This window comes from Corynebacterium riegelii (genome assembly GCF_001263755.1).
Classification (GTDB): Bacteria; Actinomycetota; Actinomycetes; order Mycobacteriales; family Mycobacteriaceae; genus Corynebacterium; species Corynebacterium riegelii.
Genome location: NZ_CP012342.1, coordinates 256992 through 314662 on the forward strand (window position 1 = coordinate 256992; position 57671 = coordinate 314662).

At 59.5% G+C, this 57671-nt stretch carries 53 protein-coding genes and 1 riboswitch (1 of these 54 only partly in view); of the genes, 30 read left to right on the forward strand and 23 right to left on the reverse strand.

Translation table 11 applies throughout. The features are described 5' to 3' along the window. Nucleotides 1-129: 129 nt before the first annotated feature. Complete coding sequence (locus AK829_RS01255; protein WP_083439703.1) at nt 130-1074, reverse strand: TDT family transporter; 945 nt, start codon at nt 1072-1074, stop codon at nt 130-132. Between the two features lie 45 nt (nt 1075-1119). Then, entirely contained in the window at nt 1120-2052 is a 933-nt protein-coding gene (locus AK829_RS01260) for an SLAC1 family transporter (RefSeq protein ID WP_083439704.1), read from the reverse strand. 69 nt (nt 2053-2121) lie between these two features. On the opposite strand from AK829_RS01260, the gene AK829_RS01265 reads away from it, so the two are divergent. Next, the gene (locus AK829_RS01265) at nt 2122-3402 is read left to right on the forward strand and encodes an MFS transporter (RefSeq protein WP_083439705.1); all 1281 of its coding nucleotides are present in this window, start codon (nt 2122-2124) and stop codon (nt 3400-3402) included. A gap of 26 nt (nt 3403-3428) precedes the next feature. On the opposite strand, the gene glnA is transcribed toward AK829_RS01265, so the two are convergent. Next, entirely contained in the window at nt 3429-4865 is a 1437-nt protein-coding gene (gene glnA / locus AK829_RS01270) for a type I glutamate--ammonia ligase (RefSeq protein ID WP_052203545.1), read from the reverse strand. A gap of 70 nt (nt 4866-4935) precedes the next feature. On the opposite strand from glnA, the gene AK829_RS01275 reads away from it, so the two are divergent. Beyond that, complete coding sequence (locus AK829_RS01275) at nt 4936-5358, forward strand: RDD family protein (protein ID WP_052203547.1); 423 nt, start codon at nt 4936-4938, stop codon at nt 5356-5358. Nucleotides 5359-5368: 10 nt separating this feature from the next. Here AK829_RS01275 and AK829_RS01280 read toward each other — a convergent pair whose 3' ends face one another. Genes AK829_RS01280 through AK829_RS01310 form a run of 7 tightly spaced genes read right to left on the reverse strand, consistent with a single transcriptional unit; the run spans nt 5369 to nt 13174 of the window. Beyond that, nucleotides 5369-6673, reverse strand: coding sequence for a threonine/serine exporter family protein (locus AK829_RS01280; protein ID WP_052203549.1), 1305 nt, complete (start codon nt 6671-6673; stop codon nt 5369-5371). Between the two features lie 25 nt (nt 6674-6698). After that, nucleotides 6699-7487, reverse strand: a complete 789-nt coding sequence (locus AK829_RS01285; RefSeq protein WP_052206312.1) for a DUF4191 domain-containing protein — start codon at nt 7485-7487, stop codon at nt 6699-6701. A 10-nt stretch (nt 7488-7497) separates the two neighbouring features. After that, nucleotides 7498-8541, reverse strand: coding sequence for a lipoyl synthase (lipA, locus tag AK829_RS01290; RefSeq protein WP_052203551.1), 1044 nt, complete (start codon nt 8539-8541; stop codon nt 7498-7500). Between the two features lie 22 nt (nt 8542-8563). Further along, a complete protein-coding gene (lipB, locus tag AK829_RS01295) occupies nt 8564-9349 on the reverse strand; it encodes a lipoyl(octanoyl) transferase LipB (RefSeq protein ID WP_052203553.1) in 786 nt (261 codons plus the stop codon). A gap of 36 nt (nt 9350-9385) precedes the next feature. Continuing rightward, nucleotides 9386-10738, reverse strand: coding sequence for an aminotransferase class III-fold pyridoxal phosphate-dependent enzyme (locus tag AK829_RS01300; protein WP_052206313.1), 1353 nt, complete (start codon nt 10736-10738; stop codon nt 9386-9388). A gap of 2 nt (nt 10739-10740) precedes the next feature. Next, nucleotides 10741-11625 (reverse strand): glutamate ABC transporter substrate-binding protein, encoded by an 885-nt coding sequence (locus tag AK829_RS01305; protein WP_052203555.1) that lies wholly within the window; start codon nt 11623-11625, stop codon nt 10741-10743. A 28-nt stretch (nt 11626-11653) separates the two neighbouring features. Continuing rightward, nucleotides 11654-13174: an alanine/glycine:cation symporter family protein gene (locus AK829_RS01310; RefSeq protein WP_052203556.1), complete on the reverse strand. Its 1521-nt coding sequence runs from the start codon at nt 13172-13174 to the stop codon at nt 11654-11656. Nucleotides 13175-13383: 209 nt separating this feature from the next. Between AK829_RS01310 and AK829_RS01315 the strand changes: the two genes are divergently transcribed. The 7 genes from AK829_RS01315 (at nt 13384) to AK829_RS01345 (ending at nt 22934) form a co-directional block, all read left to right on the forward strand. Further along, entirely contained in the window at nt 13384-14118 is a 735-nt protein-coding gene (locus AK829_RS01315; RefSeq protein ID WP_052203558.1) for a GntR family transcriptional regulator, read from the forward strand. A gap of 129 nt (nt 14119-14247) precedes the next feature. Further along, a complete protein-coding gene (locus tag AK829_RS01320; protein ID WP_052203560.1) occupies nt 14248-15435 on the forward strand; it encodes an NAD(P)/FAD-dependent oxidoreductase in 1188 nt (395 codons plus the stop codon). Nucleotides 15436-15461: 26 nt separating this feature from the next. Next, a complete protein-coding gene (gene hglS, locus AK829_RS01325) occupies nt 15462-16886 on the forward strand; it encodes a 2-oxoadipate dioxygenase/decarboxylase (protein WP_083439706.1) in 1425 nt (474 codons plus the stop codon). 33 nt (nt 16887-16919) lie between these two features. Continuing rightward, nucleotides 16920-18449 carry an L-piperidine-6-carboxylate dehydrogenase gene (amaB, locus tag AK829_RS01330; protein WP_052203561.1) on the forward strand — a complete coding sequence of 510 codons (1530 nt, stop codon included), beginning with the start codon at nt 16920-16922 and terminating at the stop codon, nt 18447-18449. Between the two features lie 47 nt (nt 18450-18496). Continuing rightward, nucleotides 18497-19099 (forward strand): short chain dehydrogenase, encoded by a 603-nt coding sequence (locus AK829_RS01335; protein ID WP_052203562.1) that lies wholly within the window; start codon nt 18497-18499, stop codon nt 19097-19099. 23 nt (nt 19100-19122) lie between these two features. Beyond that, nucleotides 19123-22008 carry an FAD-binding and (Fe-S)-binding domain-containing protein gene (locus tag AK829_RS01340; RefSeq protein WP_052203566.1) on the forward strand — a complete coding sequence of 962 codons (2886 nt, stop codon included), beginning with the start codon at nt 19123-19125 and terminating at the stop codon, nt 22006-22008. Then, nucleotides 22005-22934 carry an ornithine cyclodeaminase family protein gene (locus tag AK829_RS01345; protein ID WP_052203568.1) on the forward strand — a complete coding sequence of 310 codons (930 nt, stop codon included), beginning with the start codon at nt 22005-22007 and terminating at the stop codon, nt 22932-22934. Before AK829_RS01340 ends, AK829_RS01345 begins: the two co-directional genes overlap by 4 nt. Nucleotides 22935-22938: 4 nt before the next feature. Here AK829_RS01345 and gcvH read toward each other — a convergent pair whose 3' ends face one another. The 4 genes from gcvH to sucB all read right to left on the reverse strand — a co-directional run bounded on the left by gcvH (nt 22939) and on the right by sucB (nt 29581). After that, the gene (gene gcvH, locus AK829_RS01350) at nt 22939-23325 is read right to left on the reverse strand and encodes a glycine cleavage system protein GcvH (protein WP_052203570.1); all 387 of its coding nucleotides are present in this window, start codon (nt 23323-23325) and stop codon (nt 22939-22941) included. 3 nt (nt 23326-23328) lie between these two features. Continuing rightward, on the reverse strand, nt 23329-24414 hold the full coding sequence (gcvT, locus tag AK829_RS01355; RefSeq protein WP_052203572.1) for a glycine cleavage system aminomethyltransferase GcvT: 1086 nt from the start codon (nt 24412-24414) through the stop codon (nt 23329-23331). Between the two features lie 11 nt (nt 24415-24425). Then, nucleotides 24426-27311, reverse strand: coding sequence for an aminomethyl-transferring glycine dehydrogenase (gene gcvP / locus AK829_RS01360; protein WP_232305761.1), 2886 nt, complete (start codon nt 27309-27311; stop codon nt 24426-24428). A 176-nt stretch (nt 27312-27487) separates the two neighbouring features. Beyond that, the gene (sucB, locus tag AK829_RS01365; protein WP_052203573.1) at nt 27488-29581 is read right to left on the reverse strand and encodes a 2-oxoglutarate dehydrogenase, E2 component, dihydrolipoamide succinyltransferase; all 2094 of its coding nucleotides are present in this window, start codon (nt 29579-29581) and stop codon (nt 27488-27490) included. Between the two features lie 109 nt (nt 29582-29690). Here sucB and AK829_RS01370 point away from each other — a divergent pair, with 109 nt between their 5' ends. Further along, a complete protein-coding gene (locus AK829_RS01370; RefSeq protein ID WP_052203575.1) occupies nt 29691-30086 on the forward strand; it encodes a hypothetical protein in 396 nt (131 codons plus the stop codon). Nucleotides 30087-30095: 9 nt separating this feature from the next. Here AK829_RS01370 and AK829_RS01375 read toward each other — a convergent pair whose 3' ends face one another. Beyond that, a complete protein-coding gene (locus AK829_RS01375; protein ID WP_052203578.1) occupies nt 30096-31559 on the reverse strand; it encodes a leucyl aminopeptidase in 1464 nt (487 codons plus the stop codon). 17 nt (nt 31560-31576) lie between these two features. Between AK829_RS01375 and AK829_RS01380 the strand changes: the two genes are divergently transcribed. After that, nucleotides 31577-32677 carry a branched-chain amino acid aminotransferase gene (locus AK829_RS01380; protein WP_052203580.1) on the forward strand — a complete coding sequence of 367 codons (1101 nt, stop codon included), beginning with the start codon at nt 31577-31579 and terminating at the stop codon, nt 32675-32677. Nucleotides 32678-32706: 29 nt separating this feature from the next. Here AK829_RS01380 and AK829_RS01385 read toward each other — a convergent pair whose 3' ends face one another. Then, complete coding sequence (locus AK829_RS01385) at nt 32707-33687, reverse strand: nicotinate-nucleotide--dimethylbenzimidazole phosphoribosyltransferase (protein WP_052203582.1); 981 nt, start codon at nt 33685-33687, stop codon at nt 32707-32709. A gap of 3 nt (nt 33688-33690) precedes the next feature. Further along, complete coding sequence (locus AK829_RS01390) at nt 33691-34395, reverse strand: DUF3043 domain-containing protein (protein WP_052203584.1); 705 nt, start codon at nt 34393-34395, stop codon at nt 33691-33693. A gap of 132 nt (nt 34396-34527) precedes the next feature. Between AK829_RS01390 and AK829_RS01395 the strand changes: the two genes are divergently transcribed. Further along, nucleotides 34528-34872: a HesB/IscA family protein gene (locus AK829_RS01395; RefSeq protein ID WP_052203586.1), complete on the forward strand. Its 345-nt coding sequence runs from the start codon at nt 34528-34530 to the stop codon at nt 34870-34872. 105 nt (nt 34873-34977) lie between these two features. On the opposite strand, the gene AK829_RS01400 is transcribed toward AK829_RS01395, so the two are convergent. After that, complete coding sequence (locus AK829_RS01400; protein WP_052203587.1) at nt 34978-35538, reverse strand: hypothetical protein; 561 nt, start codon at nt 35536-35538, stop codon at nt 34978-34980. A gap of 226 nt (nt 35539-35764) precedes the next feature. Here AK829_RS01400 and AK829_RS01405 point away from each other — a divergent pair, with 226 nt between their 5' ends. After that, complete coding sequence (locus tag AK829_RS01405; protein WP_052203591.1) at nt 35765-36814, forward strand: LLM class flavin-dependent oxidoreductase; 1050 nt, start codon at nt 35765-35767, stop codon at nt 36812-36814. A gap of 9 nt (nt 36815-36823) precedes the next feature. Here AK829_RS01405 and AK829_RS01410 read toward each other — a convergent pair whose 3' ends face one another. Together AK829_RS01410 and asnB are read right to left on the reverse strand one after the other, a co-directional pair. Further along, entirely contained in the window at nt 36824-37249 is a 426-nt protein-coding gene (locus tag AK829_RS01410; protein ID WP_052203593.1) for a pirin-like C-terminal cupin domain-containing protein, read from the reverse strand. An 11-nt stretch (nt 37250-37260) separates the two neighbouring features. Next, entirely contained in the window at nt 37261-39183 is a 1923-nt protein-coding gene (asnB, locus tag AK829_RS01415; protein WP_052203595.1) for an asparagine synthase (glutamine-hydrolyzing), read from the reverse strand. 395 nt (nt 39184-39578) lie between these two features. Between asnB and ctaC the strand changes: the two genes are divergently transcribed. The 14 genes from ctaC (at nt 39579) to AK829_RS01485 (ending at nt 53426) form a co-directional block, all read left to right on the forward strand. Then, the gene (ctaC, locus tag AK829_RS01420) at nt 39579-40673 is read left to right on the forward strand and encodes an aa3-type cytochrome oxidase subunit II (protein ID WP_052203597.1); all 1095 of its coding nucleotides are present in this window, start codon (nt 39579-39581) and stop codon (nt 40671-40673) included. A 16-nt stretch (nt 40674-40689) separates the two neighbouring features. Further along, nucleotides 40690-41121 carry an aa3-type cytochrome oxidase subunit IV gene (ctaF, locus tag AK829_RS01425; RefSeq protein WP_052203599.1) on the forward strand — a complete coding sequence of 144 codons (432 nt, stop codon included), beginning with the start codon at nt 40690-40692 and terminating at the stop codon, nt 41119-41121. 422 nt (nt 41122-41543) lie between these two features. Then, on the forward strand, nt 41544-42164 hold the full coding sequence (ctaE, locus tag AK829_RS01430; RefSeq protein WP_180950570.1) for an aa3-type cytochrome oxidase subunit III: 621 nt from the start codon (nt 41544-41546) through the stop codon (nt 42162-42164). 48 nt (nt 42165-42212) lie between these two features. After that, nucleotides 42213-43061: a cytochrome bc1 complex diheme cytochrome c subunit gene (gene qcrC / locus AK829_RS01435; RefSeq protein WP_052203600.1), complete on the forward strand. Its 849-nt coding sequence runs from the start codon at nt 42213-42215 to the stop codon at nt 43059-43061. After that, on the forward strand, nt 43058-44278 hold the full coding sequence (gene qcrA / locus AK829_RS01440; RefSeq protein WP_052203601.1) for a cytochrome bc1 complex Rieske iron-sulfur subunit: 1221 nt from the start codon (nt 43058-43060) through the stop codon (nt 44276-44278). Before qcrC ends, qcrA begins: the two co-directional genes overlap by 4 nt. Beyond that, complete coding sequence (qcrB, locus tag AK829_RS01445; RefSeq protein ID WP_052203602.1) at nt 44278-45903, forward strand: cytochrome bc1 complex cytochrome b subunit; 1626 nt, start codon at nt 44278-44280, stop codon at nt 45901-45903. The genes qcrA and qcrB overlap by 1 nt, the downstream gene beginning before the upstream one ends. 352 nt (nt 45904-46255) lie before the next feature. Next, nucleotides 46256-46458: riboswitch (cyclic di-AMP (ydaO/yuaA leader) on the forward strand. A 10-nt stretch (nt 46459-46468) separates the two neighbouring features. Continuing rightward, a complete protein-coding gene (locus AK829_RS01450; RefSeq protein WP_052206317.1) occupies nt 46469-47146 on the forward strand; it encodes a C40 family peptidase in 678 nt (225 codons plus the stop codon). A 238-nt stretch (nt 47147-47384) separates the two neighbouring features. Further along, the gene (locus AK829_RS01455) at nt 47385-48413 is read left to right on the forward strand and encodes a C40 family peptidase (RefSeq protein WP_052203603.1); all 1029 of its coding nucleotides are present in this window, start codon (nt 47385-47387) and stop codon (nt 48411-48413) included. Between the two features lie 5 nt (nt 48414-48418). Continuing rightward, entirely contained in the window at nt 48419-49534 is a 1116-nt protein-coding gene (locus AK829_RS01460) for a glycosyltransferase family 4 protein (protein ID WP_052203604.1), read from the forward strand. Between the two features lie 39 nt (nt 49535-49573). Further along, nucleotides 49574-50533: an ROK family protein gene (locus AK829_RS01465; protein WP_052203606.1), complete on the forward strand. Its 960-nt coding sequence runs from the start codon at nt 49574-49576 to the stop codon at nt 50531-50533. Between the two features lie 13 nt (nt 50534-50546). After that, nucleotides 50547-51302: a lysophospholipid acyltransferase family protein gene (locus AK829_RS01470; protein WP_052203608.1), complete on the forward strand. Its 756-nt coding sequence runs from the start codon at nt 50547-50549 to the stop codon at nt 51300-51302. Continuing rightward, nucleotides 51295-51483 carry a hypothetical protein gene (locus AK829_RS01475; protein ID WP_052203610.1) on the forward strand — a complete coding sequence of 63 codons (189 nt, stop codon included), beginning with the start codon at nt 51295-51297 and terminating at the stop codon, nt 51481-51483. Before AK829_RS01470 ends, AK829_RS01475 begins: the two co-directional genes overlap by 8 nt. Continuing rightward, nucleotides 51480-51995: a polyadenylate-specific 3'-exoribonuclease AS gene (locus AK829_RS01480; RefSeq protein WP_052203611.1), complete on the forward strand. Its 516-nt coding sequence runs from the start codon at nt 51480-51482 to the stop codon at nt 51993-51995. Before AK829_RS01475 ends, AK829_RS01480 begins: the two co-directional genes overlap by 4 nt. 42 nt (nt 51996-52037) lie before the next feature. After that, nucleotides 52038-53426 carry a class II 3-deoxy-7-phosphoheptulonate synthase gene (locus AK829_RS01485; RefSeq protein ID WP_052203612.1) on the forward strand — a complete coding sequence of 463 codons (1389 nt, stop codon included), beginning with the start codon at nt 52038-52040 and terminating at the stop codon, nt 53424-53426. Between the two features lie 26 nt (nt 53427-53452). On the opposite strand, the gene AK829_RS12845 is transcribed toward AK829_RS01485, so the two are convergent. Next, nucleotides 53453-54676, reverse strand: coding sequence for a protein kinase domain-containing protein (locus AK829_RS12845; RefSeq protein WP_052203613.1), 1224 nt, complete (start codon nt 54674-54676; stop codon nt 53453-53455). 9 nt (nt 54677-54685) lie between these two features. On the opposite strand from AK829_RS12845, the gene AK829_RS01495 reads away from it, so the two are divergent. Beyond that, nucleotides 54686-55078: an Rv2175c family DNA-binding protein gene (locus AK829_RS01495; protein ID WP_052203614.1), complete on the forward strand. Its 393-nt coding sequence runs from the start codon at nt 54686-54688 to the stop codon at nt 55076-55078. 21 nt (nt 55079-55099) lie between these two features. Here the strand turns inward: AK829_RS01495 and AK829_RS01500 are convergent, their stop codons facing one another. Both AK829_RS01500 and AK829_RS01505 read right to left on the reverse strand, forming a co-directional pair. Then, complete coding sequence (locus tag AK829_RS01500) at nt 55100-56203, reverse strand: polyprenyl synthetase family protein (RefSeq protein WP_052203616.1); 1104 nt, start codon at nt 56201-56203, stop codon at nt 55100-55102. An 11-nt stretch (nt 56204-56214) separates the two neighbouring features. Then, nucleotides 56215-56775, reverse strand: a complete 561-nt coding sequence (locus tag AK829_RS01505; RefSeq protein WP_052203618.1) for a GNAT family N-acetyltransferase — start codon at nt 56773-56775, stop codon at nt 56215-56217. A gap of 147 nt (nt 56776-56922) precedes the next feature. Here AK829_RS01505 and AK829_RS01510 point away from each other — a divergent pair, with 147 nt between their 5' ends. Beyond that, nucleotides 56923-57360 carry an SAV_6107 family HEPN domain-containing protein gene (locus AK829_RS01510; protein ID WP_052203621.1) on the forward strand — a complete coding sequence of 146 codons (438 nt, stop codon included), beginning with the start codon at nt 56923-56925 and terminating at the stop codon, nt 57358-57360. A gap of 121 nt (nt 57361-57481) precedes the next feature. Next, a protein-coding gene (locus AK829_RS01515) for a DUF3040 domain-containing protein (RefSeq protein ID WP_052203623.1) crosses the window boundary here: on the forward strand, nt 57482-57671 show its beginning. The gene runs 206 nt beyond the window's last position; the window shows 190 of its 396 coding nt (coding positions 1-190); its start codon is at nt 57482-57484; its stop codon lies beyond the right edge, outside the window.

Consider the following 57671-nt stretch of genomic DNA (forward strand, 5'->3'; position numbering starts at 1 on the left):
CATAACCCCAGCACAGCACCCCGGGCCCGGCCCATTCCAACCCCCGAAAAGCACACATTTTGTCACTTAAATCGACACGCCGAGAAAAGCACACATTTTGTCGCTTAACCCAACTTTTTGGGCAATGTATTACTCGGAGGGTGCGCTTGGGCGTCGTGAAGCAAGAGCCCATGTGAGAAATCTGCTGGAGCACAACGTCCAGTGCAGGATGAGGAGTGCCGGGATGCTCAGTGCAACCACGTCGAGCCAGTGCGAGCCGTTGACCTGGGCTACTTGGTGGCCGCCCATGCTGACCGTGCCAGTGGGGAAGGTGCACGACCACCAGGCAGGCGAGTAGTCCACCCAGCGCGCCACGTTGGGGTAGAACTGCACCATCGCCCAGATAGCCAAAGGGATGGACAGGCTCAGCGCTACATAGCCGTACCATATTGAGAACGTGCCTGGGTACATGATCTGGACCGCGGTAGTGGACTGGCCAACCACGCCGAGCGGTACCCAAGCGGTGGCGGAGTTGGCACCCGTAAGGTCCACACGCTTGTGCCATGCAGCCCAGTAGACGTAGGCAAACGTGGGCACCGCGGTAAGGATTGACATGAGGAACAGCACAGTGCCGACTAGGTGGTAGAACTGGCCGTAATCACGCGCCAACCAACCAGCTACAGACGCGGAAATCATCGGGCCAACAAGGGGGAGGCCCCAGGGAAACTGCGGTTTGCCCTCGAACCTCCTCAGCTGGATTGTGTAGGTGAGGATGGTCAGCGGCGCGCCGATCCAAAAGCCGATAAGGCGGTAGACGCCGTTGCCGGTAAGTCCCGAAAGTGCCGCACCCAAGGCGAGGATGCCGATGAAATACATCGACCACGCAGCCATGGTGGTTTGCCCGAACCGGGGAAAGTGGTAGCGAAGAAACCCTGCGGTAAGCACGATCAGGATGGCGCACGCGATCGCGGCGAAGCAGCCGGCGGCTACCATCATCTCTTCTTCAACCAGCAGGCGGGCAACGATAGATGTGCCCATGAGGCTGCCGCCCCAGGCGGGGCCGGGTGGGGGAAGTTCGCGGAACTTGTCAGTCACGCCAGTATGGTAATCCCTTTGGGGCGTGTGGGAAAACTTTGGGGGTTAGGTGGGTTGACGCGAGCTAATCGTCCAAGAAACGAAGCGCGCCGCGCAGATCACCCAGTGCGCAATGAGGAGTGCCGGGATGCTCAGTGCCACAACGTCGAGCCACTGCGAGCCGTTAAGGAGAGCAACCTGGTGGCTACCCATGCTGACCGTGCCTGTGGGAAACGTGCATGCCCACCACGCAGGGGAGTAGTCAACCCAGCGGGCCACATTCGGGTAAAAGACGATCATGGCGAAGAGTGCCAACGGGATAGCGATGATCAGTGCCACGTAGCCGTACCAAATGGAAAAGGCGCCGGGGTGCAGGAGCTGGATCGCGGTCGTTGACTGACCTGCTACGCCAAGTGGTACCCACGCGGTGGCAGACGTCGCCCCCTCAAGCGGCACTCGGCCGCGCCAGTACGACCAGTACACGTAGGTAAAGAGCGGCACGGCGGTGAAAATTGTCATGCAAAACAGCACCGTGCCGGTGACCTGGTAAAAGTGCCCGAAGTTACGGGATAGTGCACCCGCAGTGGAAGCAGAAACCATTGGCCCGACAAGGGGCAAGCCCCACGCGAACTGCGGAGGGCCGTGGAAGCCTCGCAGCTGCGTTAGATAAACCACCACGGCGAGTGGCGCGCCGATCCAGAAGCCGATCATCCGGAAAACAGGCTCGCCGCTGAGTCCCGAAAGGGCATCGCCCAACGCGAGGATGCCCATGGCGTACATGGCCCACGCCGCCAACGTCGTCCGTTGGAAGGCAGGGTTGCGGTACCGTACAAACCCCGCCGTAAGGACAACCAAGATGGCACAGGCGATCACGGCGAACATGCCCGCCAAAGGCAGCATGCCCACCTCAACCAACAAACGGGCAACGATAGACGTGCCCATCAAGCTGCCACCCCACGCCGGACCAGGCGGGGGAAGCTTGCCGTACCTCTCGGACATAACCGGTACCGTACTCGCTTTGTTTGGTTAAAGGTTGACGTTTTTGTGATCTGGGTGCCTAATGGTCGAATGGAGAACTCGTCCAAGCGATCTACTTCTCAGCGTCCTGCTTCTCGGTGCCGCAGCACAGCGGCGCTGCTGTCGGCACCGCTGTTGTTCGCTGCAGTTGTTGTGGTGGCCATCAATCTGCGCGCCGGTATTTCCTCGGTAGGCCCGGTGTTGGAGGAAACACTTGCCGCTTTCGGTGCAGGTGCTTCGCAGGCGGGTCTGATCACGGCAATGCCCGGATTCCTGTTCGCGCTGATGGGCCTAAGTGCGGTGCCAGTTGCAATGCGGCTTGGCCTCACCCGCACCATTGCGATCGGCGCCGCGTTCACGTTTATCGGGTTGGCAGTGCGGCCCTGGGTGGGCCAGATGGCGGTGTTCATCGTGCTCACCGGCTTCGTGGTTGCCGGCATCGCGGTGGCTAACGTGTTGCTGCCGGCGTGGATTAAGCAGCACGGTGGGCGCCACCTCGTGGCATTGATGACGGTGTACGGCGCCCTCCTCGGCCTCTCTGGCGCCGTGGGCCCCTTAAGTGCGCTCGCATTTTCTGGCAACGGTGCCTGGCAGTGGGCACTCGCCGTCTGGGCTGTGCCAGCGGCGCTGCAGGTAGTTGTGTGGATCGTGGTTGTAGCCAAGGTTGGCAGCGACGCACCCCAGCACAACACAAACACCGCCGAGCCCGACCAGGCCCTCGACGTTGCCCTGTGGCGCTCCCCAACAGCACGATTCCTCCTGCTGTTTTTCGGCCTGCAGTCCATGAACGCCTATATCCAAATGGGCTGGCTGCCGCAGATCTACCGCGACGCCGGCGCGTCAGCCACAACCGGCACGATCGCGTTGGCGCTTCTCGGCAGCCTGAATGTGATCGGCGGGCTGGTCATGCCAATGCTCATTGCCCGCGCCCGCACACTCACCCCGTTTGTGGTCACCTTCGCCGCAGCCACGGCAATAGGTTATTTGGGGCTTTTGCTTACGGACGCCCAACTGCCCTACCTCTGGGCGTTCCTCCTGGGCATCGGCGGATTTTGCTTCCCAACCGCTATCGCGCTGATCCCGGCTCGGAGCCGATCACACGTGGTCACGGCGAAACTGTCCGGGTTTGTGCAGCCGTACGGCTACCTCTTGGCAGGCGCAGGACCGATCCTGGTTGGCGCCGCCTACGACGCAACAGGGCAGTGGCGCGGCATCCTCATCGCACTCGTTGCCAGCGCCGTACTCATGGGCCTTGTAGGCATACGCGCGACGGCGGCCACCACTATCGATGATGAACTAGCGGCCGCCGCACGCACAAAGTTACGCACCTAGCGCGTACTAGGTGCGCATCGAGTGCTCTAGCAGTCGAAGTAGAGCTCGAACTCCAGCGGAGTCGGGCGCAGGCGCGCCGGGGCGATCTCATTGTCAACCTTCAAACGGATGTAGGTCTCAATGAGGTCTTCGGTAAACACGTCGCCCTCGGTGAGGAAGTCGTGGTCCGCCTCTAGCGCTGCCAGGGATGCCTCCAGCGAGGTCGGTGCCTGCGGGATGTCCTTGGCCTCCTCCGGCGGCAGCTCGTAGAGGTCCTTGTCCACCGGTGCGTGCGGCTCAATACGGTTCTTAATGCCGTCCAGGCCAGCGAGCATCATCGCTGCGAAACCGAAGTACGGGTTACCACTCGGGTCCGGGGCGCGGAACTCAATGCGCTTGGCCTTCGGGTTCGTGCCCGTGATCGGGATACGGATCGCCGCGGAGCGGTTGCGCTGGGAGTACACCAGGTTGATCGGCGCCTCAAAGCCCGGAACCAGGCGGTGATACGAGTTCAGCGTTGGGTTGGTAAACGCCAACACTGCACCGGCGTGCTCCAGGATGCCGCCGATGTACCAGCGCGCGATGTCGGAGAGGCCGCCGTAACCCGACTCGTCATAAAACAGCGGCTCCCCGTCCTTCCACAAAGACTGGTGGGCGTGCATGCCCGAGCCGTTGTCACCAGCCAGCGGCTTGGGCATAAACGTTGCCGTCTTGCCAAACTGCGTAGCGGTGTTCTTCACAATGTATTTGAAGTCCTGCAGGTCATCGGCCGCGTGCAGCAGCGTGTTGAAGCGGTAGTTGATCTCCTGCTGGCCACCGTTGCCCACCTCACGGTGGAAACGCTCGATGTTGAAGCCGCTCTTGGCCAGGTTGTGCACCATCGCGTCGCGCACTTCCACGGTCTTGTCATGCGGCGGGACAGGGAAGTAGCCGCCCTTCCAGCGGTTCTTGTAGCCCAGGTTCGGGCCGCCGTCTGGCTCAACCTCGTTGCCACGGTTCCACCAGCCCTCTTCAGCATCGATTTCGTAGAAGGCGCGGTTGCCCTCAACCTCATAGCGGATGTTGTCGAAGAGGTAGAACTCCGCCTCAGCGCCGAAGCTGCAGGTATCTGCAATGCCAGTGGACGCCAGGTACTCCTCTGCCTTCTTTGCCACGTTGCGCGGGTCGCGCGAGAACGCCTCGTGCGTGAATGGGTCATTGACAAAGAACTTCATGTTCAGCGTCTTCGACGCACGGAACAGGTCCAGGCGTGCTGTTGCCAGATCCGGCATCAGCGTCATGTCGGATTCTTCGATGGTGGTGAAACCACGGATGGAAGAGCCGTCGAATGCGAGGCCTTCCTCCATCACATCTTCATCAAACATGGAGGCGGGGATGGAGAAGTGGTGCTCGATTCCCGGAACATCGGTGAATCTAACATCGATGAACTCGACCTCTTCGTCGCGAATGAATTTTTGTACGTCTTCGATGTTTTCGAAGCCCACGGGTGTCTCCTTCGGATGTAAAACAGTGGTATCAATTTTAGACAAAACATGGCCCGCTAGTGTGTGAGACATGTATGAAGATGACGCGGTGCCCTCATATCCGGGTGAATTTTTGGGTATGCCGGAAAGCGGCTCTGGCTCACAAGCGTCCGTGATGCGGCGCATGGTGGCAGTGCTGATTGACTGGCTGATCTGCCTTGCCATTGCCAGCTTTGCGGTCACCCAGACCGATGCGCTTGGCGATAGGGCCACGCTGACCTACCTGCTGTGGATAGCCATGGGAATCCTGTGTGGCTGGCTGTTCGCCCGCACTCCAGGCATGATGCTGCTGGGCATGGGGGTAGCCCGTGTTGATGCGGAAGAGCGAGTGGGCTTCTGGCGGGCTGCGGTGCGCACCATCCTGACAGGGTTCATTTTGCCCGCAGCTCTTGTCGACGCTGACGGGCGCGGCATGCACGACCGCGCAACCAACACCACCGTAATCAGGCTCTAGTAAGCAGGCTCTAGGTGTTAATTGGGAGCGCCGTCCCGTCGAGATGCTTGGAGAAGTTGATCTGGCGCGAAAACGCCCAATCCGGGTCAGTGATTAGGCGGGCGATGATCAATCCGCCGGCGATAAACAGCACCGCCAGGGTGACGTCAGTAAGCGCATAGAGCGCCGCCGGTGTATCGCCGTTGGCAAAGTTCAACACCGCCCGATACATGGTGGGGCCCGGGATCATGACCACAGATGCCGGGATGGTCACCGTCACTCTCGGCACACGCCCTACCTGACCAGCCTGCGAGCCGGCAACGCCGATAAAGAGTGCGGCCATAAAAGCTGCGAGGAACCCCGGCACTTCAAAGGCAATCAGCCACAAACGGCCCACGTTGGCGATCAGGCCGGTGGTTGCGGCGAGGAGCGCCATGCGTCGTGAAGAATTGAACAACAGCGCGAAACAGCCAACCGCGACAAAGGAAGCAAGCGCACCGGAAGCCAGGTACTGCCAGCTGTGCGCGTTGATCACGCCATCGGCCGGAGGGATGTCAGCCAGCATGGCCACCACCGTCACCGTCAGCATGATCACCACGATGACCTCAAGGGCGAACAAGAATCGTGGAATACCCGCAGTGAAGTCAAAACGCGCAAGATCCACAAACGCCGTAAACAGCGGAAAGCCCGGAATGAGGAACAGCACCGCGGCAATAAAACCAGGAGCGTACGCGGCGGGCACACCCGAAACGTTTCCCAAAAACGTCGCCACAATCAAGTAAATAGAGCTGGAAACAAACGCCGCAACCGTAGTCACACCAAGCACGTTGAAGTTCTTGCGATGCAACCACACACGCACGCACTGCCCACACGCCGCAGCCACGAACACCAACAGCGCCGCAACCCACCCAAACTGGTTCAGCACCGCAAAGTCCGCACACGCAAGGCCCGCCGACATCGCCGCCACCGACAGGGTCCACCGCGGGGTAGGGATCTGCTCAATCTCATCCAACGCGGCGTTGATCTCATCTGCAGTGTGATAATCCTGCAGCATGTTGTGGGTGGTGGTCTCTAGTGCCTCAATGCGGCTGGAGTTAACTCCGGGCAGCGGCACATCCGCCACCACCGTCTGAAACTGATCCCCATGGTGGAACGTGCAACTAATCGTGTTGAACCCCACCAGGACATCCGCGCGGTCAAAGCCCATCGAGCGCGCCGCACGCTTGACCGAACGGATCACGCGGTAGCTTGCCGCGCCTGCAGAGAGCATTAAAACGCCGAGGCGCAACGCAGTGTTGGCCTCGGCGGCGAAAGTCATGCGGGAGTCAGTAGCCATGACGTCTCACAATTGAGCGGGCGTTTTAGCGGCCCTTGCGCTCCTGCATACGACGCATCTTGCGGTTCATGCCCGACATGTTCTGTGCCTGACGAGGCAGCGGTCCACCAGGCAGGCCCGGCATATTGCCGCCGCGGGTACGCGCATCCATGGCATCCAGCTTTGCAGCCAGACCGTACACGTCATTCTTCTGGTAGTTCTTCGGCAGCTTCAGCAGGTGCTTCTGCAGGTCACGCACACGCACCTGGCCCTCGCCCTCACCGGCGTACACCTCATAGATAGGCGCACCAGCCAGTAGGCGGTCCACGCGCTTGTGCTCCTTCGCCATCAGAGACTTCAGGCGATTCGGGTTACCTTCACCCACCAGGACCACGCCAGGGTTACCCACCACGCGGTGCACCGTGTCCATGTGGGTGTTTGCCTGCACGCCCGTCTTGGTCAGCCAGACAATGCCCATGGTGTTGCGCATGTTCTCCAGCGTCCAGCCGGCGGCACCAGGGGTGTCACCAACCTCGTCATACATCGAGGCCTCAAGGCGACGCGAGAACACGAACATGGCCAACACCACGCCAAGCAGCAGGCCCAGCACCAGCATGTACCACTGGCCGCTCCAAAGCAGGCCAAGGAGGAAGAACGCAAGTGCAACGCCAAACACGCACGCCAACATGATCGGGATCAGCATCTTATCCCGCTTGCGCTGGATGTTGAACGCCTGGATCAGCTGCCCACGCGTCTGCTTGCCTTTCGCGCGCTTCGCGGCGCGTGCCTCTTTCTTGGCTGCCTTAGCAGCAGCCTTCGAATCCTCTTTAGCCATGCGACTCATGTTAGCGGGTGGTCACCGGGTGATCTTTGCTCTCCCCGTACTTCGCCAGCAAGGTAGAGGCCTCTTGGGCAGTTTCACCTTGCGACGTCTCCGCCAAGTGCTTCAAATTCTCCGGCAGCTCAAGCCCACGGTGCTCCATGGCCTCCACGTAGAGCTTGCCCGCGCGGTAGGAGGAACGCACCAGGGGACCGGACATAACTGCGCCAAAGCCCATCTCGTACGCCGCATCGCGGTATTCGATGAACTCCTCAGGCTTCACCCAACGCTCAATCGGGTGGTACATCGGGCCCGGGCGCAGGTACTGGGTAATCGTGATGATGTCACAGCCAGCATCAACCAGGTCGTGCAGTGCCTCCATGACCTCTTCTTGCGTTTCACCCATACCCAGGATCAGGTTGGATTTGGTGATCAGACCAAAGTCACGAGCCTGGCGGATGACGTCTAAGGAACGCTCATAACGGAACGCCGGGCGGATGCGCTTGAAAATACGCGGCACCGTCTCCAAGTTGTGAGCAAACACCTCAGGACGAGCCTCAAACACTTCCTGCAGAAGTTCCGGCTTGCCGGAGAAATCCGGAGTCAGGTTTTCCACGCCGGTGTGCGGGTTGAGCTCATGAATCTTGCGCACAACCTCGGCGTAGAGCCAAGCGCCCTCATCCTCTAAGTCATCACGAGTCACGCCCGTAATCGTGGAGTAGTTCAGGTTCATCTCACGAACGGACTCGGCTACACGCAACGGCTCACCGCGGTCTAGCGGCTCCGGCTTTGCGGAGTTAATCTGGCAGAAATCACAACGACGCGAACAATTCGCGCCACCGATCAAGAACGTAGCCTCGCGGGATTCCCAACACTCATGAATGTTGGGGCAGCCAGCCTCCTGGCACACCGTGTGCAGCGAGGCGCCCTTGACCTTCTGCTTCATGTCCTCATACTCAGGACCGGTTTTTACCGCGTTACGGATCCAACGTGGCTTCGTCTCAATAGGGGTCTGCGCATTTCTTTTCTCAATGCGCAACATCTTTCGGCCTTCAGGTGCTACAGTCACGCCCCCAACCGTAGTAGATATGTCAAGAAGGGCGCTTTCGCAGACCTTTCGACGGGTCAGGAGCAGAACCAAACGAGTGGTCCGCCACGATAAGGTCGCCGGCGAGGGCGCGCGTCAACGCGTCGATAAGCAAAGGCTCCATTGAATCTGGGGTGATGTCACGGCCAAGCTCAAGGCTCATCGTGGTCACATCCGCGTCATCGATGCCGCAGGCCACGATGTGGTTGTAGTGCTCAAGCGTGTTGTCACAATTCAGGCTCAGCCCGTGCATGGTCACCCCACGCGTGATGCGGATGCCAAGTGCGGCGACCTTGCGGTCCCGCTTGGGAGCCGCCGGGTCTGCCGCCTCTGTCGTTGCAGGCACCCACACGCCGGAACGGCCATCAATACGCCCAGCCGTGGTCACACCGGCCTTGCGAACGGCCTCAATGATCGCCTCTTCGAGCCTGCGCACGTAATCAACCACATCCACCGGCTCCGCAAGCTTGACAATGGGGTAGACAACCAGCTGGCCCTCTCCATGCCATGTAATGCGCCCGCCGCGATCCACGGTGACCACCGGAACCGGATACGACGGATCCGGCATATCCTCCGGCTGCGTACGCTTCCCGGCCGTAAACGTTGACGGATGCTCAAGCACCAAAAACGTATCCGGCACCTCATCCGCAGCACGCTTCGCAGCCAAATCAGCTTGCAGCGCCCACGTTTCGCGATAATCCACCACACCTAACCTGCGCACCTCAATCGGCGCACTGGAGGCGCGGATGGACTTATCAGCCGGGAAAAACGGGTCGCGGGGAGCAGTCATGGATGAAAGTGTAATCCGATCGGCTTCAGGGCAGGCCTAGGATGCGGCAGGAGCGTGGCTTCTGATGTGGTGGGCAAGCACCCGAAGGCCGTCGCGGAAAAGCTCTTCACCAATGACTAATGGAGGGAGCAAGCGAATGACGCTTCCGTCTTGGCCACACGTCAACACGAAGACCCCATCCGCCTTGCAGGCCGTCGCGATCGCCTTAGTCACAGCGCCGTCTGGATTGCCTTCCTTATCGACGAACTCCAGCGCCCGCATCGCACCACGGCCACGCAACTCAGCCACATGGGGCAAGTCGCACAATGGGCCGAGAATCTCCTCTATCACCTCACCCATTTCAACCGCACGGTCAGCTAGCTGGAGCCGCTCAAGCTCATCCATGGATGCCAGCGCTGCTTCACAAGCGACTGGGTTGCCCGCGTACGTACCGCCGATGGAGCCGGCTGGGGGAGCGTCCATAATCGTGGCACGACCGGTGAGAGCAGAAATTGGCAGACCACCGCCCATCGCCTTCGCCGTTGTAATGAGATCAGGCATAACTCCCTGGTGCTCGCAGGCGTACCAGCGGCCAGTACGACACATTCCTGACTGGATCTCGTCGAAGACTAAAACGATGCCTTCCTTGTCGCACCAATCACGCAGCGCTTGCAAGAATCCCTCTGCAGGCTCGATGAATCCACCTTCGCCTTGGATAGGTTCGATCACCACCGCTGCAATGTCATCCGCACCAAGAGACCTATATATTGCATCGATGACACGCTTCGCAGCGTCAGGTCCGCTTTGGCCATCACGCAGCGGGTATGAACCCGCAAAGCGATACACGTCAGGCGCGAGAATGCCGAAGCCCTTCTTATACGGGACGTACTTCGAGGTCATGGTGACCGTGAGATGGGTGCGACCATGAAACGCGTTGTCAAAGACAATGACGCGGTTTCGCCCGGTGTAATAGCGAGCGACTTTCACAGCGTTCTCAATCGCCTCAGCACCAGTAGAGAACAATGCTGTGCGCTTTTCAAAGTCTCCTGGCGTCAGCTGGTTTAGCCGTTCGCATACTGCAACATAGGGTTCGTACGGAGAACCCAGAAAACAAGTATGCGTGTAACGGCGCAGTTGTTTCGAAGCACGTTCAGCTACTGCTTCATTGGAGGCGCCGACGCCGGCGACGCCCATGCCTGCAGCGAAGTCGATGATGGAATTTCCATCTACGTCTTTTAGGATGCCGCCGTCTGCATCAGCGATCCATCCCTGGAGATTCGGCTGCAAAGCCGCCATGCATGCTTCAGCTCGACGTTCAGATAGCTCTCGGCTCTTTGGCCCCGGCAGCTCGGTGACAAGGTTCCGGCGTTGCTCGATGCGGAACGTGAGGTCTGAATCAAGGTTGCGCATCATTATTTCTCCAGGAAGCTCAAGTCGCCAGGGGTAGCTTGATAAACGCCCTCTACACCGTCCAAGTTTTCTTGGACGAACTTGTCAAAGGATCCGTCGTCATACATGGCTTGCAAAGCGGCGTTGATTGCAGACGTGCTGTCCTCATCACCCTTTTTCAGCCCGATACCGTAGTACTCCTCAGCGAAAGGAGCACCGTCTTTTTCTAACGGAATGACCTTGAATGTGCCAGGCGACTGAGCTGCGTAGCCACCGATAATCGTGGCGTCAGTGGTAATCGCGTCGATATTGCCCTGACGGAGTGCTTCGATGCACGAGGAGTTCGTGTCATACTCCTGAAGCTGAACACCCGGCATTTGGTCCTTGACACGTTGCGCAGGTGCAGAACCTGCAGTGGAACAGAGGATCTTACCGTCGAGATCCTCAAGTCCCTTGATATCCGAATTGGACTCCTGCACAAGCAGTGCCTGGTGGGTGAGCAGGTACGGCCCGCCAAAGTTGACCGACTCTGTGCGCGACTTGTTGATGGAATACGTCGCGGTCATCATGTCGACTTCTGCGTTCTGGATCAATGTTTCGCGCTGGGCTGCTGGGCCTTCTCTCCAGGAGATTGTTGGCTCATCCCAGCCGTTTGCCTGAGCAATGTGGTTGACAACGTAGGTCGAGATATCCACTTCCAAACCAGACATTGAGCCGTCCGGTTGACGCAACCCAAGCCCTGGCTGATCAAATTTCACGCCAAGGGTGACATTTCCTTCCTCAATATGCTGAAGCAACGGGCTACCGCTATCTGTAGCTGATGTGCCATCGCTACTCCCACAGGCGCTCAGGCCCAGGGCAAGACTCGCGGCGGCGATGGAACAAGCAATACGTGAGAACTTGGACATTTTGAACCCTTTCTTCCTTAAACGGGGATTAGTACAGGCGACTCTTCGGGTCTTTGGGCATCATGCCGGCCTGCTCAGCTTCAGGGAGTGGAGTGATCTCACCGGCAGCGAGAGCGCGTCGGTACCCTGTGATCTCCCGCTTGAGCGGCTTCGCCAGAAGGTAGATACCAAGAATGTTCGGAATAGCGACCAAGAAGAACGTGGAATCTGAGAAGCGGGTCACGGTCTCAAGGCTCACCGCGGCGCCAACAACGATCATGATCAGGTAGACGATCTTGTAGCCGATCTCAGCAACCTTGTTGTTCTTGAACAGGTAGCCAAAGGTCTTCTCACCGTAGTAGGCGTAGGACAGCACGGTGGAGAATGCGAAGAGCACCACACAGATGGAGAGAATGATGGGGAACCAGTTGCCAACGGTTGCGAACGCGTTGGTGGTGAGCGTTACTCCATCCTGGCCCTCGTTGAGGTGCTCACCGGTGACAACAATGGCAAGAGCCGTCATCGTACAAATCACGACGGAATCGAGGAACGGCTCCCAAGCAGCGAGGATGCCTTCCTGGGTCGGCTTGTTGTTCTTGGTTGCAGAGTGGGCCAATGCTGCAGTACCGACGCCAGCTACGTTGGAAAACAGTGCACGCTGGACACCGACGATGACGACGCCGAGCATGCCGCCGGCGATTCCTTGAGGGTTAAACGCGCCAGTAACAATGAGCTGGATCGCGTGAGGGATTTCGCTGATGTTGACCAAAATGACAGCGCTCACCGCGACTGCGTAAATGAGCGCCATCACTGGGACGAGTCGGGAAGTCCAACGAGCGATCGACTGGATGCCGCCGATGATGACCAATGCGGCTGGAATGAGAAGGAAGATGCCGATTAGCCAGGCGCGGCCTGCGAAGAAGGATTCATCGCCACCAGTGATTTCAGTGAGGTGCTGTGCCACCTGGTTAGCCTGGAAGATGTTTCCCGCGCCCATCACCGCAACAGCCATTCCTGCTGCGTAAAACGCACCGAGGAATTTGCCTAAACCTGGTTTGCCTTCCTTTTCCAAGCCGTCCCTGAGGACGTACATCGGGCCGCCAGAGACCGTACCGTCATCATTAACTCGGCGGTACATGGCTCCGAGTGTGGCTTCGGCGAACTTGAGGGCCATGCCGAGAGCACCGGCGATCATGATCCAGAGTGCAGCACCCGGACCGCCCACCGTGATGGCTACGGCGACACCGGCGATGTTGCCTAGACCCGTGGTACCGGCAAGTTCTGTTGAAGTGGCCTGAAAACTGGAAATCTGGCCCGGGTCGGACTTGCGAGCGAACTTGCCTTTGAGGATGTCGATGGTGTGGGGCAAGTCGCGGAGGGGGCGAATCCGGAAGTAGAAGTTGCAGAAGATCGCTCCCACAACCAGCCAAATGATGACGATTGGCACGTTCGTCCCGAACATCGGAATCGCGAAAAACACGATTTTTTCTAGTACGTCGACGATTGGGCCAAAGACGCCTGAAATCGCTTCATCAATACCTTGAGCTTGAATGTGCACTGTTGGCTGCATCGGAGTGTCCTTCCTGTAGGGAGCCGTTACATCAGCCTGGAATTGTGGCGTGCAGCACAGTATAGGATGTGGGTTATCGATAAGTGGGCGGATTTGGTGAAAAATTTGGTGAGGACGAATTTTCAACGTGGGTTTTTGGCGGTACGATCCTAGAAAAGTGCTGCTAGGAATGGTGGCACGGGCCGCTTTTTGATAGAGGACGGAACAGGATGTTGGAAGAAGTGCGCGGGGACGAATTGTTCCACATTGATCGCAGCACCCTGAAGGATTCGGTGCAGGCGATGCTTCGGGAGCTGTTGCTCAAGGGAACCTTCTCGCCAGGGGATATTCTCTCGGCAAATGCCCTTGCTAAACAGCTTCGTCTTTCGAATTCCCCTGTACGTGAAGCGATGCTGGCTTTGGTTGAGCGCGGCTTGCTGGAAGTGGAGCGGGGTAGAGGATTTCGCCTGGTTGAACTGTCTGAGCATGACATTCAAGAGGTGTATGAAATGCGCCGCCTGGTAGAGGTTGAGGCGGTGCGCAAGGCGGCGCAGATGCATCTGGATGACGGTCAAAAGGATGCGCTCTGGGGGCTCGCGCGGCGTACTGATGAGCTTGGAAACGTCAGCTCAGATGAGCAGCTGTTCCAATATTTGGAAGCGGATCAGCGGTTTCACATGTACATCGCTTCTCTCTCCGGCAACTCGCGTTTGGAAGCGGCTGTAGATAAGTTTCGGGATCAATCAAGGGTCAATGGTTACTACCTGCATTTATCCCGATGTGCTCTCCGTGGGACGGCGGATGAACACCTGCGTATTGCGGATGCGATTGTCTCCCGCGACGTGCAGCGTGCGGTGGAGCTCATGATTGATCACCTTGAATATGCTCGCAACGTTGCGGGCCGTACGGAGGTGCCTCCGAGCTGGTATTCCGGGACGAAACCCGTGGTAGACGAGCTTTCGTAGAATTTTTTCCGAAACGGTTGCGGGCTGATAGTGACGCGGGTTACAGTCTGTTTGTCGGTTATCGATAACCGATAGATGTTTGGTGGTGATGCTAAGCGTCTTAAGTCTTTCGAACGCGGAGGATGAAGCATGGGTGTGAAAACTGACCTGCGTTCCACGTATCAGCACCTCCAGCCAACGAGTGCTGACGTGGTCATCATCGGTGGCGGCATCATGGGTGTCAGCACTGCTTTTCACCTGGCGTCCAGGGGAGTGAAAAACATTGTTCTCCTTGAGCGTCACCGGCTAGGTAGAGGTTCGTCCGCAAAGCCGATGGGCGGAGTGCGCGCGAACTTTTCGGATCCCAACAACGTGATGCTCGGCCAGCGCTCGCTGGAATCGTTCCGTACTTTTTACGAGGATTTCGGTACGAACATTGAGCTCACTCAAGTTGGTTATCTATTCCTTGCAAGAACAGAACAAGAAGTAGCCGATTTGGAACTAGCTACAAAAGTTCAGAATGAACTTGGGGTTCGCTCAAGGATGGTGGATCCGAAGGAGCTTGTGCAGATCAACCCCTTCGTTGATGAACAAGCTGTCCTGGCCGGTTCGTTTTCTCCGGATGACGGTTTTGCTTGCCCTGCAGCTGCCGTGAACGGATATGCACGCGCATGCATCCAGCTGGGAGTAACCATTCTGGATATGACAGAGGTTTTGAATATTGAGACCGGGCCAGATGGCGTGCGCTCAGTAGAAACAAACCTTGGTGTTATTTCCACTGACAAGGTTGTATGCGCTGCCGGTGCCTGGAGTGCAGCGATTGGTGAAATGGCTGGCCATGTACTGCCTGTGGAGCCGGTGCGCCGAATGATCGGTATCACGCCTCAACAGCCCTTGAAGCACCCTTCGGTGCCGTTCACCTTGGATCTTGGCACGAAGATGTACTGGCACAACTACTACAACGGCCTGCTTGTAGGCATCTCGCATGACACCGTCCCAGGGTTTGACCGGGACTTCACCTTTGAGTGGCTCGATGAGTTCAACGCTGCTGCATCTGTTGTCGCACCGTCCTTGATGAACCCACGGCTTGATGAGGGATGGGCTGGCCTGTACGAAAACACGCCGGACCGCAACGCCATCATCGGTGCTTCTTCTAAGGTCCCCGGCTTCTACTACATCACAGGCTTTTCTGGCCATGGATTCCTGCAAGGACCAGCTGCCGGCGAATTCATGGCAGACATCATTCAAGGAAAAGAATCTTTCCTGCCGGCAGATGCTTTCTCGGTTGATCGCTTCGGTGATGAAGACCGTGAGCTTGTCGAAACAAACATCATCTAGACCGCACTACGCAGAGAGTAGAAAACATGTCTTTCGTTGAAACTTTTGAACTGCGGGCTCGCTTTGCCAAAGCTCTGTCCGGAATGTACGGCGAAGAGGTGCCCGCGTACAACACGCTGGTGGAAGTCTCGGAGGAAGTAAACCGCGACTTTATGGAGAAGATGGGCTCCGAGGCTGAGCGCCTCGGCACCTTGGGCCGCGTAACAGCAGAGCGGCATGGAGCTATTCGAGTGGGCTCTGCTACTGAAATGCGCCAAGTGGCGCGCCTCTTCAGGGGTTTTGGAATGCATCCGGTGGGCTTTTATGACCTGCGTGATGCAGCGAAATCATCTGTTCCTGTCGTCTCAACAGCATTCCGCCCGGTAGATAGGGAGGAGTTGGCTAAGAATCCATTTCGAGTATTTACTTCCATGCTCACCACGAATGATCCGCGCTTCTTTAGCGCTGAGCTCCAGCAGCGGTTGGAAGAGTTCATTGGTTCGCGAAATATTTTCAACGAAGAGCTGCTCGAACTGGCTGATAAAGCAGCTGAACAGCGCGGACTAGAGGCTGAAAATGCTGACCGCTTCGTTGAGCTAGCTACCGCGGCATTCAAGCTGAATGATGAACCAATCGATGATGAGTGGTACCGCATGCTGGAGAAAATCTCTGCAGTCGCTGCCGACATTGGCGGCGTGCGCTACACCCACATCAACCACCTCACTCCCCGCGTCCTTGATATTGATGCCCTCTACGAACGCATGGAGGCGCGTGGAATCACCATGATTGATGAGATCCAAGGGCCTCCGGCTTGGGACGGTCCGGATGTACTCCTGCGCCAAACCTCCTTCCGTGCATTGGACGAAGAACGAGTGTTCAGGTTTGCCGACGGCACAGTAGGACCTGGCTCCCTGCGAGTGCGATTTGGTGAAGTTGAGCAGCGCGGAATCGCGCTGACCCCGCAAGGTCGAGAGCTCTACGACGAGATGGTGGCTGAAACCGATGCCCGTCTCCAAGCAAATGGCGGAGTACGGACCGAAGTTGCACGTGGCGTCTGGCAGGAGCGTCTTCCAGATTCTGAAGAGGAACTGCGCAAGTGTGGCCTTGCCTACTTCACCTACGAACTGACCACCAGTGCTTCGGAATCTGGCAGCGTTCAAAACCTGGAAGACCGCGAGTACTCCGTTGATGAACTCATTGAGGCAGGCATCGTGGAGGCAACTCCAATTGTGTACGAGGACTTCCTCCCACGTTCTGCCGCTGGGATCTTCCAGTCAAATCTGAAAGATGACGGTACGCGAGACAACGAGCAGGAAGGCACTGACTACGACATCCGTGCTCTTTCCGAAATCGTCGGAGAGGACATTCAAGAACCCTACTTCTACTACAGCGTTCAAGAGCGAGAGTCGCTTCAGGCGCTAGCGGAAGCGATTGGCCGGCCAGTGGCAACAACAGCGGCCGTACAGCAGTAAACCCACACGTCACCTAAAAGAGAGGAAAGAACTATGTCCACCGCAACCAACACCGACTTGAAGCAGATTGCCCTTGACGCCCTGGCAGCCTGTGGCGCTGATATCAATGCGCATAAGGCTGGTGGCAAGGAGCTGACCACCCGTACGCCATTGACTGGTGAATCAGTGCTGACCATTGGCAGCGATACCCGAGAGTCTGCAGAAGAAAAGGTAGGGAAGGCTCACGCAGCGTTTACCGCATGGCGCGAGATTCCCGCACCGAAGCGTGGAGACGTGGTGCGTCGCTGGGGTGAACTGCTGGTGGAGCACAAGCGCGACCTGGCGGTGCTGGTGCAGCTTGAGGCCGGCAAGTCAATGTCTGAGGCAGAGGGCGAAGTCCAGGAGATGATTGACATTTGTCAGTTTGCCGTGGGCCAGTCGCGGATGCTCTACGGCAAGACCATGCCCTCTGAGCGTCCCGGCCACCGCCTTATGGAGACGTGGCACCCGATTGGTGTTGTGGGCGTAATCTCCGCCTTCAACTTCCCGGTTGCCGTGTACTCGTGGAATACCGCACTGGCGTTGGTCTGCGGTGACACCGTTGTATGGAAGCCGTCTGAGCTGTGCCTGCTCTCTGCTATTGCTACTGATGCACTTCTGCGCCGTGCCATCGATGAGCTGGGATACGACAGCAACATCGTGCAGCTCATTGTGGGCGATCGAACTGTCGGCTCGGTGCTGGTTGAGGATCCCCGCGTTCCGCTCGTCTCCGCGACTGGCTCCACCCGAATGGGCCGTGAGGTTGGCCCTCAAGTTGCGCAACGATTCGGTCGCAGCTTGTTGGAGCTGGGAGGCAACAACGCCGGCATTGCAACTCCGAGTGCGGATATTGACCTCGCCTTGCGCGGCATCGTCTTCGCTGCAGCAGGCACCGCAGGTCAGCGTTGCACCACCATGCGTCGTCTCATCGTTCATGAGGACATTTCAGATGACTTGGTGGGGAAGATTGTTGAAGCGTACAAGACGCTCACCATCGGTGATCCCCGTGATGAGAGCGTCCTGGTCGGCCCACTGATCAACAAGGCATCGTTTGATGGGATGCAGGACGCATTGAAGCGAGCCAAGGAACAAGGCGGCGAGATCCTTGTCGGCGGCAACCGGGTTGATGTTGGGCACGAAGATGCCTACTACGTCGAACCGGCTGTTGTGCGCATGCCAGGACAGACGGAAGTAGTGATGGACGAGACCTTCGCGCCCATTCTTTACGTCATGACGTACTCCACCTTCGAAGAGGCAATTGAGCTTCACAATGGCGTACCGCAGGGCCTGTCCTCCGCTATCTTCACGCAGGACCAGGCCGAAGCAGAGAAATTCCTCTCGGCTTCTGGTTCAGACTGCGGCATTGCCAACGTCAACATCGGTACGTCCGGTGCGGAAATCGGCGGCGCGTTCGGTGGTGAAAAGGAGACCGGCGGCGGACGTGAATCCGGCTCGGATTCCTGGAAGGTATACATGCGCCGCGCAACAAATACCGTGAATTACTCCGGTGAGCTCCCGCTGGCGCAAGGCGTGAAGTTCCTCTAAGCACTGGAAATAAACACAGGAAGATTGATCGAAAACGGAGGTTCAAAATGAGAGTTGTCGTTGTAGGCGCCTCAGGCACCGTAGGCCAAGCTGTTGCACATGCGTTTCGTCAGCAGGGCGACGAGGTCATAGAAGCCTCGCGGCGCTCCGAACCTCCGTTGGACATCACAGATCCAGCGTCAATTGACGCATTCTTCGATCACGCTGGCGCAGTAGACGCCATCGTTTCCGCCACTGGGTCAACGCCGTTCGTCTCAGTTAATGAGGCAACCGCGGAAGAATTCCAGAAGGGGTTGAGCAACAAGCTCCTCGGGCAAATTAACCTCGTCTTGTATGGCAAGAAGTACCTGAATGACGGCGGATCTGTCACGCTGTCGGCGGGAATTCTCAACCACCACCCTGTGGGAGGATCCGTAATCTCTTCGACCGTCAACGGAGGGCTTGAAGCCTTTGCGCATGCAGCCGCGCTGGAACTGGAACGCGGACTCCGGGTGAACGTAGTCAGCGCCTCTGTAATCGCCGAAGCACTGGACAGCTATGGGGAGTATTTCGTTGGATTCGAGCCGATTCCCGCAGCGCGTGCCGCGTCCTATTTTGTCCGCTCCGCCCACGGCATCGAAAACGGCGAAACGTTTCTCGTTTTTAGTTAGTGCGAGACGAAGGAGCTAGAGCAATGAGTGGTAGCGCGTTTAATCGGCTGGAGCCTTCGGTCTATTCGCGGATTGCGCGTACAGGGCTCAGGCGCGACATGATGACCCGAGCTGCCTACAGTTCGGACGCATCGATCTTCCGTCGTGTCCCAGCCGCCGTTCTAGAGCCGAAGTCGGCCGACGATGTCAGGGACGGTCTGCAGATTGCTGAAGAGTATGGTTGGCCTGTCATCGGTCGCGGCGGAGGGACCTCGGTCGCCGGCAACGCAATCGGTGACGGCCTAGTCATTGACACGTCGAGGTACTTCAACAACGTCATTAGCGTTGATCCAGACGCGAAGACTGCCGTGGTTCAACCCGGCGTGGTGTGCGACCACCTGAAAGAGGAAGCTGCGAAATACGGGCTCACGTATGGACCGGACCCTTCCACTCATTCGCGTTGCACCGTTGGTGGCATGGTGGCGAACAACGCCTGCGGCTCGCATTCCGTGGCATGGGGAACCTCAGCAGAAAACTTGGAGTCAATCCGACTCATGCTTTGGGGAGGTCGCGAGGTCGATTTCTTTCAAGGCGGTTGCTCAGACCCGCAGGTTGAAGCGAAGTTGCGTCGGTTTGTCGCTAAGAATGAGGCGCTGATTCGCGCAGAGCTGGGGCGCTTCCCGCGCCAGGTTTCCGGATACGGTTTGCACTACCTTCTTCCTGAACATGGGTTTGACTGCGCCCGCGCTGTTGCAGGTTCCGAAGGAACCTTGGGTATTATCACGCAGCTCACCGTGAACTTGGTGGAAGTACCGAAAACAAAGGTTCTGGCAGTGCTGGCCTTTGACACGGTCTTTGATGCTGCACACGCTGCCGCTAACCTCCGACTTCCTGGAGTGACAACCATCGAAGGAATGGGCGGCGACCTGCTTGCAGCCCTCCAATCCAAGGTTGGCCAAGGAGACGCGGGCAGCAACCTGCCTGGGCGCCGTAACGGTGAACCAGCCGGTGGGTGGTTGTACTGCGAGGTTGTTGGGGATACTGAGCAAGAGGCACTGGATCGCGCAGAGGCAGTAAGTAGGGCAGTGCCCACACGTGACTTCATCGTTGTATCCGATCCCGGAGAGATGCGGGACTTGTGGTGGATCCGGGAGGCATCAGCCGGCTTGGTTACTCGTTTGCCCGATGGCGGCGAGGCTTGGCCGAATTGGGAAGACTCCGCAGTGCCACCAGAGAACCTTGCAGATTACCTGCGGGACCTCTACGAACTGATGGCAAAGCATGAGCTTCGAGGCATCCCGTTTGGCCACTTCGGCGAAGGCTGTATCCACGTACGCATTTCCTTCGATTTTGGTAGCGAATCGGGCTTGGCTGTGTTCCACACATTCATGGAGGAAGCGGCTGCCCTGGTGAGCCGGTACGGTGGGTCGCTTTCCGGCGAGCACGGAGACGGCAGGGCTCGTTCCCGTCTGCTCGGACACATGTACAGCCTTGAAATGCTTGAGCTGTTCGCGCAGTTCAAAGCAATTTTTGATCCCGATGGCAACTTCAACCCAGGCGTACTTGTCGCACCAGATTCCTACATGGATGGACTGCGTATGGGGAAAGAGCAGCGGACGCACGAGTTTCTGCCGATCACGCAGTTGCCGCAGGACAAGGGCTCGTTGGTCAACGCAGTAAACAGATGCGTTGGAGTATCAGCCTGTCGCTCTGATGCAGGCGCTATGTGCCCGTCGTTCCAGATCACCGGTGATGAGGTTCATTCAACCCGCGGGCGTGCGCGATTGCTTTCTGAGATGTTTCGTGGAGAGTCCATTGAGGGCGGCGCACGCAATGCTGCGGAGGTCGAAGAAGCGCTTGATCTCTGCCTTAGCTGTAAAGCCTGCGTGAGTGAGTGCCCGGTCAACGTTGACATGGCAACGTATAAGTCGGAGTTTCTCAATGAACGGTATCGAGGCAGGCTCCGTCCGATGGCCCACTACACCATGGGTTGGCTGCCATTGTTCGGCGCGATTGCTCACAAGATTCCAGGGCTTCCCAAGCTTATCGACGCCACAATGCGCAACTCCCTTACCGCGTCTTTGCTAGCCAAGGCCGGCGGTTTGGAAACTTCGCGGCCGCTTATTCGCTTTAGCCACACCTCCTTGCGTAAGTGGAACAAAAAGCGGGTTGCGCCAATGAACGTCAGGGAACGCGTGGTGTTGTGGCCAGATTCCTTCAACGAAAACCTGGATTCGCGCCCTGCTCAAGCTGCCATTGAAGTTCTTGAACTGTTGGGCTTTGACGTCCTCATCCCGGACGGGTTTGTCTGCTGTGGTTTGACGTGGCACTCAACAGGACAGCTGTCCATGTCGAAACGCGTGCTGCAACATACGGCGAAAGTGATGAAGCCATACCTTGATCAGGGGCTGCCGGTCATTGGCATCGAGCCGTCGTGTACCACCATGCTTCGGACGGACGCGCCGCATTTGCTCGATGATCCTGACATCGCTCGTTTGGCACGCGCAACTGTCTCTTTCGGAGAGTTTGTCGCCCCGAAGCTTCAGGCAATTCCAGAGTTGAGCGAGGTCGTCACAGAGCAGTCGATTTCAGCACTGACGCAGGTGCATTGCCATGAGCGTGCCCTGGGAGATGCTTCCGCGAGTGCAGCGTTACTGGAAGCCCTAGGAGTTCAAGAAGAACGGATCCAAACCGGGTGCTGCGGTTTGGCTGGCAACTGGGGCTTTGAGAAGGGACATGGTGCGATGTCCATGGCACTGGGGGAGCGAGAGCTCTTCCCTAAAGCCCGAGAGGCCGCCAAGGAAGGTGGCATTGTTATTGCAGACGGTTTTTCCTGCAGGACCCATGTTCAGCAGGGAACCGGAGTCCAAGCCATGCACACGGCAGAAATCGTCGCTGAGATTCTTCGGAGGAAGGGAGCAACGTCATGAGTTCAATTGCATACATCAGTGGGGAGGAGCTCTTCCGCCGCGTGCGGCCAGCCCAAGCGGTAAACGCCTTGATCGATGCGCTCAACGCTGGATTCGATCCGGCTACGGACCTTCCACGCACGCGTTACGACGTTTCCGGCGGGCAACTGTTGCTGATGCCATCGACCGTCCCAGAGTACTTCGGCATCAAGGTGCTGTCCCTTGCTGATGACTCAGCGGCGAGGGGCATTCCCTTGATTCAAGGTGCCTACCTGCTTTTCGACGCCGCGTCGATGGCTCCCGTAGCAACCATCGATGGCGCAGCAATGACCGCATTGCGCACACCAGCTGTGTCCATTGCAGGTGTACGTCACCTTCTGGTGAAGTCTGCAGAGCCCTTGTCAGCGGTGATTTTCGGCACGGGGCTGCAAGCGCGCCACCACGAGGCCACATTACGAGACGTCTTAGACGGAATTCGCGAGGTAGATGTGACATACATCGGTCGTTCGTGTCCCGATGATGCCTCGCTGCACTGGTTTGAAAGCGGCAGCGGAGAGGCGGCGGCTGCCGTGAAATCTGCGGATCTTGTGATTACGGCAACGAGTGCAACGGAACCAATCGTTCAAGCCTCAGATTTGCGTGAGGACGCCATTGTGGTTGCTATGGGCGCGCATACTCCAGACACCCGTGAGCTAGCAGGCGACGTATTCGCAGGTGCCACGGTCATTGTTGAAGACGTGGATGTGGCAATGCGTGAAGCTGGGGATGTCGTGCAGGCAATTGCAGAAGGGCACATTGAAAAATCGGCGCTGGTCAGCCTTCAAGAGGCTGTAACAACCAGCACCGATTACACACAGGCACCCGGGCGAGTGGTGTTCAAAACCACCGGAATGCCTTGGGAAGATGTTGTGGTAGCGGCGGCGGCAATAAACTCCGCCGCCGAATAACAAACTAGACGCCGTTGGCTGCAGCGTACTCGTCTGCAGTCATCAGCTCTCCAACCTCGTCCACCTTGACCTCAAACAGCCAGCCTTCGCCGTAGGGGTCATTGTTGATGGTCTCGTATGCGCCATCGATGTCCTCGTTGACCGCGGTCACGGTGCCGGTGACGGGGGAGTAGAGGTCAGACACGCTCTTGGTGGACTCGATCTCACCACAGGTCTCACCAGCGGTCACAGTGTCGCCCACAGCCGGCAGTTCAGCGAAGACAACCTCGCCCAGGCGGTCAGCAGCAACGTCAGTGATGCCAACGCGCACGGTCGCGCCCACAGCGGTGTCCGGGGTGGCGTTGATCCACTCGTGGTCCTCGGAGTAGTAGAAATCAGGGTTCAGAGCCATGACTTAAGCGTCCTTTCGCTTGTAGAAGGGGGTTGCACTAATGGTAAACGGGTAACGCTTCCCGCGGATATCAATTTCAACATCGGTGCCAATTTCCGCATGCTCAGGCTGCACGTGTGCAAGAGCAACCGGGTGGCCCAATGTTGGTGAAGGCTGGCCAGAAGTAACCACGCCGATCTTGTCTTCCGTACCTGGCAGGAAGATCTCGGAGCCTTCGCGGGCTGCGCGGCGCTGTTCAGAAGTAAGCCCAGCGATGACCACGCTCGGCTCGCGGCCGGTGAGCGCGTCCTTGCCCACAAAGTCTGCCTCCTTCTTCGCAAACGCGCGGCCCATACCCGCCTCAACGGGGGTGATCTCGGTGGACAGCTCATGGCCGTACAGGGGCATGGATGCTTCCAAACGCAACGAGTCACGCGACGCCAACCCACACGGCGTGCCGTGGTCAATCACGGCGTCCCACACCTTCTGAGCGTCTTCGCTGGAGCAGAAGAGCTCAAAGCCGTCCTCACCGGTGTAGCCGGTACGGGCAACGAAGACCTCAACCTCTTCGCCGTTTGCGCGCAGCGTGTTCCACGCGCCGGAGTAGTAAGGCAAGTCCGTTGGGTCATGTTCAAGCTGGCCCTTGATCACCTCAAGCGAACCCGGGCCCTGCACAGCGACCAGACCGAACTGATCAGTGTTGTTGCTCAGCTGCACGTCAAAGCCCTCCGCGCGGGCCTGGAACGCCTCCCACACCGCAGGGGTGTTCGCGGCGTTTGGCACAACCATGAAGTGGTTGTCGCTGAACTTGTAGGTAATCAAGTCATCGATGATCCCGCCGTCAGCGTTGACAATCATCGAGTACTTCGCCTTGCCGTCCTTGAGCGTGCTCATGGTGGAAATCAGGGCGTAGTCCAAAAACGCACCAGCATCCGGGCCCTGGACGTTGATCTCACCCATGTGGGAAAGATCAAAGATGCCAACGCCATTGCGTACGGCCCTGTGCTCATCCAACTCATTGCCGTACTTCAGCGGCATCTCCCAGCCACCGAAATCAGTAAACGTAGCGCCAAGCTTCTCGTGCGTGGCGTGAAGTGGGGTCTGTGCCATGCTTTTCCTCCTTAAGCTTCGTTATTCGGTGTCAGTTCCATATCCAGCAGAATGTCGAACGCCTCCGGCGGCGGGCACGCACACTGCAGGTTACGGTCGCCGAACGCCTCGTCGATGCGGCGCACCGGCGGGAAGTACTTGGAACGCGCCAGCGTATCCACCGGGTATGCGGCCTGCTCTCGTGAGAACTCGTACGGCCACACGTCACGGATCACGCTGATTGCCGTGTACGGCGCGTTGTGGATGACAGAGCGCTCGTACTCCACGGCACCGTCGATAATCTCCTGGATCTCCGCACGGATGGAGCGCATCGCCGCAATGAAACGATCCAGCTCAGCCTTGTCCTCAGACTCGGTCGGCTCCACCATCAGCGTGCCCGCAACCGGGAATGCCAAGGTGGGGGCGTGGAAGCCGTAATCAATCAGGCGCTTGGCCACATCGGCTGCTGTCACGCCAGACTGGTCCGTCAGCTCGCGCAGGTCCAGGATGCACTCGTGGCCAACCAAGCCATTGGCGCCGGTGTAGAGCACCGGGAAGCTGTCATTGAGCTCACGCGCAATGTAGTTGGCGTTGAGCACCGCGTGTGCCGTGGCGCTGCGCAGTCCCTCCGCACCAGACATGGCGATGTAGGACCAGGAAATCGGCAGCACACCCGCAGAGCCGTAGAGCGTGGATGCCACCGGCACGCCACGGGTGTCTTCTGGATCCGTCGGGTCGCCCGGCAGGAACGGAATGAGGTGCTCCGCCACGCCGATCGGGCCAACACCCGGGCCGCCACCACCGTGCGGGATGGTGAAGGTCTTGTGCAGGTTCAGGTGGGATACGTCGCCACCAAAATCGCCCGGGCGGGCAATGCCAGTCAGCGCGTTCATGTTCGCGCCGTCGATGTAGACCTGACCGCCGGCCGCGTGCACCTTGTCGCACACCACGCGCACGTCCTCCTCGTACACACCGTGTGTGGACGGGTAGGTCAACATGATGGCGGCAACGTGGGAGCCGTACTTATCCAGTTTCTCTTCCAGATCAGCCAGGTCGATAGAGCCGTCTTCGGCAGTCTTGACCACAACCACGCGCAGGTTCGCCAACGTCGCCGACGCCGCATTCGTACCGTGCGCAGACGCCGGAATCAGGCAGATGTCACGCTCCGTGTCACCGTTTGCCACGTGGTAGGCGCGGATGGCCAGAAGGCCCGCTAGCTCACCAGTTGCACCAGAGTTCGGCTGCACGCTGACCTCTGCGTAGCCGGTGATCTCCACCAGCCAGGAACGAATCTCATCGATCAGCTCACGCCAACCCGTGGTGTACGCATCCGGCGTGTACGGGTGGACGTTGGCAAAACCAGGCCACGTGATTGCCTCAAGACCCGCGGTGGGGTTGAGCTTCATCGTGCAGGAACCAAGCGGGATCATCGTGCGATCCAGCGCCAAGTCCTTGTCACCCAGCGTGCGGATGTAGCGCATCATCTGGGTCTCAGAGTGGATGCTGTTAAACGTCACGTGCGTGAGAAACTCGGTTGCGCGCTCAAGCGCCTCCGGCAGGCGCGCCGGGGAATCAGTGACGGGGGAGTCCACCCCAAAGCCACCTAGAAGGGCTGCAACGTCTGCATCCGTGGTGTCCTCACCGAAGGACACTCCGACGGTGGTCGCATCAATCGGGCGAACCAGGTAGCCAGCCTCTGCAAGCGCATCCACTACACCCTGCGCGTTGTCTACTTCAACGGCGACGGTGTCAAAGAACTGCGCGTGCTTCACCTTCACGCCGCCGTTTTCAAGTGCGGTAGCGAAGTCAGCTGCACGCTGGTGCACCTCGCGTGCAATCTCCTTGAGCCCCTCAGGGCCGTGGTAGACCGCGTACATCGAAGCAGTGACCGCCAAAAGCGCCTGCGCGGTACAAATGTTGGACGTCGCGCGCTCACGGCGAATGTGCTGCTCACGCGTCTGCAAGGCCAAGCGGTACGCCGGGTAGCCCTCCGCGTCCTTAGACACACCCACCAGGCGGCCCGGAAGCTGACGCTGCAACTTTGCCTTCACGGCCATGTATGCGGCGTGCGGGCCACCGTAGAACAGCGGCACACCGAAACGCTGCGTCGTGCCAATAGCAATATCAGCGCCCAGCTCACCTGGAGACTCCAGTAGCGTGAGGGCCAAGATGTCCGCATCTACGGCAACCAAGCCGCCGCGCTCATGGATTGCCTCAATCACCGGGCGCGGGTCAACAATGTCGCCTTCCGTGCCCGGGTACGCAAGCACTGCGCCAACCAGGTCTTCACCAACCACACCCTGGGTTAGATCGGTGACCTCAACCTCCAGGTCAATAGCGCGAGCGCGCTCGGTGGTCACCTTGATTACCTGCGGGTGCAGACGGGAATCCAGCAGCACCCGGCGGCCCTTCTTCACAGCGCGAGACATCAGGCCGACGGCTTCGGCGGCGGCGGACGCTTCGTCCAAAAGCGAAGCATTCGCAATATCCAACCCAGTCAGGTCCTGCACCATGGTCTGGAAGTTCAAAAGAGCCTCCAGGCGGCCCTGGGAGATCTCCGCCTGATACGGGGTATAGGCGGTATACCAGCCCGCATCCTCCACAACACCACGGCGAATCACCGGCGGGGTCAACGTGGAGGAAAAGCCCTGACCATAGAAAGCACGAAGCACGGTATTCTTACCGGCTAGCTCACGCAGCCGGTCCTGTGCCTCATACTCCGAAAGCGCCGCAGGAAGATCCAGCGGCTTGCCAGCCAAGATGCCGGACGGCACTGCCGCCGCGATCAACGCGTCAAGCGAGTCATACCCCAGCGCATCCAACAGCTCGCGCTGCTCTTCCTGGTCCGGGCCAATATGTCGGGAAATGTAGTCCAACGAGAACTCCTTATCCAAGGCGAACAAATTACGCACCAGCATAGCTATTTACGCAAGGTAGGTACGGGGTTTTGCATTCTCTGTAGACAGCTCACAGTAAGCCCGTAGGTGCAGCGTGCGGCCGGTTTTGCATAGTATGCAGCAATGCGAAAACCCGGCACCGAATGTCGGTACCGGGCTTGCGCTTTCTAGAAGGTATCTAGGGGCTGGACTAAGACTTAGATGTCCAGGTCAGCCTCGAAGTCGCCTTCCTCGATGCGGTCCTTGATGGTGGTTACAAAGCGACCAGCATCTGCACCGTCAACCAGCTGGTGGTCGTAGGTGAACGGCAGGTAGCACATCTGGCGGATCGCAATGGAGTCAATGCCGTCCTCGGTCACAATGACCGGGCGCTTCTCAATCGCGGCGGTGCCCAGGATGCCGGCCTGCGGCGGGGTCAGGATCGGGGTATCCAGCAGCGCACCCTCGGAGCCAATGTTGGTCACCGTGAAGGTAGCGCCAGACAGGTCGTCCGGACGCAGCTTCTTGTTGCGTGCGCGCTCAGCCAGGTCTGCAATTGCCTTGGCAATCTCAGCCAGGTTGAGGTCCTGTGCCTTCTTAATCACCGGAACCAGCAGGCCCTGCGGGGTGTCCACAGCGATGCCGATGTTGACGTCCTCGTGGTAGGTGATCTCCTTGGTGTCCGCGTTGAAGGACGCGTTCACGTTCGGGTGGGAGACCAGTGCCTCTGCCGTGGCCTTCACAAAGAACGCCAGGTAGGTGATGTTGGCACCATGCTTTTCAACGAATGCCGGCTTGACCTTCTTACGCAGCTCCGCAACGCGGGTGACGTCCACTTCCTGGACGTGGGTGAGCTGTGCGGTGGTCTGCAGGGATTCGACCATCTTCGCAGCGGTGATTTCGCGGATGCGGTTGACCTTCTGCGTGGTGCCGATGAGCTCCTGCTTCGCCGGATCCACGGACTTGGTGGACCAGTTAGCGCGAGCACCCTTCGGCTCATCCTTTGCAGCAGCCGAAGCATCAGCAGCGGAACCGCCCTCAGCGGCAGCCAGGACGTCCTGCTTACGGATACGGCCGCCAACACCGGTGCCCTCAACCGTGCTCAGGTCAACGCCGTGCTTCTCAGCCAGCTTGCGTACCAGCGGGGTGACGTACGGAACCTTGTCACCGCGGTCCTCCAGCTTGGCGGAGGTGTTCACGGACTCCTTGGGCTCCTCGGCAGGCTTCTCTTCCTTCTTCGGCTCCTCGGCAGGCTTCTCTTCCTGCTTCGGTGCCTCCTGCTTCGGCTCTTCCTTCGGCTCCTCAGCCTTCGGCTCTTCCTTCGGCTCGTCCGCCGGCTCTTCGGCAGCTGCGTCAGCGTCACCAATCACCACGATGGCCTGGCCAACGTCAACGGTGTCGTCCTCCTCAGCCAGGATCTCCAGGATGGTGCCTGCAACCGGGGAAGGGATCTCGGTGTCAACCTTGTCGGTGGAGACCTCCAAAAGCGGCTCGTCCACCTCAACGGTGTCACCAACAGACTTCAGCCAAGTGGTAATCGTGCCCTCGGTGACAGACTCGCCCAGCTCCGGCATATCAACCGTGGTGGACTTGCCAGAAGCCTTCTTCGGAGCAGCTGCAGGCTTCTCCTCCTGCTTCGGCTCTTCCTTCTTCGGCTCCTCAGCCCTGGGCTCTTCCTTCGGCTCGTCCGCCGGCTCTTCAGCAGCCGCGTTCGCGTCACCAATACGGGCGATGACCTCGCCCACCTCAACGGTGTCGTCCTCCTGCGCCAGGATCTCAACCAGGGTGCCGGCGACTGGGGACGGGATCTCGGTGTCAACCTTGTCGGTAGAGACCTCCAGCAGCGGCTCGTCCACCTCAACGGTGTCGCCGACTTCCTTCAGCCAGGTGGTAATCGTGCCCTCGGTCACGGACTCGCCCAGCTCCGGCATAGCAACGTCGGTTGCGGAACCGGAAGCACCGCCAGACTTCTTCGGTGCCTCTTCCTTCTCCTCGGAAGCTTCCTCGGCCGGAGCCTCCTCAGCTTCAGCCTCAGCTTCTTCAGCCTTGTCGGAGGAAGCATCAGCTGCTTCACCCTCCTCGCCGATGATGACAATCACGTCGCCCACCTCAACGGTGTCGTCTTCTTCAGCCTTGATCTCCAGGATCACGCCGGCGACGGGGGAGGGGATTTCCGTGTCAACCTTGTCGGTGGAAACCTCCAGCAACGGCTCATCTACCTCGACGGTGTCGCCGACTTCCTTCAGCCAGGTCGTAATCGTGCCTTCGGTTACAGACTCGCCCAGCTCGGGCATCTCTACTGAGTGCGCCATGGTTGCAACGTCTCCTCATAATCTTTGTGGAAGTTATACGGTCTCACAGACTACCCGCTATCGCCTCGGCGCGTTGCTATTTGCACCCCCTGAACTAGGATGTTTCGACGTGTTCAACCTTTTCGGCAGAGGCAAACGCCATTCTCAGTTCGCCCCACCCCGTGCTCCGGGGGAGACGATCCGCCCTGACGACGCTGCATATTTGCGTGATTGGGTCCAAGGGCGCACCTTTGTTGAGGGTTTTGTTGAGCCGGAAACCATGGTTAATGAAATGTCCGTGGTGTTGGTGGATGAAAAGGGCAACTACACCCGCCGCCGCATCGGTGGGCCGAAAGGCATTGATGAGGTTGCCCGCATGCTGGGCATCTCGCTTTACGACGTTGAGGAGACCGGCTACCCCGACCGCATGCGCAAGAAAATCGAGCAGGAGCGCATTTTGCGCAAGCGTGCGGAGCAAAAGGAACGCCGCGCTAAGTTTGAGCGCGGCGAGAATCCTTACAGCTAGACCCAGAGACTAGACCTGGTCAGCAGCAATGCGGCTGATCGTCTCCACGATGGTGCGTACCGGCGCGCCGGTTGCGCGTGCAGGCACGTAGCCGTAGGGGGAGCCGCCGTTCCATGCCGGGCCAGCGATGTCCAGGTGTACCCACTCAACGTCCTCCGGCACGAACTTGGACAGGTAGAGGCCTGCGAAGCTGGTGCCGCCGGTGCGCTTGTTGTGTACATTGCGCATGTCAGCCACAGGGGACTTCAGTTCCTCTTCCTGCTCTTCAAGCAGCGGCATTGCCCAAGCCGGCTCGCCGACGCCGCGGCCAATTTCGGCGACGGTGTCGCGGAACTCGTCGGAACCGATCACGGCGGTGGTGCGTGCGCCGAGTGCGACAAGCTGTGCGCCGGTCAGGGTTGCGGCCTCAATCAGATAGTTCGGGTTGTCCTCGCATGCGCGCGCAATAGCGTCGGCAAGCACGAGGCGGCCCTCAGCGTCGGTGTTGAGCACCTCGGAGGTCTTGCCACCGTAGTGGGTGATCACATCGCCCGGGCGGGTTGCGTTGCCGGACGGCATGTTCTCAGCCATCGGCAGCCACGCATCGACTCGCACAGGCAGCTTCAGCTTTGCTGCGGCAACGATCGCACCCAACTGCGCGGCCGAACCGCCCATGTCCGAAATCATGTCTTCCATATTCGCGGAAGGCTTCAGGGAGATACCGCCGGTATCAAACGTGATGCCCTTGCCAACCAGGGCGATGTGCTTGTCGCCGCCACCGTCGTAAGACACGTGTACCAGCTGCGGGCCGTTCTTGGAACCCTTGCCAACTGCCACGATGCCGCCGAAGCCCTGCTGGGCCAACTGGTCGCCCGAGATGACCTCAACTGTCAGGTCAACCTCGTCCTTCCACTCTTCGGCGAGGTCCTTGACAATGCCGGCGTAGGCCTCCGGGTAGAGGAACGCGGCCGGGGTGTTGACCAGGTCACGGGAGAAGTTCACGGAATCGGCCACGGCAACCGCGCGGTCAAACTCATCCTGGTCAGCGCCAACCACAGTCACGATGGCAGGGGAGTTGTCGTTCTCAGACTTGAAGCCTGCGTACTTGTAGCTGCCCAGAAGCAGGCCCTCAACCACGGCCTGGGTGCCAAACTCACAGGATGCGGCGGCTTCCTTGATATCGCCAAGCGCGCGGGCTGCGACACCGTAGGCGCGGCGTACCGCCTCATCATCGATGTCGTCGGCGTTGCCGAGGCCGGTGGTGAGGTACACGGTGCCGTCGATAAGCAGGCGAAGCGTCTCGCCAGCGCCACCCTTGGCGCCGAGAGAGGACAGTGCGTCGAGCAAGCCTTCCGGTGCAAGAGACGTCACCGGAAGCTCAAGGCCATCATCGCCTTTGGCAATAGGGACGATGCGTGCAGCAGTAGTAGGGGCAGTGTCAGCAGTGCGAAGCGCCACGGTCGTGCCGCGGGCGCTGAAATTGTTCAACTTCATAGGAGTAAGGTTAGGTCATGTCTTCGATCGAATTCAGCATTACCAAAACCGACAATCCCGTGAGCGACGCCGAGCGTCAGGCGATCCTGGAAAACCCAGCCTTCGGCAAAACGTTCACTGACCACATGGTTTCCATCGAGTGGACGGAAGAGGACGGCTGGCACGACGCACGCGTGCGCCCCTACGGCCCAATTTCTCTGGACCCGGCAACCAGCGTGCTGCACTACGGTCAAGCCATCTTCGAGGGCCTGAAGGCATACCGCCATGAAGATGGCTCCATCACCACGTTCCGCCCGGAGCAAAACGCTGCCCGTTTCCAGCACTCCGCACACCGCTTGGCCATGCCGGAGCTGCCGGAAGAGACATTCATCGAAGCGATCAAGCAGCTGGTGACCGTGGACCAGGACTGGGTCCCGGCAGCCGGCGGCGAGGCAGCGCTGTATCTGCGCCCCTTCATGATTTCTACGGAGGAAACCCTGGGGGTTAAGCCGAGTAGCTCGTACACCTTCTACCTCATTGCCTCACCTGCCGGTGCGTACTTCTCCGGCGGCATCAAGCCGGTCAGCGTGTGGATTTCCAAGGAGTACGTCCGCGCAGCACCTGGTGGTACCGGTGACGCAAAGTTTGCCGGCAACTACGCCGCATCCCTGCTGGCTCAGGCTGAGGCAGAGGAGAAGGGCTGCGACCAGGTTGTGTGGCTGGACGCAATCGAGCGTAAGTACATCGAGGAAATGGGCGGCATGAACCTCATGTTCGTCGAAGGCTCCGGCGATAACGCCAAGCTGATTACGCCTGCGCTGTCGGGCTCCCTTTTGGCAGGCATTACCCGCAAGTCCCTGCTGCAGGTTGCGGAGGACTTGGGCTATGCGCCGGAAGAGCGCAAGATTACTGTCGACGACTGGCGCAACGGCGCCGAGTCCGGCCAGATCACCGAGACGCTGGCTTGCGGTACCGCCGCCGTGATCACGCCCGTGGGCCGCGTGCTGTCTGCCGATGGTGAGTTCACCATTAACAACAACGAGGCAGGCCCAATCACCTTGCAGCTGCGTGAGCGCCTGCGCGGTATCCAAAACGGCACCGTGGAAGACACCCACGGCTGGAACTACCGCCTGGTTTAAACCGGGGTTAGGCCCGGTTTAAACCCGGGTTAGGTGGCGTCCGCCAGGGCGTCAGCGACTAGCTCGGCGGCGAGGTTGATTGTTGGCAACGCCGCCAACCCGCCGGCTGCCTGGCCGACGGTGCAGTCCAACGCCAACACCGGCTCAAGTTCGAGCGCTTCCAGGCAGGTCACGTGGCAAGGCTCAGCAGTGAGCTGGCTGGCAATCAGCCAGCGCTTCGTGCCGGGTGCCATGCGCTCAGCCACGTAGGCGGCAACGGCGGCGTACGCGCCATCAACAACCACGGGGGTACGGCGTGCCGCCGCCTGCGCAATCAGCCCCACCAAGCAGGCGAAATCTGGCCCGCCGATCTCTGCGATCACGCGCTCTTCATCATCGCGGAAGGAACGCACTCGAAACATTGCGTCCCTCATCGCGGTGACTTTGACCTTCCACACCTCATCATTGATTCCGGAACCCCGGCCGATCGCCTTGACCGGTTCCGTGCGTGTGAATACCCCGAACAGCGCGGCGGCCACCGTGGTGTTTCCAACCCCGCAATCACCCGGGATGATCAGGTCCGCGCCGGCATCAATCTCCTGGTCAGCAATAGCAATGCCGTGCTCGAAGGCCTCCGTGCACGCCTGAAGCGTCATGGCGGGTTCGGTGTCGATGGGGCGGGTGGGGTGGTTCACGTAAGCGTCGACAAGCCTGATGCTCCCACCGGCAAGCCTGGCAGCCGCATTAGCCGGCCCGCCACCTGCAGCGATCTGCTGCACCTGCTGCTGCGCGGCATCCTCAACCCACGCCGAGACACCACGACGCGCAATCCCATGATTGCCAGCAACAACCACCGCACGCGCACGCGTAAACGGCTGCGGAACATCCGCACCCTGCACCGACGCAACCCACGCGCCGATCTGCGCTAAACGCCCCAGGGAGCGGCCGGGCACCGACACCTGCAGGCTGTCCAGAATCGTCTGCTTTCGGGACGCATTCGGCGCCTCAACTGGCGGGAATTGCACAGCCACGGCTTAGACCTTTTGACCCAACGCAACCTGCGGCTTCGGGGAACGCCAGCTGCGCATTTGCGACGCACGCGTCCACGCATACATACCCAGCGCAAAACCAGTGTCCGTGGTGCCCGGGAACTTCTTGCGAACATCACTGTTCACACGCTTGCCAACGATGAACGCCTCCAAGAAGATCGTGACCACAAAAACAAACGTCACAATACTCAGCGCAGCAGCCAGACGCGGCAAGAACGTGCCAATAAACATCACCGCGAGCAGGACCATGGCAAACGGCATGGCGTAGTTATTAAACAGGCGGCGCGAATCCACCCAGTCGCGCACGTAGCGGCGGACCTCACCGCGGTCACGCTCCATCAGGTAGCGATCATCACCTGCGTCAATGCGCTGCTGCATCTCGCGCGATGCCTTGCGGCGCTCCTCGCGCTCCTGCTGCTTGTACGCCTTCCACTCTTCCTTGCTCATGGACTGCTTTAACTCTTTACGACGCTGCGCCTGCTGCGCCGGCGTCGCCGCATTCGGATCGCGCACCACGCCGCGCTTGACCTCCTGGTCATGACGCTTCGGCGTCGGCTTACCCTTCGGCGGGGTGTAGCCCTTCGGGTACTGCGGTTCAGGCTCAGCCGCCGCGGCGGTTTCTGCGGAGGTGTCGGTGCTCAACGTTTCGGCATCTGCTGCCGTTTCAGATTTCTGCCAGGGAAGTTTCACGAGTCCTAGGCTACAAGGCCACCCCCATAGTCCAAAGGCGGGATGCAGGAATAGGTAGGGTGTGCGTGACGTTGCAAGGCGTAGTTGGAGTACGCTGGGCGCAAACTCCACCAAGAACGTGAGGAGAAAACAATGACTGCACCTACTTCCGCAACAGGCGTAACCCTGACCGAGGCAGCTGCCGCAAAGGCAAAGGCGCTGCTAGACCAGGAAGGTCGCACCGACCTTTCCCTGCGTATTGCCGTGCAGCCGGGTGGCTGCGCAGGCTTGCGCTACCAGCTTTACTTTGATGACCGTGAGCTTGACGGTGACAAGATCGACGAGGTTGGCGGTGTCCGTCTCGTGGTGGACAAGATGAGCGTGCCGTACCTGACCGGCGCAACCATCGACTTTGCTGACACCATTGAGCAGCAGGGTTTCACCATTGATAACCCGAACGCTGGCTCCGCCTGCGCTTGCGGCGACAGCTTTAACTAAGCGCTGTTAGCTTTCTTACGCATTCCGCCGCGCGGAAAACTTCCCTTTAAGCCTTTGATGGGCTTGGGTGAGGTTTCCGCGCGGCGGAATGTATTTGTGGGGTTCTTACGGGGTGTATTCGAGCGAGTCGCGGATCTGCGAGACCAGGGCGGGGGAGACATCCGTACCAATGACCTCAACGCCTGCGACCTTCTCGCTTTCGTCATGAGACAGCAGGAACCAAGTGCCGGTGATGTCAGCGTCTTCCTGCTTCGTGCTGAACGAGTATTCAATCCCAATGTCAGCGTTATCCACTTCCAGCTTCTCCACCTCGCCCGGGGACCAGTCGGGGCCGTAAGCGCCATTGAGCATGGCCTCACCACGCAGCACACCAACCGTTGAATCCGCGTCAGGGGTTCGGCCCAAGTCATCGCTGACACGAATGACAATCGTTGGGTTCTCCGGGTTGTCGGTGTAGGACTTCGTCCAGCCGTCCGTAGGCGAATAGTCCGCAACCTCACTCACCCCGTCGGGCAGGGCGAAGGTGATGGTGGATGTGCCACCGCGCTCGGCGGTGCTTGTCGTCTCAGTATTGGTTTCCGTTTGGGTAGCTTCCTCGCCCGACCCGCAGGCCGAAGCGAAAAGTGCCACCGTTGCCATGATGCTGATGCCAAGGGTTCGCTTCATGCTTGCCAATTATCGCGTGCTTTCGGCGATTGCACCGCGCTGCTCCTAGCAGATAACGCGTTTCCAGCTGAAGGTATTGACATCTGACCTGCGGAAATAGGGGCCGAAAATTTTTATCTGCTAGTAGGGCAGGGCTCTTGCTTATTGACGCATCCCCAACGCCGGGAATATTCCCACACCCAATCGGTTAATGTAGTTGACACGTCACGTAATAAAGGGAGTGCACATGACCACGCTGGACCCAGCAGCTATTCAATTTGGCCTAGATACCTTCGGCGACCTGCCGCGCCATGAAGACGGCACCCTGTTCACGCACGCAGAAGCAATCCGCGCAACGCTGGAGGAGGCCGTGCTGGCAGACAGCATCGGCGTCGACGCCTTCACGGTTGGCGAACACCACCGGCCGGATTACGCGATTTCCTCGCCGCCGACCATGCTGGCCGGTATTGCTACCGCAACGAAGCACCTGAAGCTGGCGTCAGGGGTGACGGTGCTGTCTTCCGACGACCCGGTTCGGGTGTTTGAGCAGTTCGCTACGTTGGACGCGTTGTCTAACGGCCGTGCGGAGATCATCCTTGGCCGCGGGTCCTTTACGGAGTCTTTTCCACTGTTCGGTTACAAGCTGGAGGACTACAACCGTCTGTTTGAGGAAAAGATCAACCTGTGGGCGGAGTTGGTCAAAGAGGAGCCGGTGACCTGGTCGGGTGAGACTCGTCCGGCACTGGACAACGCCGATGTGTTCCCGAAGACCGAAAATGGCCTGACCACCTGGGTCGGCGTGGGTGGCTCGCCGGAGTCTGTGGTGCGCACTGCCCGCTACGGCTTTGGCCTCATGTTGGCAATTATTGGCGGGGCGCCGGTGCGCTTCAAGCCGTTTATTGACCTGTACAAGCAGGCAACCGAGCAATTCGGCACCACCGCGCACCCAGTGGGCGTGCACTCGCCGGGCTTTGTTGCTGACACTGATGAGGAAGCCAAGGACCTCATCTTTGAGGAGTACGCCGCCGCCCAGCACCGCATCGGCATTACGCGCGGGTGGCCGCGACTGACCCGCGGCAGGTTTGAGTCGGAGATCAACCACGGTGCGCTCACCGTTGGCTCGCCGGAGACGGTGGCTAGGAAGATCGCAGACACGGTTCGCACGCTGGACCTGGGACGCTACGACATGGTCTATTCCACTGTTGGCCAGATCCCGCACGCAGCGCGCATGCGTTCCGTGGAGCTCTACGGAACCAAGGTTGTGCCCATGGTGCGCGAGATGCTCGCCGAGGGCTAACGGCAGCAGCTAAATAGCAGCCCGGGCTATCGGCCCCGGGTTGCGCCGCGGCTTTAGCGTGGCGTTGGGAAGCTCTGGGGCCGGCAGCCAGCTCATCCCATCAGGGTTTTTCCCTGGCCCGCCGTGGCCAACGTAGCCGTCGACCTGCCCGAAACGCTCACCGTCGCCTCCGGCTTGTGCCTGCCATTGCGTGCGCGCCTGCTTGATCTCGCTAAAGTCGCGGGCGACAAAGTTCCACCACATGAGGATTTCCTCCTCAAACGGGGCAACGTCCATCCCGCCGGTGCGTGCCACGTCATCGGGACCGAAATGGTCGACGAAACACCAGGCCCCAATCATGGGGCGCTGCCTGTGCGGAATAGTCCGGTGCACCGTCATCGCGCGCGGGCCACCGAGTGGCACCTCACGGGACGAAATGATCTCAACGACGCTCATGGCGCCCCAGCTTAGAGCTTGACGGGGTAATCCTTCTGCTCAATCTGCGGGTCAAGGCGGTCTTCAACAAAGATGCCGTGCCAGATCATGAACGCAAGGACCGTCCACAAGCGACGCGAATGATCGGAAACACCATCACGGTGCTCCTTGAGCATCTCCAGGACCTGATCCTTGGCAAAGATGTCGTCGGTCTGGGACTCGCGGATGGTGTCTTGGGCCCAACCAAAGAGCTCATCGCCGGCCAGCCAGTGGCGCATCGGAACAGGGAAGCCCAGCTTCTTGCGGTGGAGAACATGCGGCGGAACGATCTGCTCCATCGCCTTACGCAACGCGTACTTGGTGGTGCCGTGCGCGATCTTCTGGTCGTACGGAATCGTCTGCGCGACCTCAAAGACCTCCTTATCCAGGAACGGCACGCGCAGCTCCAGCGAGTTCGCCATGTTCATCTTGTCCGCCTTGACTAAGATATCGCCACGCATCCAGGTGAACAGATCGAGGTTCTGCATGCGTGCAACCGGATCCATCTCGGTGGAGGTGGCGTAGATCGGTGCGGTGACCTCGCGGTGGTCCCACTCGCGCTTCGCCCACGGCAGCACGCGCTGGAGCTGCTCGAAGTTAAAGGAGCGAGCGTTGCCGTAGTACCGCTCTTCCATCGGGGTCGTGCCGCGCTCAAGCAAGCTCTTGCCCTTGACTCCATCCGGCAAAACGCGCGAAAGCCGGTTCAGCCCACGGTTCAACGCAGTCGGCAGCTTCTCAAACGGCGCAAGCGACAGCGGCTCCTTATAAATGGTGTAGCCGCCAAACAGTTCGTCCGCTCCCTCGCCGGAGAGCACTACCTTGACATGCTTGCGTGCCTCTTGGGCCACGAAGAACAGCGGCACCAGCGAGGGGTCAGCCACAGGATCATCCAGGTACCACATGATCTTCGGAATCGCGTCGGCGTATTCCTCGGGCGAGACAATCTTGACAATGTGCTCCACGCCGATCGCAGCAGCAGATTCGGCGGCAACGTCCACCTCGGAGTATCCCTCGCGCTCAAAGCCGGTGGTAAACGTCAACAGGTCCGGGTTGTGGCGCTTGGCCAGCGCGGCAATCGCTGTGGAGTCAATGCCGCCGGAGAGGAAAGAACCCACGGTGACGTCAGCGCGCATGTGCTTCGCCACAGAATCTTCAAGCGCAGCAGCGATACGGTCGTAGAGGTCCTGCTCCTTGCCCTTCACCACGGGAGTGGGAGAGAAGTGGGGCTTGAAGTATCGCTTGGACTTCACCGTGCCACCCGGGGTCAGCGTCACCGTGCAGCCGGACTCCACGCGACGGATCCCCGCGTGCAAACTCTCCGGTTCCGGAACGTACTGCAGATCCACGTAATGTTCGATCGCGCGGCGATCCAGATCCAGCGACAGGCCCAGCTCAGGCGCCATCTCCAGGATGGACTTCTTCTCAGAAGCAAAAACGGTGCCCGCCTCGGTTGTTGCGTAGTACAGCGGCTTGATGCCGAACTGGTCGCGGGCGGCGAACATCGTCTTTGTCTCCGTGTCCCAAATAACAAAGGCGAACATGCCGCGCAGGTGCTCGACTACCTTCTCGCCCCAGTGGTGGAAGCCAACAACGATGGGTTCGCCGTCGCCTTCCGTCGCAAAGCTGAAGCCCTCTTTCTGCAGCTCTTCGCGCAGTTCGATGTAGTTGTAGATCTCACCATTAAACGTCAGGGCGTAACGCTGCGGGTTGTTCTCAGGTCCCCACCGCAGTGGCTGGTGGGAATGCTCGATGTCAATGATGGCGAGGCGGTTGAAACCGAAAACCGCGTCCGCGTCGTTCCACGTGCCGGCGGCGTCAGGGCCGCGGTGGTACATGCAGGGAAGCGCCCGCTCAACAGGCTCAACAAAGGAGGCGCCTGCGCCGTTGGCCGTGAGCATTGCTAGAAGACCGCACATAATTTGGAAACCTCTCCTATATGTAAGGTGCGCGTGTTGCTTCCCTCCACAATAGAGACGAGCACCCAACATCCGGCAACCGCGCCGGTCCATCTTTTGCCGTGCCCCGAAAGGGGGCCAACTTTTGGACGAAGGAAGAGCTTTTGCTTATCGACGCCACGCCAAAAGCCCAGCACGCACCCCAACAAGCGGGGGTTTCTCCGGTTGACGGGCCACCCCCGAGCGAGGAAGCGAAGTGAAGCGCTTGGAATTCCAACACCGGAATTCATTTGAACTATTCTGACTGGGTAGGAATGTTCTGGCAGTTTCGTGCACTTTTTCGCGAAAGCTGCGAAGAACCGTGAACGAAGCGGCCAGAGCATGAACATGAAGTGTGGACAGGAAGGCAAACACACGTGGAAAAGCACACGAACCGCAGCTTTGCCAAGAAGGCTGGCATCGCGGCTTCGCTCCTGCTCGGTGGGCTGACGCTCACTGGCTGTGACGTAGCAGCGCCGGACGCGGTCAATCGACTCATGGACATGGGCTGGCCGGACCCGGTTACCCCTGAGGGTGCTCAGATGTACAACTTCTGGGTATGGACCTGGGTTGCCGCTTGGATCATCGGCATCATCATGTGGGGTCTGTTCCTCACCGCGATTTTTGCTTGGAACAACAAGAAGCGTGAGAAGCAGGGTGCTCCGGAGTTCCCGAAGCAGCTGCAGTACAACGTTCCGCTTGAGCTGATTCTCACCATCGTGCCGATCATCATCGTCATGGTGCTGTTCTTCTTCACCGTGCAGTCGCAGACGCATGCTACGGCGTTGAACAAGGATCCCAAGGTTACGGTTGACGTCACCGGCTACCAGTGGAACTGGAAGTTTGGCTACGCAGCCATTGACGGTGAGTTCACCGCAGACGGCCAGGCGTACGACGGTGTTGATGAGGAGCGTCAGGCGCTCGCAGATGCAACGAAGTTTGACCCGGAGGGCACCCGCAACGCGAACCCGATTCACGGCACCTCCACGGGTGATATCTCCTACCTGAACTTCAATGAGATCGAGACCATCGGTTCCACCGAGGAAGTTCCGGTTCTCGTTCTGCCGACGGAGACCGCGATTGAGTTCCGCCTCGCTTCTGGCGATGTGAACCACGCGTTCTGGGTACCGGAGTTCCTGTTCAAGCGTGACGCTTACGCTCACCCGGAGTCCAACCAGCAGCAGCGTGCTTTCCAGATCGAGCAGATCGACCGCGAGGGCGCATTCGTTGGCCGCTGTGCTGAGATGTGCGGTACCTACCACGCAATGATGAACTTCGAGGTTCGCGCTGTGAGCCCGGAGAAGTTCCGCGACTACGTTGCATTCCGTACTGCTAACCCGCAGGCACCGAACTCTGATGCGCTGCGCGCTATCGGTGAGGCACCGTACGCAACCTCCACCCGCCCGTTTGTGAGTGACCGTACCGGTTCCCGCGACGGCATCAACTACCAAGACCCGAACGCGAACGTTTAAGAGAGAGGTGTAAAAAATGGGAACTGGCGCAAGAGTTTTCTACGCAATCGGCACCTTCTTGGCCCTGATGGCGGTGTTCTACATCATTTCCACTGCCTGGATTGGTGAGGACGCGTGGCTGTTCGGCACCGAGTGGGTTGGTTCTGTCGCACTGGTACTGGCTACCGCACTGTGCTTCATGCTTGCGGTGTACCTCGACTTCACTGAGCGTCGCATGGACATCGTCCCGGAGGACTGGGAAGAGGCTGAGATTGAGGACGGCGCTGGCGTGCTGGGCTTCTTCTCTCCGAGCTCCATCTGGCCGCTCGCCATGGCTGGTGCGATCTTCTTCCTGGGCCTGGGCATCGCCTTCTACCAGTTGTGGCTGATCGCCTTCGGTGCAGTGTTCCTGATCTGGGCTACCACCCAGCTGAACCTGCAGTACGGCATTCCGCGCGAGAAGCACTAATGTCGGCATAGCCTTCACCGACTGGGAATACCCCGCCCGCTCCGATAGCACTTCGGAGCCGGCGGGGTTTTGCTTTGTCTGTGAAATACGGGGGTCATCCGAAAGGTGGACCCTTAAAGGTGGGGGAGCAGATGGTGTGACGTTAAACACAATTGGGAACTATTCCGTAAGTATCAAACGCGGTGTTGGGCACGCCCCGGAGAGGGGCAACATGCGTCCATTTCGGCCTGATTTTCTCGGCCTTTGCGGATGACCTGCATGGATAACAGTCGGATATCGGGGCTAAATAGTTCCCGACTTTTGAAAAAACTTTTTCTGCAACACCTTTATGACCAAAAAGAGCAGGTTGTGGTCCTACGTTCAGAAAAATTTCGGGGGTAATCGAGGTGACTTTACGGCTCTTTCAGGGGATAATCACATGCGTGACGACCGCAATTTCTAACCAAGGTATGGCGACACCGCATGATCGCGTCGCAGCGCTGAACCGTCCCAATATGGTCAGCGTCGGCACGATTGCGTTCCTCGCCCAAGAATTAATGTTCTTCGCTGGCCTGTTCGCGATGTACTTCGTGTCTCGAGCTAACGGCTTGACGGCTGGCGATTGGGGCAACCAGACGGCGCACCTGAACGTGGCGTTCGGCGGAATTATTACCGTCGTTCTGCTGACCTCGTCGGTGACGTCTCAGCTGGGTGTCTTCGCTGCTGAAAGGGGTGACGTATTCGGGCTGCGCAAGTGGTTCGGCGTCACCATCGCGCTCGGCTTCGTGTTCCTCGTCCTCGTCGGTATTGAGTGGACGGAGATGATTCACGCGGGTGTGACCATTCAGTCCAGTGTGTATGGCTCGATGATTTACATCATCACCGGCTTCCACATGGCTCACGTGACGGCAGGCATCCTCGCCTTCATCGTTGTGATGATGCGCGTTTCGAAGTCTAAGTTCACCCCTGCACAGGCAACCGCCGCAATGGCAACGTCCTACTACTGGCACTTCGTTGACGTGATCTGGGTTGGCGTGTTCATCACGCTGTACCTGGTCCAGTAGTCAGGCGAACTGACGTACTTCTCAAAGCATTTCTTTTAAGGGAACAAGATGGAAAACACACCTAAGAAGACGCGTAGCCGTCGCAAGACGCAGCGCACCGTCGCTGGTGCTGCAGCGCTTACGTTGGGTTTGACCGGCGCGGGTTTCCTTGCATCCGCGCTTGCGCCGAACGCGCAGGTTGCAACTGCCCAGCGTGATGAGCAGGCAATGATTCAAGAGGGCAAGGATCTCTACGACGTGGCCTGTATTACCTGCCACGGCGCGAACCTGCAGGGCGTTGAGGGCCGCGGTCCGTCCCTGATTGGTACCGGCGAAGGCGCCGTGTACTTCCAGGTCAACTCTGGCCGTATGCCGATGATGTCTAACGACGCGCAGGCGGAGCGCAAGCGTCCGCGCTACACCGAGTCCCAGGCACTCGCTTTGGCTGCATACGTTGCTGCCAACGGTGGCGGCCCGGAGCTGGTGTACAACCCGGACGGCACGCTCGCCATGGAGGAGCTCCGTGGCAAGAATTTTGATGGACAGATGAAGGCAGAGGACGTCGCCCGTGGTGGCGAGCTGTTCCGCCTGAACTGCGCTTCCTGCCACAGCTTCACCGGCCGTGGCGGCGCACTGTCCTCCGGTAAGTACGCACCGGTCCTGGATCCTGCGAATGAGCAGGAGATCTACCAGGCGATGCTGACTGGCCCGCAGAACATGCCGAAGTTCTCTGATCGTCAGCTCAGCGCTGATGAGAAGAAGGACATCATTGCCTTCATCAAGTCCTCCAAGGAGACTCCGAGCCCGGGTGGCTACGGCCTCGGTGGCTTAGGCCCAGTGTCTGAAGGTATGGCGATGTGGATTATCGGCGTGACCCTCGTGGCTGCCGGTGCTATTTGGATTGGATCTCGCTCATGAGTGATGTGAAGAAGAACTACACGACTGAAGAGCTCGACCGCATGAGCAATGCCGAGCTCGCTGCTCTGGGTACCGAGCTCGATGACGTTACGGTGGCCTACCGCAAGGAGCGTTACCCGGTAGAGGGCGACCCGCGCGAGAAGTCGGCAGCTGCCGGCATCACCGCATGGTTGGTTGTCTCCGTACTCTCGGCAATTGCGTTCTTGGGTGTGTACCTGTTCTGGCCGTGGGAGCCGAAGTTCCACGGTGATGAAGGTCTGTTGACGTTCACCCTGTACACCCCGCTGCTGGGTCTGACTGCAGGTTTGACGTTTGCTGCGCTTGGCTTCGCCATCATCCAGTACGTCAAGAAGTTCATTCCGGAAGAGATTTCGGTACAGCGTCGCCATGACGGCCGCTCCTCTGAGCTGGACCGCCGCACGACCACCGCTCTGCTGAACGATGCGTGGGAGACCTCCACCTTGGGTCGTCGCAAGGCCATCAAGGGCCTGCTTGGCACCGCTGGTGTTCTGGCCGGCCTCGTGGTTATCGCCCCGATGGGTGGCATGATCAAGAACCCGTGGCGTGAGCGTCACGCTCTTGGCTACCACGGTGACGGCACCCTGTGGACGCACGGCTGGACCCTGCACGAGCAGGGCGTGAAGATCTACCTGGGCCGCGACACCGGTGCGATTGCTGAAAAGCACTCCGGCGTGGCAGGGGAGCACTTCACCACTGCCGGCGTTTCCCGCCTGGTGCGTATGCGCCCGGAGGACCTGGCTGCTGCAGCTATGGAGACCGTCTTCCCGCTGTACGAGGAAGATGTGAACGACGGTGCGCAGTACAACCCGGAGCGCGATGTGTACGAAAACCACATGCACTCCATCCACGGTCCGCGTAACGCGGTCATGCTGATTCGCCTGCGTTCCGCAGATGCGAAGAAGGTTGTGGAGCGTGAGGGGCAGGAAGACTTCCACTACGGCGATTACTACGCCTACTCGAAGATCTGCACCCACATCGGCTGCCCGACCTCGCTGTACGAGGCGCAGACGAACCGCATCCTTTGCCCGTGTCACCAGTCGCAGTTCGACGCGCTGCAGTACGCTAAGCCGATCTTCGGCCCGGCTGCTCGTGCGCTGCCGCAGCTGCCTGTGACAATTGACGAAGAAGGTTACCTCATCGCCAACGGCAACTTCATCGAGCCCGTTGGCCCGGCATTCTGGGAGCGTAAGTCCTAATGACTACAAAACTCGCTAAAGCCGCGGACAACGCTGATTCGCGCCTCTCCGGCGCTGGCTTCCTCCGCGCTCAGCTCAACAAGGTGTTCCCGAGCCACTGGTCCTTCATGCTCGGTGAGATGGCGCTGTACAGCTTCATCATCCTTCTGCTGACTGGTATTTACCTGGCACTGTTCTTTGACCCGTCCATTACCAAGGTCATTTATGACGGTGCGTACCTGCCGCTCAACGGTGTCGAGATGTCTCGCGCCTACGCAACGGCACTTGATATTTCCTTTGACGTGCGCGGCGGCCTGTTTGTCCGCCAGATGCACCACTGGGCTGCACTGATGTTCATGATGTCGATGTTCGCCCACATGATGCGCATCTTCTTCACCGGCGCGTTCCGTCGCCCGCGTGAGGCTAACTGGCTCATCGGTGTCACCCTGATCCTGCTCGGCATGATCGAAGGCTTCATGGGCTACTCCCTGCCGGACGACCTGCTCTCCGGTGTGGGCCTGCGCATTATGTCCGCGATCATCCTGTCCGTGCCGATCATTGGTACCTGGACCCACTGGGCCATCTTCGGTGGTGACTTCCCGTCCGACCTGATGCTGGACCGCTTCTACATCCTGCACGTGCTGATCCTGCCGGGCCTGATCCTGGCTCTGATCGCAGCTCACCTGCTGCTCGTCTGGTTCCAGAAGCACACGCAGTTCCCGGGCCCTGGCCGCACGGAGAACAACGTTGTGGGTATCCGCATCATGCCGGTCTTCGCCGTCAAGGCAATTGGCTTCATGATGATCGTCTTCGCAGTGCTCGCTGCAATGGCTGGTCTGACCACCATTAACGGCATCTGGAACATCGGCCCGTACAACCCGTCGCAGGTGTCCGCTGGTTCCCAGCCTGACGTGTACATGCTGTGGACTGACGGTGCTGCTCGTGTCATGCCGGCATGGGAGCTCTACATCGGTAACTACACCATCCCTGGTGCCTTCTGGGTTGCCCTAATGTGTGGTGTGATGGTTGGTCTGCTGATTGCATACCCGTTCATTGAGAAGAAGGTCACTGGTGACGACGCGCACCACAACCTGCTGCAGCGTCCGCGCGACGTTCCGGCACGTACCGGCCTGGGTGTCATGGGCATCGTCTTCTTCATGATCCTGACTATCTCCGGTGGTAACGACCACGTTGCCCACTTCTTCCAGATCTCCCTGAACGCGATGACCTGGTTCGGTCGCATCGGCCTGATTATTCTGCCGCCGATTGCCTACTGGATCACCTACCGCATCTGTGTTGGTCTGCAGCGCTCCGACCGTGAGGTTCTGGAGCACGGTATTGAGACCGGTATCATCAAGAAGCTGCCGAACGGTGCCTTCGTTGAGATCCACCAGCCGCTCGGCCCGGTTGATGAGCACGGCCACCCGATTCCGCTTGAGTACGGCGGTGCACGTGTGCCGAAGCAGCTCAACCAGCTTGGCTTCGCTGACTCCGAGACCATCGGTAAGTTCAAGCCGGCTCCGATCGGTGTCACCGAGAAGGTCCGCGAGAAGGCTGCCGAATACCACCACGAAGAGGTTGAGACGCTGCGTCAGCTTGAGGAGACCAAACACCTCGCTGATCGTGACGCCACCCCGCGTGACTAACGCTTAAGCCTGCGGTCGCTTACGCGTGAAACCCCCTCCCAAGGGAGGGGGTTTTGTTATGTAACAAACCGGTTACGTAGCGCAATTCACATCTGAGCTTCGAACGGTCAGACAACTCACATCCCGGTACCTGTCTACTCACGCGCCCGCTTCCAAAACATGCAGGTCACGGACCTTTCGTGATGCTCGAAATAGGTGATGGTTTCGCCGACTTTCCAAGACGGACGCCCCCGAATTGGGGCAATTTTCACAAATAACGAATCTGTAACGGCGCGGTGGGTGGACATTGTCGTTGCCGTTTCGTAATCTAACCGAGACATTGCGACGACATACGTTGACGCAAGGTACGAAAACAACATATAAGCCGAATTTCACGGCATGGTCACAAAGGGTGGCCAGGATGTGGAAGCCGGGGGCCCACAACAGGATCCAAATGGATCCACCCCCTGGGGTGAATGGCCGCAAGGATAGCGCGACAAGCGCTACGGAGTGAGCCAGGGCTGGCTCTCAAGCCCAACCCGACAGCTAACCCGGTAGGCACTGAGATGATATGGAGAACACTTTCGTGGCTAAACACCGTCGCCAGGAGACCAACACTGCAACCCGTGCAGTGGCCGCAGCTACCGCAGCAGTTGCTGGCGCAACGCTGATCGCACCGACTGCGGGCGCAACCGAGGTTGGTCTGCCGAACTTCGATGCCATCCCGGGCCTTGCAGACAACGTCCAGGCTGCTGTTGATGCGGCTCGTAACGTGCCGGCTGTTAACGCCGTTCCTGAGCTGAACAACGCTATTGAGGCTGTGCAGTCTCAGTTTGCTCCGGCGGCGCCGGCTGCAAACGTCGCGGCTGTGGCTGACGCGCTGCCGCTGCCGGCTGCTGAGCCTGCTCCGGCCGTGAACAAGGGCCAGCAGATCGTTGACATTGCACGTGCGAAGGTTGGCGCACCGTACGTCTACGGCGCGGCTGGCCCGGCAGCGTTCGACTGCTCTGGCTTCACCTCCTGGGTTTACTCCCAGGCTGGCATCAACATCCCGCGTACCTCTCAGGCTCAGGCTTCCGCTGGCCAGCGTGTGCCGCTGGATCAGCTGCAGCCGGGTGACATTGTCGCTTACTACGGCGGTGCGTCCCACGTTGCTATCTACGCTGGCAATGGCCAGATCATCGACGCGCTGAACTCCGGCATTCCGGTTGGCTACCGCAGCCTGAACCTGATGCCGATCCACTCGGCATTCCGCTTCCACTAAAGCGAGCTGCTTCGCCCGGTTCCCTGACTGAAGGGGCCGGGCTTTTTGCTTTTCGACGCCACAACGTCCCCGCCCACATCCTTCCCTCCAGCCACATCCGTAACTCTGCATACCTGCACTACACACCCGTTTTCCGCGCCGCGGAAAGTGTGGCAAAGGGCTTGGAAGGCGTGGCGTGCGCCGCTATAGTGATAACGGTTTTATATAGCGCTGTGGGATTGAGAAGAGGTTTTCAGGCGTGGGGAAGCACTCAAAGCGTAGGTCTAGGCAGTCGTATGTTCCTGGGGTCCTGGCGGGCGCGCTGCTTGCGTCGATAGTCGTGCCGGTGCAGGCGGGTGCAGACGAGATCGATGACCTGATTGAAGCACTTGAGCAGGTTTCCCACGATACGACCGCGAAGTCGGAAGAGATCAAGGCGCTCGAAGACGAGATTGCGGCTAAGGAGCAGCACATTGACAAGCTGCACGCTGATGCTGATGCTGCACGTGTAGATGTTGAGCGGGCGAGCGGGGCGCGCGCGGGTTATCAGGGGCAAGTCAATGGGATTGCGCAGTCGCGCTACCGCAACAATCAGCAGGAGTTGCTGCTGAACACGCTTGAGTCCGGTAGCCCGCAGGCGGCGATTGACCGGGCCGCGTACTTGGGGGCGTTGACTCGCAGCGCTGGGCGCACGCTTGATGGGCTCAATGAGGCAACGCGTTTTGCGTCAGAGCGCTCGGATGCTGTGACCCGCGCGATGGATGAAGCGCAGCGGGAGCGCGAGGAGCTGCACCGGAAGCGTGATGAGCTCGAGCGTGAGCGCGAGGATTTGGAAGAGCGTGTGCGTGAGATTGAGCACCGCGTGGATAACCTGACGCCTGAGGAGCGTTCCCGCTGGATTGCTAAGGACGGCCCTGTTGACTTGCTTGGCCTGTCTCTTCCGGGCGCAACGAGCGGGGTGGTCGCCTCTGCGATGGGGCAGTTGGGCAAGCCTTATGGGTGGGGAGCGACCGGCCCGTACGCGTTCGACTGCTCTGGGCTCATGGTGTACGCCTACGCACAAAATGGCATTGGTATCCCGCGTACCTCGCAGGCGCAGCTTGCGGGAGGGACCCCGGTGCCGCTGAGCCACCTGCAACCGGGTGACATTATTGGCTACTTTCCGGGGACAACGCACGTTGGCATGTACATAGGCAACGGAATGATTGTGCATTCCTCTGATTACGGCATTCCTGTCCAGGTGGTGCCGTATGACTCCATGCCTATCTCTGGTGCGGTGCGCTACTAGCCACTATGTCGGTGCTGCTTGTCACCAATGATTTCCCGCCCACTGTTGGCGGGATTCAGTCCTACCTGCGTGATTACGTCAATGAGTACATCGCGCGCTGTGGTGCTGAGAAGATCGTGGTGTTTGCCTCCACGCCGGAAGGCAATGAAGGCACCGAGGCGTTCGACGCAGTGCAGCCCTTTCAGGTAGTCCGTTGGCCGCGACGGGTGATGTTGCCTACGCCGGCGACGAAGCGCCGCATGCAAGAGCTGATTCGTGAGCACAACATTGACACCGTCTGGTTCGGCGCTGCAGCCCCGCTTGGGTTGATGGGCAAGGCAGCGAAGCAGGCGGGTGCGAAGCGCGTCGTCGCCACTACGCATGGGCATGAGGTGGGCTGGTCGATGCTGCCAGGCGCCCGCCAAGCGCTGAAAGCCATCGGGCGCCACGCTGACGTCATCACGTACATTTCCACCTATACCTATGGGCGTTTGCGGCCGGTGTTTGGTAATCAGCCGCGCTACGTGGCGTTGCCTTCGGGGGTAGATACGCAGTATTTCCGCCCTGCAAGCCCCGACAAGCGTGCCGATACTCGAAAGGTTTTGGGCATTGGGGATGCACCGTTGGTGGTGTGTGCCTCGCGCCTTGTGCGCCGGAAGGGCCAGGACCAGCTGATCCGTGCTCTGCCGAAGATCCGGCAGCAGGTACCCGGCACGCAGCTGGTGATCGTGGGGGAGGGGCCGTATCGCGCTCGTCTGGAATCCATGGCCACCGAGGGGGTGCATTTTACTGGTGCGGTGGAGCGTGACATGCTGCGCGACATCGTTGCCGCCGCAGATGTGTTTGCCATGCCGGCACGCACGCGTTTCGGCGGTTTGGATGTTGAGGGCCTTGGCATTGTCTATCTGGAGGCCCAGGCGTGCGGCGTACCCGTGGTGGCGGGGGATTCCGGTGGCGCGCCCGAGACGGTTGCAGCGGATTCTGGCATTGTGGTTCCCGGCCGCGACACGGATGCACTCATTGCTGCTGTGAGCAGGTTGCTTATCGACGCCAACGGGCTGCCCTCCGGCCGCCAATTTGTCACCGAACGTTTCGCTTGGCAGGCATTGGGTGATCAATTGGTGGACGTGCTGGGTAGTTGAAACGGGTATTGAGAGCGGGGGAGTCTACGATTGGCACCTATGGTTGCAACTTCTTCGCCGCTGACTGTCGGGTTTGATATCGGCGGAACGAACACTCGCGCGGCTGTGGTGGATGCTGGCGGCAGCGTGATCGCGGTGCGCTCTGGCGCTACGCCGGATACCGGTGCGGGCCTGACCAAGGCGATCGTGGACATGGTGGAACAGCTGCGCGCTGAGCACAACATCAGTGCAGTGGGCGTGGCAATTGCCGGCTTTTTAGACCCAGAGTGCGAGGTCGTGCGGTTCGCTCCGCACTTGGCGTGGCGTAATGATGCGCCGGTGCGCAAAGAGTTGGAAGCCGCCATTGGCCTGCCGGTGCGCCTTGAACACGACGCGAACGCCGCCGCCTGGGGTGAGTACCGCTTCGGCGTGGCAAAAGATGCTGAGACGTGGGTGTTTTTCGCCGTCGGTACGGGTATCGGCGCAACCTTGATGCACAAAGGCGAGATCTACCGCGGCGCGTTCGGTACTGCACCGGAGTTCGGGCACCTCACCGTCGTGCCCGGTGGGCGTGTGTGCTCGTGTGGGAAGAAGGGATGTTTGGAGCGATATGCCTCTGGCACGTCGTTAGTAGATTGCGCGGTGGAGCGCGCCACTCAGGGTGAGTTCACTGACTGTGGGCTGTACCGCAAGGTAGTGGACAAGCGGGCCACGGGCCACGACGTCATGGATGCCGCGCGAGCGGGTGACCCGTTGGGGTTGGCAGCGCTGGAAAGCTTCGGCATTTGGCTGGGGCGCGGGCTTTCCATTGTCGCTGACGTGCTCGATCCTTCCCTGATTGTGCTGGGCGGTGGAGTAAGCGCGGATGCGGATCTGTTCCTGGACACCGCCTGCACAGAGATGAGAGAAACCATGGTCGGCGCGGGCTACCGCCCAGTGCCTGAGGTACTGCAGGCAAAGCTGGGCCCCCAGGCGGGTATGATCGGCGTAGCTGATTTGGCCCGCGTGAAGACGAACTAGAAGGATCCTGCATATGAAAAACCGGTGGTACTCGTTTTTCAAGGTAATCTTCGGACTTCCTCTGCGGGTGTATAACCGCCCGACGATTGAGGGCAAGGAGCACGTCCCAGACACCGGCCCGGTGATCTTGGTGTCTAACCATCAGTCCGTGATGGACTCGTTCTACCTGCCGCTGATGATGCCGCGTCAGATCCAATTCCCGGCGAAGAATGAGTACTTCACCGCGCCGGGCATCAAAGGCAGGCTGCAAAAGTTCTTCTTTAGTGCGGTGGGCCAGATTCCGGTTGACCGTGGAAGCAAAGATGCTGGCGATGCGCTGCAGGAAGCTGCCACAAAGGTGCTGGAGCGTGGTGACGTCTTTGGTATCTACCCGGAGGGCACTCGCTCACCCGATGGGCGTGTGTACAAGGGGCGTACTGGTGTGGCTCGCATTGCCATGGCCAGTGGCGCACCGATTGTCCTTGTGGCCATGTTTGGTGCGCGGGAGGCCAACCCGATCGGCTCGTGGCTGCTGCGCCCAGTGAAGGTGCACATCAAACTGAGTGAGCCGATTGATCCGCATGCGTGGGCACGAGAGAACGGGTTTGACCCAGATTCGCGCGAGGTCATGCGTCCGTTTACGGATTACTGCATGCAGAAGCTGGCTGCGCTTTCTGAAAACCCGTATGTGGACATTTACGCATCTGACGTGAAGAAAGAATTAGAAGCAACAGGAAACTATCCGGAAGGTGCGCAGCCGGGTGGTGCTTTGGAGTCGTGGCATGGATAAAGATCTGGTTGTACGTATCGTCCTTGTGGTGGTGACGGTGATTGCGTACCTGATTGCAGACACTCTTGAGTTTCACAACACGGTGCTCGCGCCGATTGCTGTTTTGACAGTGGCGGTGATTATGTTTTGGCCGCGGGTGGGGGACAACGCGGCGTCGACAAGCAAGAAGCCCAAAGCGTGAAGTACTTTTACGACACTGAATTTATCGAAGACGGCTCCACGATCGAGCTGATCTCCATTGGCGTAGTGGCCGAGGATGGGCGCGAATATTACGCCGTATCCACTGAGTTTGATCCGGCGAAAGCCAATAGTTGGGTGCGTGACAACGTGCTGGACAAGCTGCCCGAGGCTGGTGCAGACGTGTGGAAGCCGTTGAAGACCATCCGTGATGAGCTGTTTGCGTTCCTGACCGCGCGTGGGGAGCCGGAACTGTGGGCATGGGTGGGTGCCTACGATCATGTCGTGCTTGCGCAACTGTGGGGTGACATGCGTGGTTTGCCCAGGCAGCTGCCGCGCTACACGCGTGAGTTGAAGCAGTACTGGCTGATGGCAGGGCGTCCTCGTTTGCCGAAGCTGCCTGACGGAAACCACAACGCGTTGGTGGACGCGCGGCACAACTTGCGCAAGTACAAAGCGTGTGCGGAGGCGCTGCCGTTGACTCGCGACGGCAAGGTGTCCACATTGCGGAACTGATATTTCACACATTGAACGTGTGGGCGTGGTACAACTATTAGCGTGAGTTGGACTATCGATATTCCCAAGGATGTGCTGCCCGATCTGCCCCCGCTGCCGGGAGATCTGAACCAGCGATGGCTCGACGTGCTTTCCCTCGACGCGAAGCAGCAGCCGTCGTGGGACCCGAATCAGGCGGACTACGTGCGCAAGATTCTGGAGTCTGTGCCGCCGGTTGTGCTTGCCCCAGAGGTGAACAAGCTGAAGGCTCAGCTTGCAGACGTTGCGTTGGGCAAAGCATTCCTCCTCCAAGGAGGCGACTGCGCAGAGACCTTTGAGTCCAACACTGAGCCGCACATTCGCGCCAACATCCGCACCCTGCTGCAGATGGCGGCGGTGCTGACGTACGGTGCGTCGATGCCGGTGATCAAGCTTGGCCGTATCGCCGGACAGTACGCCAAGCCGCGTTCCTCTGATTACGACGAAAACGGCCTGCTGAACTACCGCGGCGACATTGTTAATGGTGTGGAGCCGACGGAAGAGGCACGCCGCCACGATCCGGCCCGTATGGTGCGTGCGTACGCGAACTCCTCTGCAGCGATGAACCTGGTGCGTGCGTTGGTGTCTTCCGGCACGGCGGATCTGCACCACATCAATGACTGGAACCGCGAATTCGTGCGCAAATCTGCCGCGGGTGCTCGCTACGAGGCGCTGGCCCGTGAGATTTCGCGCTCGCTGGCGTTCATGGACGCCTGTGGTGTGAACGACGATAACCTGCGTCGCTCTGAGTTCTACGCCTCCCACGAGGCACTTTTGGTGGACTACGAGCGTGCAATGCTGCGTATTGCGGAAAACGACAAGGGCGAAACCAAGCTTTACGACCTGTCCGCGCACCAGCTGTGGATCGGCGAGCGTACCCGCGGCATTGATGATTTCCACGTGAACTTCGCCGCCCTGATTGAAAACCCGGTTGGCATCAAGCTTGGCCCGTCGATCACGCCGGATGAAGCAGTGGCGTACGCGGACAAGCTGGACCCGAACCGTGAGCCGGGTCGACTCACCATGATTACCCGCATGGGCCACGACAACGTGCGCAACGTGCTGCCGGGCATTGTCAAGGCAGTGGAAGCATCTGGCCACAAGGTGGTTTGGCAGTGTGACCCGATGCACGGCAACACCGTGACCGCATCCAACGGTTACAAGACCCGCCACTTTGACAAGATCATCGATGAGGTCCAGGGCTTCTTCGAGGTCCACCGTGAGTTGGGCACCCACCCGGGCGGCATCCACGTGGAGGCCACCGGCGAGAACGTCACCGAGTGCCTCGGCGGCGCCCAGGACATCACCGACGTGGACCTGCCGGGCCGCTACGAGTCCGCGGTCGACCCGCGTCTGAACACCGAGCAGGCCTTGGAGCTGGCCTTCTTGGTCGCGGAGATGCTGCGATACTAGCGGGTTACTAGCGGGTTACTGGCCGGCTACTGGCCGGTCACAAAAATCGGCGGGAACATCCCGTACATGCCCGAGCCGAACCACCAGCCGCCAACCAACACGGCAGCGGTGGCGGCAATGGCAAAGCCCACAAACAGCGTGATAGCGAACCCGCCGCGGTTACTCACCGCGCGGGGGCGCGGCGCCGGCGTGCGCTGCGGCTGCGGGGCAGGGGCCGCAACGTGCTCGGGTGCGGGCGCTGGCATGGGCGCACGCTCGGGGGCGGGTGCGGGTACGGCTGGCTCGTAGCGTGTGGCTGAAGGCGCTTCCGGGAAAAGGCGCTCGTCGCGCGCACGTGGAGCGCCGACCCCAAAGACTGTCGGGTGCGCTGCCGCACGGTTCGCCGCGGCGTTGCGAGGTACCGGCACTGTGTAGTCCGGTAGCGCCAGTGCATCCGCAACATCTTCAAGCGCTCCCAAAAACTCCGCTGCATCGCGGAAGCGATCTTCGGGGTGGCGGGCGGTTGCGGTGGCCACGAGCTCGTCGAAAAGCATGGGCACCCCAGGCATCCAGGCTGAAGGCGGCGGGACGTCCTCACGCAGGCGCGCATAGGCGTGGGCGAGGGGAGTCTCACCAGAAAATGGCGTGCGGCCGGTAAGCAGCTCAAAGAGCACGATGCCGGCGGCGTAAACGTCAGAGGACTGTGTCATGGGGGAGCCGTCTACCTGCTCGGGGGAAAGGTAGCTGACCGTGCCCACAATCTGATCCGTGGAATGCGTGGCATCGGCGGCGGCACGCACTAACCCGAAATCCGCCAGCTTTACGCGGTGATCCACATCAATCAGCACGTTATCCGGCTTAATGTCGCGGTGAATCAACCCCTTGCGGTGTGCAACCGAAAGACCGGTGAGCATCCCGCGCATCACAGCCGCTGCAGCATGCGCAGGCATCGGACCGCGTTCATCTAGCAACTCACGCAGCGTCCCGCCAGTGATCAGCTCCATGATCAAAAAGATCGCGTCGCCCTCAGAGGAAAAGTCGTACACGTTGACCAGGTTCGGGTGGCTCAGCTGCGCCATAGCGCGTGCCTCGCGGCGAAACCGCTCCGCAAACACCGGATCGTGCACGTACTGTTCATGCATCACCTTCGCCGCGACCTCGCGGCCTAAGCGAGTATCCACGCAGCGGTAGACGGTAGCCATGCCGCCGCGTGCAATCGCACGGTCAATGACATAGCGGTTATCTAAATAGTCCCCAACTGCCAACTGCATGCAACCAGTATGGCATTACACTTACACACCGTGAATACACCACAGCAACCACAGACACTTGATGCCTTGCTTGCAGACGAAGAACTGCTCGCGTACCCCGACGTTGCCGAAACCCTCGGCGTACCTGTGACCAAGGTCCACGACCTTGTAGCCGCAGGCAAGCTTGTGGCCTACCGCAAAGACGGTGTGCGCTACATTCCCGCCGCGCTTCTGGACGAGGGCGAGCTATCCAAGTTTGTAGCGGGTGCGATCACCGTGCTTGCAGACGGCGGCTTTAACCCCGAAGAAATCCTCCACTTTTTGTTCACGCCCGATGCGTCCCTGCCGGGGCGCCCAGTAGACGCGTTGCATGGCCACGGTGCGCGCGAAGTGATTCGCCGCGCGCAGGCCATGGCGTTCTAAGTATGGCGTTCTACGTAGGTTCTAGGTGTGCCGCGCGGTGGCCTTGATAGCCAGTGCGCGTAGGTTTTCCCGCACGTTTTCGGGTAGGTCAGCTGCATCAAGCTTTGCCAACCCTGAGGTGGTAAGCGCCTCAATGCGCTCTTCTACCGTGTCGACGGCACCGCTTTGCTCAATAATGCGCGCCAGTTCCTGCAGGTGCTCGGGGTCGGAGGCGACGCCGATGCCGTCGCGAAGAGTGGCGGCGTGGGGGCTTGACGCCGCGTCCAGAAGCGAAAGCGCACTTGCGTACAGCACGGTGCGCTTGCCCTCCCGGATGTCATCACCAGCAGGCTTGCCGGTCACCGCGGAGTCACCGAAGACACCAAGCAGATCATCGCGCAGCTGGAAAGCGATGCCGATGTCCTCGCCGTAGCCGCGGAACGCCTCGATGACTTCCTCGGAAGCACCCGCGAGCGCCGCCCCGAGATGCAGGGGACGTTCAATGGTGTACGCGGCAGTTTTGAAGCGGTTCACGCGATCAGCCATTTCCACAGACTCGCTGCCCTCGGCCTCCAGCATGATGTCCAGGATCTGCCCGCCGATAACCTCGGTGCGCATACCACGCCACGCGCTCTCAGCACGGGCCAAGGCTTCGGTGCTCACACCGGAGCCGCGCCACATATCTTCAGCCCACACTAGAGCCAGATCACCGATCAAGATAGCGGCGTTGGTGCCAAACACCTCAGCGTTTCCGCGAAAACCCTGCGCGCGGTGGGAGGCTTCAACGCTGCGGTGCACGGTGGGGTTGCCGCGCCGAGTATCGGAGGCATCAATGATGTCGTCATGCACCAAGGCGCAGGCCTGGATGAACTCCAGAGCTGTAACCGCGCGCAGCACCGCAGCAGGATCCTCACTCTGGTTTTGCAGGCCACCGCCGCCGACAAACCCTGCCCAGCCAAACAGCGGACGGATACGCTTGCCGCCACCAAGAACGAATCGCTCCAAGTGCCCCACAGCTGCGGTAACCGGGCCCCCAAGCTTGGCAATATCGCTGTCGCGCTGGCGGAAGAAACGCTCAAGTTCCGCGTTGACCGCTTCAGGGATGTGCTCGAAATCAGGGATCTGTTGGGATGATGGGGCTTGCATAGCCTCTAAGACTACAGATCAAGCGGCAAGCGCCTACCCAGGATGGCAAAAGGGCGGGTGTCGCCGGGATAGTAGAAATCCCGCGCGACATCTTCAAATCCAAATTTGCGGTACAGGCTGAACGCGTTGTTGGCCTCATTGTCCACCTCCGGGGTGGAAAGTACTGCCCACTTTGCCGGGGCAAGGCGCAGTAGCTCGCGCAGCATGGCAGCACCGATGCCGGCGCCCTGCTGTGAGGGGTGGACGTGGATCTCGGCTACCTCGAAATAGCTGTTGAGCAGGTCCTGGCGCTGTGGGGTTATACCGCCGTTATCTTCCATTGCGCGTACCAGCTGCTTGTCCCACCAGCGTTCGCGGCTGCCGAGGAAGCCGTAGCAGCCGCCCACCACCGTGTCCCCGTCGATTGCGGCCAAAGCAGTAAACCCAGGGGCAGTGACCTCGCCGCGCCAGACGCGCACGCGTTGGTTACTTATCTGTGGGTCATAGCCCATCGCCGAAACGTAGATCCCCACAAGGGCGGGCGCGAGGATGGAAAACTCGCCGGGACTCAAACGTCGAATGCTGATTGGCACTCCACTACCTAACCACGACACAGGCCCTTTTCGTGCCCTTTTCGCGTTAGAACGAGTGTGCGAATTTCTGGTAAGGGATGTGGGTGGGGGTTTTAGGCTTTAAGTGCAACAAAGGAAACAACGGAAGAAGAGGTAAGGAAAAGCCCCATGAACAGTGTCGTATCTGCCACAACATCCAAGGTCTACGGGTCGCCCGCAAGGATTTCGCGCCGGGACGCATTCTTTAACGCCGCAGAGGACCTGATTGCCGCGGCGCATGATGATATTGAAGCAGGCCGCTTCGATTTAGCTATGGAGAACGCCTACCGCGCGGCGCTGCGTATTGCGGGAGCGGTTAACGCTGGTTCTGAGGTGTTGCGCAAGCGCAAGCGCCTGCCAACCAGTGCGTGGGAAAAGTTAGCGCTATGTGGTCCGGAGGCAAAGGCGTGGGCTGCTCGCTTTAGCGGCTACTCGCGCCTGCGTGGGCGGGTCGCTTCTGGTTTGGAATTGCACCCTGATCCGGCGGTTGTGCTGAATCTTTTAGGGGATGCGGAAGAATTCCTCTACGCTTCGCACCCTGGCAAGGCGCCGCTGGCTGCTGCCTAGCTGGTTATCGGACTCTTTATCTGGATGCTGTGGCTGCGGGAACAAAACAGCTACGATGGCCGTTAATACAGCAACAGAGATTTAGCATTGCCCATCGGTAGTTGTGAAAGAGTTATAGCCAGTGTCTCTATCTGAGCAAGAACAGCAAATGCTGCGCGAAATTGAGAAGTCGCTCCTCGCGGATGACCCGAGGTTTGTTAGTAGCGTGGCCCGTGAATCCGGCTTTTCGGATGCACCGCGAGGCGGTCAGCTGACGTTGCGTAGCGTCGCGCTGCTGGTGTTTGGCATTGTGCTGCTGCTTGGCGGCGTCG

Coding starts and splice junctions, on each gene's coding strand:
- AK829_RS01260 (WP_083439704.1), bottom strand. CDS start 2,052: ATGTCCGAGAGGTACGGCAAGCTTCCCCCGCCTGGTCCGGCGTGGGGT.
- AK829_RS01265 (WP_083439705.1), top strand. CDS start 2,122: ATGGAGAACTCGTCCAAGCGATCTACTTCTCAGCGTCCTGCTTCTCGG.
- AK829_RS01275 (WP_052203547.1), top strand. CDS start 4,936: ATGTATGAAGATGACGCGGTGCCCTCATATCCGGGTGAATTTTTGGGT.
- AK829_RS01280 (WP_052203549.1), bottom strand. CDS start 6,673: ATGGCTACTGACTCCCGCATGACTTTCGCCGCCGAGGCCAACACTGCG.
- AK829_RS01285 (WP_052206312.1), bottom strand. CDS start 7,487: ATGGCTAAAGAGGATTCGAAGGCTGCTGCTAAGGCAGCCAAGAAAGAG.
- lipB (WP_052203553.1), bottom strand. CDS start 9,349: ATGACTGCTCCCCGCGACCCGTTTTTCCCGGCTGATAAGTCCATCCGC.
- AK829_RS01300 (WP_052206313.1), bottom strand. CDS start 10,738: ATGCGCAACCTTGATTCAGACCTCACGTTCCGCATCGAGCAACGCCGG.
- AK829_RS01305 (WP_052203555.1), bottom strand. CDS start 11,625: ATGTCCAAGTTCTCACGTATTGCTTGTTCCATCGCCGCCGCGAGTCTT.
- AK829_RS01310 (WP_052203556.1), bottom strand. CDS start 13,174: ATGCAGCCAACAGTGCACATTCAAGCTCAAGGTATTGATGAAGCGATT.
- AK829_RS01315 (WP_052203558.1), top strand. CDS start 13,384: ATGTTGGAAGAAGTGCGCGGGGACGAATTGTTCCACATTGATCGCAGC.
- AK829_RS01320 (WP_052203560.1), top strand. CDS start 14,248: ATGGGTGTGAAAACTGACCTGCGTTCCACGTATCAGCACCTCCAGCCA.
- hglS (WP_083439706.1), top strand. CDS start 15,462: ATGTCTTTCGTTGAAACTTTTGAACTGCGGGCTCGCTTTGCCAAAGCT.
- amaB (WP_052203561.1), top strand. CDS start 16,920: ATGTCCACCGCAACCAACACCGACTTGAAGCAGATTGCCCTTGACGCC.
- AK829_RS01335 (WP_052203562.1), top strand. CDS start 18,497: ATGAGAGTTGTCGTTGTAGGCGCCTCAGGCACCGTAGGCCAAGCTGTT.
- AK829_RS01340 (WP_052203566.1), top strand. CDS start 19,123: ATGAGTGGTAGCGCGTTTAATCGGCTGGAGCCTTCGGTCTATTCGCGG.
- AK829_RS01345 (WP_052203568.1), top strand. CDS start 22,005: ATGAGTTCAATTGCATACATCAGTGGGGAGGAGCTCTTCCGCCGCGTG.
- gcvH (WP_052203570.1), bottom strand. CDS start 23,325: ATGGCTCTGAACCCTGATTTCTACTACTCCGAGGACCACGAGTGGATC.
- gcvT (WP_052203572.1), bottom strand. CDS start 24,414: ATGGCACAGACCCCACTTCACGCCACGCACGAGAAGCTTGGCGCTACG.
- gcvP (WP_232305761.1), bottom strand. CDS start 27,311: ATGCTGGTGCGTAATTTGTTCGCCTTGGATAAGGAGTTCTCGTTGGAC.
- sucB (WP_052203573.1), bottom strand. CDS start 29,581: ATGGCGCACTCAGTAGAGATGCCCGAGCTGGGCGAGTCTGTAACCGAA.
- AK829_RS01375 (WP_052203578.1), bottom strand. CDS start 31,559: ATGAAGTTGAACAATTTCAGCGCCCGCGGCACGACCGTGGCGCTTCGC.
- AK829_RS01380 (WP_052203580.1), top strand. CDS start 31,577: ATGTCTTCGATCGAATTCAGCATTACCAAAACCGACAATCCCGTGAGC.
- AK829_RS01395 (WP_052203586.1), top strand. CDS start 34,528: ATGACTGCACCTACTTCCGCAACAGGCGTAACCCTGACCGAGGCAGCT.
- AK829_RS01400 (WP_052203587.1), bottom strand. CDS start 35,538: ATGAAGCGAACCCTTGGCATCAGCATCATGGCAACGGTGGCACTTTTC.
- AK829_RS01405 (WP_052203591.1), top strand. CDS start 35,765: ATGACCACGCTGGACCCAGCAGCTATTCAATTTGGCCTAGATACCTTC.
- AK829_RS01410 (WP_052203593.1), bottom strand. CDS start 37,249: ATGAGCGTCGTTGAGATCATTTCGTCCCGTGAGGTGCCACTCGGTGGC.
- asnB (WP_052203595.1), bottom strand. CDS start 39,183: ATGTGCGGTCTTCTAGCAATGCTCACGGCCAACGGCGCAGGCGCCTCC.
- ctaF (WP_052203599.1), top strand. CDS start 40,690: ATGGGAACTGGCGCAAGAGTTTTCTACGCAATCGGCACCTTCTTGGCC.
- qcrC (WP_052203600.1), top strand. CDS start 42,213: ATGGAAAACACACCTAAGAAGACGCGTAGCCGTCGCAAGACGCAGCGC.
- qcrA (WP_052203601.1), top strand. CDS start 43,058: ATGAGTGATGTGAAGAAGAACTACACGACTGAAGAGCTCGACCGCATG.
- qcrB (WP_052203602.1), top strand. CDS start 44,278: ATGACTACAAAACTCGCTAAAGCCGCGGACAACGCTGATTCGCGCCTC.
- AK829_RS01460 (WP_052203604.1), top strand. CDS start 48,419: ATGTCGGTGCTGCTTGTCACCAATGATTTCCCGCCCACTGTTGGCGGG.
- AK829_RS01465 (WP_052203606.1), top strand. CDS start 49,574: ATGGTTGCAACTTCTTCGCCGCTGACTGTCGGGTTTGATATCGGCGGA.
- AK829_RS01470 (WP_052203608.1), top strand. CDS start 50,547: ATGAAAAACCGGTGGTACTCGTTTTTCAAGGTAATCTTCGGACTTCCT.
- AK829_RS01475 (WP_052203610.1), top strand. CDS start 51,295: ATGGATAAAGATCTGGTTGTACGTATCGTCCTTGTGGTGGTGACGGTG.
- AK829_RS12845 (WP_052203613.1), bottom strand. CDS start 54,676: ATGCAGTTGGCAGTTGGGGACTATTTAGATAACCGCTATGTCATTGAC.
- AK829_RS01495 (WP_052203614.1), top strand. CDS start 54,686: ATGGCATTACACTTACACACCGTGAATACACCACAGCAACCACAGACA.
- AK829_RS01500 (WP_052203616.1), bottom strand. CDS start 56,203: ATGCAAGCCCCATCATCCCAACAGATCCCTGATTTCGAGCACATCCCT.
- AK829_RS01510 (WP_052203621.1), top strand. CDS start 56,923: ATGAACAGTGTCGTATCTGCCACAACATCCAAGGTCTACGGGTCGCCC.